This window comes from Rhodococcus sp. PSi06 (assembly GCF_054960675.1).
This window is the reverse complement of sequence record NZ_JBHNYO010000012.1, coordinates 1-56,564: the sequence shown is the minus strand read 5'-3', so window position 1 is coordinate 56,564 and position 56,564 is coordinate 1. Positions and strand designations below refer to the sequence as shown.

56 protein-coding genes (1 of these 56 running past the window's edge) are annotated in these 56,564 nt (G+C 64.3%); 36 read left to right on the top strand and 20 right to left on the bottom strand.

All coding sequences use genetic code 11. The features are described from left to right. The 4 genes from rpoB to ACFI9K_RS16550 form a co-directional block, all read left to right on the top strand. Positions 1–68, top strand: the 3' end of a protein-coding gene (gene rpoB, locus ACFI9K_RS16565; protein WP_462664629.1) for a DNA-directed RNA polymerase subunit beta. Its footprint begins 3,439 nt before the window's first position; the window shows 68 of its 3,507 coding nt (coding positions 3,440–3,507); its start codon lies off the left edge, out of view; the stop codon is at positions 66–68. Positions 69–164: 96 nt separating this feature from the next. Continuing rightward, a complete protein-coding gene (locus ACFI9K_RS16560) occupies positions 165–4,121 on the top strand; it encodes a DNA-directed RNA polymerase subunit beta' (RefSeq protein WP_462664514.1) in 3,957 nt (1,318 codons plus the stop codon). A 104-nt stretch (positions 4,122–4,225) separates the two neighbouring features. After that, a complete protein-coding gene (locus ACFI9K_RS16555; protein WP_462664513.1) occupies positions 4,226–4,630 on the top strand; it encodes a VOC family protein in 405 nt (134 codons plus the stop codon). Positions 4,631–4,777: 147 nt separating this feature from the next. Further along, positions 4,778–5,272 carry a MarR family winged helix-turn-helix transcriptional regulator gene (locus ACFI9K_RS16550; RefSeq protein WP_462664512.1) on the top strand — a complete coding sequence of 165 codons (495 nt, stop codon included), beginning with the start codon at positions 4,778–4,780 and terminating at the stop codon, positions 5,270–5,272. 31 nt (positions 5,273–5,303) lie between these two features. Here ACFI9K_RS16550 and ACFI9K_RS16545 read toward each other — a convergent pair whose 3' ends face one another. Continuing rightward, complete coding sequence (locus ACFI9K_RS16545; protein WP_462664511.1) at positions 5,304–5,726, bottom strand: VOC family protein; 423 nt, start codon at positions 5,724–5,726, stop codon at positions 5,304–5,306. A gap of 159 nt (positions 5,727–5,885) precedes the next feature. On the opposite strand from ACFI9K_RS16545, the gene ACFI9K_RS16540 reads away from it, so the two are divergent. Continuing rightward, positions 5,886–7,460 (top strand): alkaline phosphatase D family protein, encoded by a 1,575-nt coding sequence (locus ACFI9K_RS16540; RefSeq protein ID WP_462664510.1) that lies wholly within the window; start codon positions 5,886–5,888, stop codon positions 7,458–7,460. Positions 7,461–7,466: 6 nt separating this feature from the next. On the opposite strand, the gene ACFI9K_RS16535 is transcribed toward ACFI9K_RS16540, so the two are convergent. Then, positions 7,467–7,817, bottom strand: coding sequence for a hypothetical protein (locus tag ACFI9K_RS16535; protein ID WP_462664509.1), 351 nt, complete (start codon positions 7,815–7,817; stop codon positions 7,467–7,469). 62 nt (positions 7,818–7,879) lie between these two features. Further along, the gene (locus ACFI9K_RS16530) at positions 7,880–9,520 is read right to left on the bottom strand and encodes a GMC oxidoreductase (protein ID WP_462664508.1); all 1,641 of its coding nucleotides are present in this window, start codon (positions 9,518–9,520) and stop codon (positions 7,880–7,882) included. A gap of 135 nt (positions 9,521–9,655) precedes the next feature. Here ACFI9K_RS16530 and ACFI9K_RS16525 point away from each other — a divergent pair, with 135 nt between their 5' ends. Further along, entirely contained in the window at positions 9,656–10,603 is a 948-nt protein-coding gene (locus tag ACFI9K_RS16525) for an endonuclease/exonuclease/phosphatase family protein (RefSeq protein ID WP_462664507.1), read from the top strand. Here ACFI9K_RS16525 and ACFI9K_RS16520 read toward each other — a convergent pair. Further along, the gene (locus tag ACFI9K_RS16520; RefSeq protein ID WP_462664506.1) at positions 10,600–10,974 is read right to left on the bottom strand and encodes a VOC family protein; all 375 of its coding nucleotides are present in this window, start codon (positions 10,972–10,974) and stop codon (positions 10,600–10,602) included. The two genes, ACFI9K_RS16525 and ACFI9K_RS16520, sit on opposite strands and share 4 nt — an antisense overlap. Positions 10,975–11,045: 71 nt before the next feature. Continuing rightward, a complete protein-coding gene (locus tag ACFI9K_RS16515) occupies positions 11,046–11,693 on the bottom strand; it encodes a type 1 glutamine amidotransferase (protein ID WP_462664505.1) in 648 nt (215 codons plus the stop codon). A gap of 40 nt (positions 11,694–11,733) precedes the next feature. On the opposite strand from ACFI9K_RS16515, the gene ACFI9K_RS16510 reads away from it, so the two are divergent. After that, a complete protein-coding gene (locus ACFI9K_RS16510; protein WP_462664628.1) occupies positions 11,734–12,702 on the top strand; it encodes an MsnO8 family LLM class oxidoreductase in 969 nt (322 codons plus the stop codon). On the opposite strand, the gene ACFI9K_RS16505 is transcribed toward ACFI9K_RS16510, so the two are convergent. Next, the gene (locus tag ACFI9K_RS16505; protein ID WP_462664504.1) at positions 12,678–13,595 is read right to left on the bottom strand and encodes a LysR family transcriptional regulator; all 918 of its coding nucleotides are present in this window, start codon (positions 13,593–13,595) and stop codon (positions 12,678–12,680) included. The two genes, ACFI9K_RS16510 and ACFI9K_RS16505, sit on opposite strands and share 25 nt — an antisense overlap. A 131-nt stretch (positions 13,596–13,726) precedes the next feature. Between ACFI9K_RS16505 and ACFI9K_RS16500 the strand changes: the two genes are divergently transcribed. Beyond that, positions 13,727–15,049 carry an NAD(P)/FAD-dependent oxidoreductase gene (locus tag ACFI9K_RS16500; RefSeq protein WP_462664503.1) on the top strand — a complete coding sequence of 441 codons (1,323 nt, stop codon included), beginning with the start codon at positions 13,727–13,729 and terminating at the stop codon, positions 15,047–15,049. A 49-nt stretch (positions 15,050–15,098) separates the two neighbouring features. On the opposite strand, the gene ACFI9K_RS16495 is transcribed toward ACFI9K_RS16500, so the two are convergent. The 3 genes from ACFI9K_RS16495 to ACFI9K_RS16485 are packed head-to-tail and all read right to left on the bottom strand — an operon-like array spanning position 15,099 to position 17,691. After that, on the bottom strand, positions 15,099–15,755 hold the full coding sequence (locus ACFI9K_RS16495; RefSeq protein WP_462664502.1) for a response regulator: 657 nt from the start codon (positions 15,753–15,755) through the stop codon (positions 15,099–15,101). Further along, positions 15,752–17,101, bottom strand: coding sequence for a sensor histidine kinase (locus tag ACFI9K_RS16490; protein WP_462664501.1), 1,350 nt, complete (start codon positions 17,099–17,101; stop codon positions 15,752–15,754). The genes ACFI9K_RS16495 and ACFI9K_RS16490 overlap by 4 nt, the downstream gene beginning before the upstream one ends. Beyond that, complete coding sequence (locus ACFI9K_RS16485) at positions 17,101–17,691, bottom strand: hypothetical protein (RefSeq protein ID WP_462664500.1); 591 nt, start codon at positions 17,689–17,691, stop codon at positions 17,101–17,103. Before ACFI9K_RS16485 ends, ACFI9K_RS16490 begins: the two co-directional genes overlap by 1 nt. 166 nt (positions 17,692–17,857) lie before the next feature. On the opposite strand from ACFI9K_RS16485, the gene ACFI9K_RS16480 reads away from it, so the two are divergent. Further along, positions 17,858–18,058, top strand: coding sequence for a membrane protein (locus ACFI9K_RS16480; RefSeq protein ID WP_027498199.1), 201 nt, complete (start codon positions 17,858–17,860; stop codon positions 18,056–18,058). On the opposite strand, the gene ACFI9K_RS16475 is transcribed toward ACFI9K_RS16480, so the two are convergent. Genes ACFI9K_RS16475 through ACFI9K_RS16465 form a run of 3 tightly spaced genes read right to left on the bottom strand, consistent with a single transcriptional unit; the run spans position 18,059 to position 19,778 of the window. Next, positions 18,059–18,583, bottom strand: a complete 525-nt coding sequence (locus ACFI9K_RS16475; RefSeq protein WP_462664499.1) for a SixA phosphatase family protein — start codon at positions 18,581–18,583, stop codon at positions 18,059–18,061. Then, a complete protein-coding gene (locus ACFI9K_RS16470; protein WP_222093752.1) occupies positions 18,570–19,112 on the bottom strand; it encodes a GtrA family protein in 543 nt (180 codons plus the stop codon). The genes ACFI9K_RS16475 and ACFI9K_RS16470 overlap by 14 nt, the downstream gene beginning before the upstream one ends. Before the next feature lie 60 nt (positions 19,113–19,172). Beyond that, positions 19,173–19,778, bottom strand: a complete 606-nt coding sequence (locus tag ACFI9K_RS16465; RefSeq protein ID WP_222093751.1) for a TetR family transcriptional regulator C-terminal domain-containing protein — start codon at positions 19,776–19,778, stop codon at positions 19,173–19,175. Between the two features lie 66 nt (positions 19,779–19,844). Here ACFI9K_RS16465 and ACFI9K_RS16460 point away from each other — a divergent pair, with 66 nt between their 5' ends. The 3 genes from ACFI9K_RS16460 to ACFI9K_RS16450 all read left to right on the top strand — a co-directional run bounded on the left by ACFI9K_RS16460 (position 19,845) and on the right by ACFI9K_RS16450 (position 21,925). Beyond that, entirely contained in the window at positions 19,845–20,540 is a 696-nt protein-coding gene (locus ACFI9K_RS16460; RefSeq protein WP_462664498.1) for a GAP family protein, read from the top strand. Between the two features lie 34 nt (positions 20,541–20,574). Beyond that, positions 20,575–20,841: a hypothetical protein gene (locus ACFI9K_RS16455; protein WP_462664497.1), complete on the top strand. Its 267-nt coding sequence runs from the start codon at positions 20,575–20,577 to the stop codon at positions 20,839–20,841. A gap of 106 nt (positions 20,842–20,947) precedes the next feature. Beyond that, the gene (locus tag ACFI9K_RS16450; RefSeq protein WP_462664496.1) at positions 20,948–21,925 is read left to right on the top strand and encodes a CPBP family intramembrane glutamic endopeptidase; all 978 of its coding nucleotides are present in this window, start codon (positions 20,948–20,950) and stop codon (positions 21,923–21,925) included. Here the strand turns inward: ACFI9K_RS16450 and ACFI9K_RS16445 are convergent. Continuing rightward, on the bottom strand, positions 21,915–22,427 hold the full coding sequence (locus tag ACFI9K_RS16445; RefSeq protein ID WP_462664495.1) for an N-acetyltransferase family protein: 513 nt from the start codon (positions 22,425–22,427) through the stop codon (positions 21,915–21,917). The genes ACFI9K_RS16450 and ACFI9K_RS16445 overlap by 11 nt on opposite strands. Before the next feature lie 75 nt (positions 22,428–22,502). Here ACFI9K_RS16445 and ACFI9K_RS16440 point away from each other — a divergent pair, with 75 nt between their 5' ends. The 7 genes from ACFI9K_RS16440 (at position 22,503) to ACFI9K_RS16410 (ending at position 30,409) form a co-directional block, all read left to right on the top strand. Then, complete coding sequence (locus ACFI9K_RS16440; protein WP_462664494.1) at positions 22,503–24,602, top strand: HNH endonuclease signature motif containing protein; 2,100 nt, start codon at positions 22,503–22,505, stop codon at positions 24,600–24,602. 153 nt (positions 24,603–24,755) lie between these two features. Further along, complete coding sequence (locus ACFI9K_RS16435; protein WP_462664493.1) at positions 24,756–25,307, top strand: biotin transporter BioY; 552 nt, start codon at positions 24,756–24,758, stop codon at positions 25,305–25,307. After that, complete coding sequence (locus ACFI9K_RS16430) at positions 25,304–26,488, top strand: class I adenylate-forming enzyme family protein (protein WP_462664492.1); 1,185 nt, start codon at positions 25,304–25,306, stop codon at positions 26,486–26,488. Before ACFI9K_RS16435 ends, ACFI9K_RS16430 begins: the two co-directional genes overlap by 4 nt. Beyond that, positions 26,485–27,633, top strand: coding sequence for a thiolase family protein (locus ACFI9K_RS16425; RefSeq protein ID WP_462664491.1), 1,149 nt, complete (start codon positions 26,485–26,487; stop codon positions 27,631–27,633). The genes ACFI9K_RS16430 and ACFI9K_RS16425 overlap by 4 nt, the downstream gene beginning before the upstream one ends. 7 nt (positions 27,634–27,640) lie before the next feature. Continuing rightward, positions 27,641–28,321 (top strand): energy-coupling factor ABC transporter ATP-binding protein, encoded by a 681-nt coding sequence (locus ACFI9K_RS16420; RefSeq protein WP_462664490.1) that lies wholly within the window; start codon positions 27,641–27,643, stop codon positions 28,319–28,321. Beyond that, positions 28,318–28,971 carry an energy-coupling factor transporter transmembrane component T family protein gene (locus tag ACFI9K_RS16415; protein WP_462664489.1) on the top strand — a complete coding sequence of 218 codons (654 nt, stop codon included), beginning with the start codon at positions 28,318–28,320 and terminating at the stop codon, positions 28,969–28,971. The genes ACFI9K_RS16420 and ACFI9K_RS16415 overlap by 4 nt, the downstream gene beginning before the upstream one ends. Next, the gene (locus ACFI9K_RS16410; RefSeq protein WP_462664488.1) at positions 28,949–30,409 is read left to right on the top strand and encodes an AMP-binding protein; all 1,461 of its coding nucleotides are present in this window, start codon (positions 28,949–28,951) and stop codon (positions 30,407–30,409) included. Before ACFI9K_RS16415 ends, ACFI9K_RS16410 begins: the two co-directional genes overlap by 23 nt. Here the strand turns inward: ACFI9K_RS16410 and ACFI9K_RS16405 are convergent. The 5 genes from ACFI9K_RS16405 to aroQ form a co-directional block, all read right to left on the bottom strand. Next, positions 30,313–31,104 (bottom strand): acyl-[acyl-carrier-protein] thioesterase, encoded by a 792-nt coding sequence (locus tag ACFI9K_RS16405; protein ID WP_462664487.1) that lies wholly within the window; start codon positions 31,102–31,104, stop codon positions 30,313–30,315. The two genes, ACFI9K_RS16410 and ACFI9K_RS16405, sit on opposite strands and share 97 nt — an antisense overlap. Before the next feature lie 37 nt (positions 31,105–31,141). Further along, the gene (locus ACFI9K_RS16400) at positions 31,142–32,686 is read right to left on the bottom strand and encodes a C40 family peptidase (RefSeq protein WP_462664486.1); all 1,545 of its coding nucleotides are present in this window, start codon (positions 32,684–32,686) and stop codon (positions 31,142–31,144) included. Between the two features lie 178 nt (positions 32,687–32,864). Continuing rightward, positions 32,865–33,437 (bottom strand): vitamin K epoxide reductase family protein, encoded by a 573-nt coding sequence (locus tag ACFI9K_RS16395; protein ID WP_462664485.1) that lies wholly within the window; start codon positions 33,435–33,437, stop codon positions 32,865–32,867. 17 nt (positions 33,438–33,454) lie between these two features. Further along, positions 33,455–34,213 carry a DsbA family protein gene (locus tag ACFI9K_RS16390; RefSeq protein ID WP_462664484.1) on the bottom strand — a complete coding sequence of 253 codons (759 nt, stop codon included), beginning with the start codon at positions 34,211–34,213 and terminating at the stop codon, positions 33,455–33,457. Positions 34,214–34,259: 46 nt separating this feature from the next. Further along, positions 34,260–34,694 carry a type II 3-dehydroquinate dehydratase gene (gene aroQ / locus ACFI9K_RS16385; RefSeq protein ID WP_462664483.1) on the bottom strand — a complete coding sequence of 145 codons (435 nt, stop codon included), beginning with the start codon at positions 34,692–34,694 and terminating at the stop codon, positions 34,260–34,262. Between the two features lie 72 nt (positions 34,695–34,766). Between aroQ and ACFI9K_RS16380 the strand changes: the two genes are divergently transcribed. Further along, positions 34,767–36,056: an MFS transporter gene (locus ACFI9K_RS16380; RefSeq protein WP_462664482.1), complete on the top strand. Its 1,290-nt coding sequence runs from the start codon at positions 34,767–34,769 to the stop codon at positions 36,054–36,056. Between the two features lie 92 nt (positions 36,057–36,148). Then, the gene (locus tag ACFI9K_RS16375; protein ID WP_462664481.1) at positions 36,149–37,858 is read left to right on the top strand and encodes an MDR family MFS transporter; all 1,710 of its coding nucleotides are present in this window, start codon (positions 36,149–36,151) and stop codon (positions 37,856–37,858) included. 20 nt (positions 37,859–37,878) lie between these two features. Here the strand turns inward: ACFI9K_RS16375 and ACFI9K_RS16370 are convergent, their stop codons facing one another. Both ACFI9K_RS16370 and ACFI9K_RS16365 read right to left on the bottom strand, forming a co-directional pair. Next, positions 37,879–38,277, bottom strand: a complete 399-nt coding sequence (locus ACFI9K_RS16370; RefSeq protein ID WP_462664480.1) for an ASCH domain-containing protein — start codon at positions 38,275–38,277, stop codon at positions 37,879–37,881. 7 nt (positions 38,278–38,284) lie between these two features. Then, positions 38,285–39,358 (bottom strand): endonuclease/exonuclease/phosphatase family protein, encoded by a 1,074-nt coding sequence (locus tag ACFI9K_RS16365; RefSeq protein ID WP_462664479.1) that lies wholly within the window; start codon positions 39,356–39,358, stop codon positions 38,285–38,287. Positions 39,359–39,452: 94 nt separating this feature from the next. On the opposite strand from ACFI9K_RS16365, the gene ACFI9K_RS16360 reads away from it, so the two are divergent. The 15 genes from ACFI9K_RS16360 (at position 39,453) to tuf (ending at position 56,414) form a co-directional block, all read left to right on the top strand. Continuing rightward, entirely contained in the window at positions 39,453–40,250 is a 798-nt protein-coding gene (locus ACFI9K_RS16360) for a TIGR03084 family metal-binding protein (RefSeq protein WP_462664478.1), read from the top strand. Then, positions 40,247–41,941, top strand: a complete 1,695-nt coding sequence (locus ACFI9K_RS16355; RefSeq protein WP_462664477.1) for an acyclic terpene utilization AtuA family protein — start codon at positions 40,247–40,249, stop codon at positions 41,939–41,941. Before ACFI9K_RS16360 ends, ACFI9K_RS16355 begins: the two co-directional genes overlap by 4 nt. Beyond that, the gene (locus ACFI9K_RS16350) at positions 41,938–43,086 is read left to right on the top strand and encodes an acyl-CoA dehydrogenase family protein (protein ID WP_462664476.1); all 1,149 of its coding nucleotides are present in this window, start codon (positions 41,938–41,940) and stop codon (positions 43,084–43,086) included. The genes ACFI9K_RS16355 and ACFI9K_RS16350 overlap by 4 nt, the downstream gene beginning before the upstream one ends. Then, positions 43,083–44,681, top strand: a complete 1,599-nt coding sequence (locus ACFI9K_RS16345) for an acyl-CoA carboxylase subunit beta (protein WP_462664475.1) — start codon at positions 43,083–43,085, stop codon at positions 44,679–44,681. The genes ACFI9K_RS16350 and ACFI9K_RS16345 overlap by 4 nt, the downstream gene beginning before the upstream one ends. A gap of 4 nt (positions 44,682–44,685) precedes the next feature. Further along, a complete protein-coding gene (locus ACFI9K_RS16340; RefSeq protein WP_462664474.1) occupies positions 44,686–46,641 on the top strand; it encodes an acetyl/propionyl/methylcrotonyl-CoA carboxylase subunit alpha in 1,956 nt (651 codons plus the stop codon). Next, on the top strand, positions 46,638–47,798 hold the full coding sequence (locus ACFI9K_RS16335) for an acyl-CoA dehydrogenase family protein (RefSeq protein WP_462664473.1): 1,161 nt from the start codon (positions 46,638–46,640) through the stop codon (positions 47,796–47,798). Before ACFI9K_RS16340 ends, ACFI9K_RS16335 begins: the two co-directional genes overlap by 4 nt. Then, positions 47,798–48,550: an enoyl-CoA hydratase family protein gene (locus ACFI9K_RS16330; RefSeq protein ID WP_462664472.1), complete on the top strand. Its 753-nt coding sequence runs from the start codon at positions 47,798–47,800 to the stop codon at positions 48,548–48,550. Before ACFI9K_RS16335 ends, ACFI9K_RS16330 begins: the two co-directional genes overlap by 1 nt. A 10-nt stretch (positions 48,551–48,560) precedes the next feature. Further along, positions 48,561–49,184 carry a TetR/AcrR family transcriptional regulator gene (locus ACFI9K_RS16325; RefSeq protein WP_222093726.1) on the top strand — a complete coding sequence of 208 codons (624 nt, stop codon included), beginning with the start codon at positions 48,561–48,563 and terminating at the stop codon, positions 49,182–49,184. Positions 49,185–49,244: 60 nt separating this feature from the next. Further along, complete coding sequence (locus ACFI9K_RS16320) at positions 49,245–50,648, top strand: guanine deaminase (RefSeq protein WP_462664627.1); 1,404 nt, start codon at positions 49,245–49,247, stop codon at positions 50,646–50,648. A gap of 72 nt (positions 50,649–50,720) precedes the next feature. Then, positions 50,721–51,242, top strand: coding sequence for a DUF3558 domain-containing protein (locus tag ACFI9K_RS16315; protein ID WP_462664471.1), 522 nt, complete (start codon positions 50,721–50,723; stop codon positions 51,240–51,242). Beyond that, complete coding sequence (locus ACFI9K_RS16310; RefSeq protein ID WP_462664470.1) at positions 51,239–51,781, top strand: DUF3558 domain-containing protein; 543 nt, start codon at positions 51,239–51,241, stop codon at positions 51,779–51,781. The genes ACFI9K_RS16315 and ACFI9K_RS16310 overlap by 4 nt, the downstream gene beginning before the upstream one ends. 295 nt (positions 51,782–52,076) lie before the next feature. Beyond that, positions 52,077–52,451, top strand: coding sequence for a 30S ribosomal protein S12 (gene rpsL, locus ACFI9K_RS16305; protein WP_027498160.1), 375 nt, complete (start codon positions 52,077–52,079; stop codon positions 52,449–52,451). A 1-nt stretch (position 52,452) separates the two neighbouring features. Next, on the top strand, positions 52,453–52,923 hold the full coding sequence (gene rpsG / locus ACFI9K_RS16300) for a 30S ribosomal protein S7 (protein ID WP_206486725.1): 471 nt from the start codon (positions 52,453–52,455) through the stop codon (positions 52,921–52,923). 95 nt (positions 52,924–53,018) lie between these two features. Continuing rightward, entirely contained in the window at positions 53,019–55,121 is a 2,103-nt protein-coding gene (gene fusA / locus ACFI9K_RS16295; protein ID WP_462664469.1) for an elongation factor G, read from the top strand. A gap of 102 nt (positions 55,122–55,223) precedes the next feature. Further along, positions 55,224–56,414, top strand: a complete 1,191-nt coding sequence (gene tuf, locus ACFI9K_RS16290; protein WP_008714056.1) for an elongation factor Tu — start codon at positions 55,224–55,226, stop codon at positions 56,412–56,414. Positions 56,415–56,564 lie beyond the last annotated feature (150 nt).

The following is a 56,564-nucleotide window of genomic DNA, read 5'->3' as shown; positions in this document are numbered from 1 at the left end:
CCGCAGCCAACCTGGGAATCAACCTCTCCCGCAACGAAGCTGCAACGGTCGACGACCTAGCTCAGTAGTTCAGTGGTCTGCCGGATCTGCGCACAGCGGATCCGGCAGGCGTTCTTCTCATTTGCTCTTCCAGCACAACACCCATAACGGGGAAAGGAAGTTACGTGCTCGACGTCAACTTCTTCGATGAACTCCGCATTGGCCTTGCCACTGCAGACGACATCCGTCAGTGGTCCTACGGCGAGGTCAAGAAGCCGGAGACCATCAACTACCGCACGCTCAAGCCCGAGAAGGACGGCCTCTTCTGCGAGAAGATCTTCGGCCCCACTCGGGACTGGGAGTGCTACTGCGGCAAGTACAAGCGCGTCCGCTTCAAGGGCATCATCTGTGAGCGTTGCGGCGTCGAGGTCACTCGCGCCAAGGTGCGTCGTGAGCGCATGGGCCACATCGAACTGGCTGCTCCGGTCACGCACATCTGGTACTTCAAGGGTGTGCCGTCGCGGCTGGGCTACCTGCTCGACCTGGCTCCGAAGGATCTCGAGAAGATCATCTACTTCGCTGCCTACGTCATCACCACGGTCGACGACGAGCTCCGTCACAACGAGCTCTCGACGCTCGAGGCCGAGATGGAGGTCGAGAAGAAGGCCGTCGCAGATCAGCGCGACGCCGATCTCGAGGCTCGTGCGCAGAAGCTCGAAGCCGATATCGCCGAGCTCGAAGCCGAGGGTGCCAAGTCCGACGTGCGTCGCAAGGTCAAGGACGGCGGCGAGCGCGAGATGCGTCAGCTCCGTGACCGCGCGCAGCGTGAGCTCGATCGTCTCGAAGAGATCTGGACCACGTTCACCAAGCTTGCTCCCAAGCAGCTCATCGTGGACGAGCTCATCTACCGCGAGCTCATCGACCGGTACGGCGAGTACTTCACCGGTGCCATGGGTGCCGAGTCCATCCAGAAGCTCATGCAGACCTTCGACATCGACGCCGAGGCGGAGTCTCTTCGCGAGACCATCCGCAGTGGCAAGGGTCAGAAGAAGCTGCGTGCGCTCAAGCGTCTGAAGGTCGTCGCTGCGTTCCAGGCGGGCCGTAACTCGCCGATGGGCATGGTTCTCGACGCCGTCCCGGTCATCCCGCCGGAGCTTCGTCCGATGGTGCAGCTCGACGGTGGACGTTTCGCGACGTCCGACCTCAACGACCTGTACCGCCGCGTCATCAACCGCAACAACCGCCTCAAGCGTCTGATCGATCTCGGTGCTCCCGAGATCATCGTCAACAACGAGAAGCGGATGCTGCAGGAGTCGGTCGACGCCCTGTTCGACAACGGCCGTCGTGGACGTCCGGTCACCGGACCGGGTAACCGTCCGCTGAAGTCGCTCTCCGACTTGCTCAAGGGCAAGCAGGGTCGATTCCGTCAGAACCTCCTCGGCAAGCGCGTCGACTACTCGGGCCGTTCGGTCATCGTCGTCGGCCCGCAGCTCAAGCTGCACCAGTGTGGTCTGCCCAAGCTGATGGCACTCGAGCTGTTCAAGCCGTTCGTGATGAAGCGTCTGGTGGATCTGAACCACGCGCAGAACATCAAGTCGGCCAAGCGCATGGTCGAGCGTCAGCGTCCGCAGGTGTGGGACGTTCTCGAAGAGGTCATCGCCGAGCACCCCGTGCTGCTGAACCGTGCACCCACCCTGCACCGGTTGGGCATCCAGGCGTTCGAGCCGCAGCTCGTCGAGGGCAAGGCAATCCAGCTGCACCCGCTCGTGTGTGAGGCGTTCAACGCCGACTTCGACGGTGACCAGATGGCTGTCCACCTCCCGCTGTCCGCCGAGGCTCAGGCCGAGGCACGCGTGCTGATGCTGTCCTCGAACAACATCCTCTCGCCGGCATCGGGCCGTCCGCTCGCCATGCCGCGTCTGGACATGGTGACGGGTCTGTACCACCTCACGCGTCTGGACGCCGGTGCTGTCGGCGAGCGCGTCGACGCGTCGACCGATCAGGCCGAGTTCGGGGCGTACTCCTCCCCGGCCGAGGCTCAGATGGCCGTCGATCGTGGATCGCTGACCGTGCAGTCGCAGATTCGGGTTCGTCTCACCACGCAGCGCCCGCCGCGTGAGATCGAGAACGAGCTGTTCCCCGAGGGCTGGAACCGCGGCGATGCATGGACCGCGGAGACCACTCTGGGACGCGTGCTCTTCAACGAGCTGCTTCCGGCGGACTACCCGTTCGTCAACGAGCAGATGCCGAAGAAGCGTCAGTCGACCATCATCAACGATCTCGCCGAGCGTTACCCGATGATCGTCGTCGCTCAGACCGTCGACAAGCTCAAGGACGCAGGCTTCTACTGGGCCACGCGTTCGGGTGTCACCATCTCGATCTCCGACGTCCTCGTGCCGCCGGAGAAGCCGCAGATCATGGAGACCTTCGAGGCTCAGGCCGATCAGATCGAGAAGAAATACCAGCGTGGCGCACTCGACAAGGTCGAGCGCAACTCCGCACTGGTCAAGATCTGGCAGGACGCGACCGAGCAGGTCGGTAAGGCCATGGAGGCTCACTTCCCCGACGACAACCCGATCCCGATGATCGTGAAGTCCGGCGCAGCCGGAAACATGACTCAGGTTCGCTCGCTCGCCGGTATGAAGGGCTTGGTGACGAACCCGAAGGGTGAGTTCATCCCGCGTCCGATCAAGTCTTCCTTCAAGGAAGGCCTGACGGTCCTCGAGTACTTCATCAACACGCACGGCGCTCGTAAGGGTCTGGCCGATACGGCGCTTCGTACCGCCGACTCGGGCTACCTGACGCGTCGTCTGGTCGACGTCTCGCAGGACGTCATCGTTCGGGAAACCGACTGTGGCACCGAGCGCGGCATCGTCACGACGATCGCCGAGAAGACCGCCGACGGCAAGATGATCCGCGACGCTCACGTCGAGACCAGCACGTACGCCCGCACGTTGGCGAACGACGCTGTCGACGAGAACGGCACGGTCATCGTCGCTCGCGGACACGATCTCGGTGACCCGGCCATCGACGCGCTGCTCGCTGCGGGCATCACGTCGGTCAAGGTTCGCTCGGTGCTCACCTGCACCACCGGAACCGGCGTCTGCGCCACCTGCTACGGCCGCTCGATGGCCACCGGCAAGCTGGTCGACATCGGTGAGGCCGTCGGTATCGTTGCCGCACAGTCCATCGGTGAGCCCGGTACCCAGCTGACCATGCGTACCTTCCACCAGGGTGGTGTCGCCGGAGATGACATCACCGGTGGTCTGCCTCGCGTGCAGGAGCTGTTCGAGGCACGTGTGCCGAAGGGCAAGGCTCCGATCGCGGACGTGTCGGGACGCATCCAGCTCGAGGACGGCGATCGTTTCTACAAGATCACCATCGTCCCGGACGACGGCGGCGAAGAGGTTGTCTACGACAAGCTCTCCAAGCGTCAGCGTCTGCGCGTCTTCAAGCACGACGACGGCACCGAGCGCCTGTTGGCGGACGGTGACCACGTCGAGGTCGGCCAGCAGCTCATGGAAGGTGCTGCCGATCCGCACGAGGTGCTGCGCGTAATGGGTCCTCGTCAGGTTCAGATCCACTTGGTCAACGAGGTCCAGGAGGTGTACCGGTCGCAGGGTGTGTCGATTCACGACAAGCACATCGAGACGATCGTGCGCCAGATGCTCCGTCGCGTGACGATCATCGACAGCGGCTCCACCGAGTTCCTGCCCGGTTCACTGACCGAGCGCAGCGAGTTCGAGTCGAGCAACCGTCGCGTCGTCTCCGAGGGTGGAGAGCCCGCAGCCGGACGTCCGGTCCTGATGGGTATCACCAAGGCATCGCTGGCCACCGACTCGTGGCTGTCGGCAGCGTCCTTCCAGGAGACCACTCGTGTGCTCACCGACGCGGCGATCAACTGCCGCTCGGACAAGCTCATAGGTCTCAAGGAGAACGTCATCATCGGTAAGCTCATCCCGGCTGGTACCGGCATCAATCGGTACCGGAACATCACGGTGCAGCCAACCGAAGAGGCACGTGCCGCGGCCTACGCGGTGCCGTCGTACGACGATCAGTACTACAGCCCGGACGGCTTCGGCCAGGGAACCGGTGCTGCAGTGCCGCTCGACGACTACGGTTTCTCCAACGAATACCGCTAGAGCGTGACAAGGAAAAGCCCCGCATCGACTTCGGTCGGTGCGGGGCTTTTTCTATTCTCGAACAGGTGCGGTGAGTTTTCCACGTCACTCGGGTCGGTAACGGTATGACTGATCAGACACCCAGCAACCAAACACCCAGCACAATCGTGAACATCGGCGTGGCCATGTTCACCGTCGCAGATCAGGACGCTGCGCTCGATTTCTATTCACGCGTGCTCGGCTTCGAGATTCGCGGCGATCTACGGTTCGGACCCGAAGGCGAGTACCGGTGGTTGGAGGTGGCTCCGCCGGGATCGACGGCGCGGCTCGCCCTGAACCCACCGATGGGCGGTACACCAGGCGGCGGATCCATTGGCGTCGAGACCGCCGATGTCGCGGCTGAGCATGCGCGGCTGAGCGCCCTCGGCGGTGTCGATCTCGACGATTTCATGGAAGAAGTCGACGGCGTGCCGCCGATGTTCTCCTTGCGTGATCCCGACGGCAATTCGGTGTGGGTCGTCAAGGCCTGACGGGCTGACCCACTACTTCTGATCGATGAAGGTGTACAGCTCGGCGATGAGGCCGTCCCTGATGACGGCGAAATCCTGACCGGTGACCACGGCGGGGGCGTCGGGCGGTGACAGTGTCCGGATCAAGCATCGCAGAAAGTACGTGACATGTCACCTAAAGACCCAGAAGGTGGTCCGTGGCTGACGCCATCCCAGGAGTCGGCCTGGCGCGCCTACATGGGGCTGTCGCTGCAGATGACGTTCGAGATGAACCGGCAGCTCACCGAGGATCATGGTCTGTCGCTGGCCGACTACTCGGTGCTCGTTGCGCTGGCGGACAGTCCCGACGGACGACGTCGGGTCACCGAACTGGCCGCAGAGATCGGCTGGGAGCGCAGCAGGGCCTCCCATCATCTCGCGCGGATGTGCGCGCGGGGGCTCACCGATCGCACGGTCTCGACCACCGACAGGCGTGCCACGGATGCGGTCCTGACCGCTGCCGGCAGAGCTGCTCTGGACGAGGCAGCGGCCGGTCACGTCGAACTCGTTCGACGGCTGTTCTTCGACGGTCTACCCGCCGACGAGGTCTCCGCTCTCGCACCGCTTCTCACTCGGCTGCGTGACCACGTGCGGGCCAACGGGACTCTGCCACGGCCGCAGTGACTCATCTTTCCCTCGAGCCGCAGTAACTCGTTCAGCCGTGGTGACATACGGCCTCGAGGTCGATGCCGTTGAGGTCCCGCACGAACGATCCGTCGTAGGTCGCGTGATATTCCGGCTGTAGTCCTGGAGGCCTGACCTCGATCGCTCCTGCCGACAGCGCCGCGGCATGGAATGCATCTACCGTCGCGCGGTCCGCGGCGCTGAACGCGAGATGGGTGTGCGGGCCGATGGTCGATCCCGGTGCGTCGACTATCCAGAAGAAGGGCTTCACCTGCGCCCAACCGAATGCGATCATGGCGAGCTGGTTCGCCTCCGGGGTGTGCGGCACCCGCATGATCTCGGTGATCCCGAGAGGTGCCAACGCGGCACCGTAGAACTCGGCGCTGGCGGCGAGATCGGCGACGCCGATGTTGAGATGGTCGATCTGGGATCCGGTGCGGTCGATGTTGGTCATGCGGATCAGTGTGGCCGACATTGCGGACGACATCGGTCCTAATCCGATGGATCCGTGGTGTTCACTTCGACGTCGAATCGATGACGGTCGCAGTTTGCCCGCGCGCGAGAGTCTCGACCAATGGTGAGACGGGGTAATGAGATTCGGATCGGGCAGGACATGTCCTTGCGGGTGGGGGCCACGCGTCGACAGTTTCTGACGTGGAGTGCGTTGGTGGGGGCGCTGGCGTTCACCCCGCAACTTGCAGGGGCCACCGCACATGCGCAGTCCGTCGTGACTCCCGACTACCCCTTTCGTCTCGGCGTCGCCTCGGGTGATCCATTGCCGGATTCGGTGGTGTTGTGGACGCGGCTCGCCGTCGATCCGTTTGCCCCGCTGGGCGGTATGACTCCCGGCGTCGTGCCGGTGCGGTGGCAGATCGCCGCCGACGAGAACTTTGCACAGTTGAGCCGCGAAGGCATCGAGCTGGCAACGGAAATCGACGGGTGGTCCATCCACGTCGACGTGCGAGGGCTTGAGCCGGGCCGCGAGTACTTCTACCGCTTCCTGGTGGGCCCACACGCCAGCTCGGTCGGACGCACCAAAACTGCACCGGCACTGGGTAAGCCGCTGAGCACGCTCGATTTCGCCTGGGCATCGTGCCAGAAATGGGAGGACGGGTTCTTCGGCGCGTACGGGGACCTGGCGGCCTCGAATCTGGACGTGGTGTTCTTTCTGGGCGACTACATATACGAGTACGCGATCAAGGACGAGGGTGCACGCAAGGGTGAGCCGCGTACCGAGTCGGCGGCCCGAGAAACCATGGCACTCAGCGACTATCGCGACCGATACGCACTGTACAAGGCAGATCCGAACCTGGCGGCGGCACATGCGTCGGCCCCGTTCGTCTCGACGTTCGACGACCACGAGGTGGACAACAACTGGGCCTCACAGATCAGTCAGGACGACGACGATCCACGAGAGTTCCTGCTACGCAGAGCCGATGCCTTCAAGGCATGGTGGGAGAACACTCCGGTCCGCGCGAATCTGAAGCCAGTGGGCCCCGACATGAAGGTCTATCGTCGGTTCTCGTTCGGCGATCTGGTGGACTTCTCCGTGCTCGATACGCGGCAGTATCGCAGCGACCAGGCGCACGGGGACGGCGAGCACGCGCAGGACGCCGAGACTGCCGATCCCGCACGCACCATCACCGGTGCGCCGCAGGAACAATGGATCCTCGACGGGTTCGCATCACCGTCGAGGTGGAACTTCCTGGCGCACCAGACGGTCATCTCCGACCTCGCCCAGGGCCAGGGCAACGACCGCAAGGTCGGCATGGATCCGTGGAGCGGATACGAGGCCTCCCGACATCGGATTCTCGACGGGGCCAGGGACCGGGGCGCGAAGAACGTCGCGTCCATCGTCGGCGATATTCACCGCACGATCGTCTCGGAGTTGCGCCGCGATTACCAAGATCAGGTGTCTCCGGTCCAGGGCGTCGAGATCGCGACGACGTCCATCGCGTCGGGCAAGGACGGTGCCGACATCGACAAGACCGGTGCAGCGATCGCCGACGGTTCGCCGCATGTGAAGTACGGCAACGCTCGTCGCGGTTATCTTCGTAGCAGGCTGACCGATACCGAATGGCGTTCGGAGGTACGGGTTCTCGATCGCGTGTCCACCCAGGGAGCGTCGGTGCGCACCGCAGCGACGGTCACCGTTCCCGAAGGCCGCCCCGAGGTACAGCTGGGCTGACGACGGTCAGTGACGAAGTGCGAACATCGGCATCGCCAAGCCGAGCAGCATGACGGTGAACAGGAACCACGCGGCACCCTGCCAGATGGGCCACGTTCCACCCGCGCGGTACACCCTGTAGCCGCGAGTGAGAGCGCCGATGCCTCCGAGGAAGCACACGGCGGGAACCGCTGCGGCCAGCAGTGGGTTCGTGCGATCGACGAGGAGAAACACTGCGGTCAGTGCCGCAGCCAACGCCACCACGACGGCGCAATACGCTGCCGCTCGGCGGAAGGCAGCGGGGTCCTTCCAGCGCTTTTCCACTTCGCGGTCCGCGATGGTCAGGTCGTCGGGTTCCTTCGATTCGTCGATGGGCATGCTGATCGGCTACCCGTTCGCGACCGGTTCACCCATCCGTCCCGGGTCGCTGGTGGAACCGGTCAGCGCCCGTCGGAGATGATCTGCGCGACGTTGCGTTCGGCCAGTGCGGTGATGGTCAGTGACGGGTTGGCGGCACCGGTGCTGCCCGGAATCAGAGCGCCGTCGACGACGTAGAGCCCGGGGTGGCCCTTGACGCGGCCGTAGCCGTCGGTGGCGTCACCGAGTACTGCGCCGCCGAGTGGATGGGCGGTGAACGTGTCGTCGACGTCGCGGGTGAACGGCTCGGCAGCGACGATGGTGCCGCCGGCCTGGGCCATCCGGTTCTGCACTGCGCGCAACGCTTCGACGGTGTCTCGGCTGCCGCCCTTGGGCCAGTTGAGCGTCAATTTGTTTGCAGCGGAGTCGAATCCGAAGTTTCCGCGCAAGGGGTCGATGGTCATGCCCAATGAGCCCAGGAAGCCCATGTTGACGGGAACGCCCGGGGTGTACCAGTTCTCGACGGTGAGAGGCAGTCCGGAGTCGTCGACGATACGGGATGCACAGGGCGCGGCTTGAGGGCCGGCGGACACCGGTCCGAGCGACCGCGTCATCGAGGCGTCGCCGTTGGTGCCCCAACCGGTGCCGACGAATTCGTTGAGGTTACCCAGCGCCCCGGTGGTGCGGGCGCGCATCAGCAGTTCGGTGGTACCGATGGACCCGGCCCCGAGGACCAGGGTGTCGCACGTGACGGTACGAGTCTCGACGACCCTGCCGAACGGGTCGAGGCGTTCGATGTCGACGCGGTAGCGGCCGCCCGATTCGGCACCGATCGCGGCGACGCGGTGGCTGTGGCACACCGTGGCGTTACCGGTGGCCTCGGCCTGCGGGATGTAGTTCTGCGTCAGATCGTGCTTGGCACCGTTGGAGTTGCCGAATGTGCTCTCGCCGACGGTCGCGGACGGCCGTGACCGGCCGCCGATCTCGTCGCGCACGACGTTCCAGTTCCAGTTGCCGTCGACTGCTTCGGGGGTGAATCCTGCCCGTCGGGCGTGGTCGTCCCACGTGCGCGAGTGCGCGAAGTTCGGGCTGTTGTACACGTCCTCCGGCATCGCCGACGGCCGGAGCATGGAACGCGCCTTGGGGTACCAGGTGGCTGCCATCTCGTCGTAGTTCAGGCGTCCACCGAACGAGAGGTCGAAGAATTTCTTGTTCGGTGCGATGGTGACGCCGGTGTAGACCACGGAACCGCCGCCGACGGCTGCGCCGCGCCAGACCGAGAGGTTCTCGAAGCGGGTGGTGTCGAGGACGCCGCCGAACAGGTCGACCGGTCCCACCGGAAGGCCGGTGATGTTGGTGAACGAGGTCTGCTGCCACAGTCCGCGTCCGTCGGCGGTCATGTCGGCGGTGAAGATTTCGCGCCAGGGATCACGTGGCCAGCGCAGTCCGCGCTCGAGGACGGTCACTGCGGTGCCGGCCTGGGCCAGGCGCAGGGCGGCGGCGCTGGCTCCGAAACCGGAGCCGATGACGATGACGGGCGAGTGCTCCGGTGGGCGGGGCGGGTCCGCGAACAGTTCGGGGACCAGGGATCGGATGCGGTCTGCTCCGATCGGCAGTGCGCCGGCGACGGTGGACCCGGGTAGTCCGGTCGACGTCAGGACCGGTGCCGCGGCGGCTCCGAGCATTCCGGCAGCGGCCAACCGCAGCAGTTGCCTTCGGTTCACGGAAAGTTCCCCCCATTGTGGCTCACGGACAGCGTTGTCGATTGTGTCGTGTTTGCCGCGAGAAAGCGAACAGTTCGGCCGGTCTCGAGGATGCTTCCCAGCGAGGCCTCAGGTTTGCCTGTCAGACTCCCGCTCATGGTTTCGGGTTCGGTGGCTCTGTTGTTGCTCGTCGCGGCGGTGGTCGGCATCGCGGCGCACCTCCTCGACTCGCGAGGACAGGGAATGCTCGTGGCCGCCGCTTTGGCACATGTCCTCATGCTCGCCGGACTGCCCGGCACCGTGCTCGCCGGCATCGCGTTCGGATGGTGGGGCGTGGCGGCGGGGCTGGCGGTGCTGGCGGCCGCAGCGCTCACGCAGTTCCCCTTGCACGTGCGCACCCAGAAGTCTCGCCCCCGTCGGGGCTCTGACACCCCGACTCTGACAGTCCTGCACGCCAACATCTGGCTGGGGCAGGCCGATCAGGATGCACTGGTTGCCCTCGTCGAGAAACACCGTCCCGACGTACTGACTCTCGTCGAGCTGACGCCGGCGGCCGACGCGAGTCTGCGGCCCAGGCTGTCCGAGTGGTTGCCGTACGCCCACGTCAGCGCGGCCGCAGGCGGCAACGGAACCGGCATGTACAGCCGGTTTCCATTCGCCGACGAGCAACGTCACGACGGCTTCGTCACCGAACTGCTCTCGGCGCGAGTGGAGATGCCGGGCCGGCCGTTGGTGTTCGCGGTGCATCCCGTGCCGCCGTGGCCGCGCGAGCCGTCCGAGTGGGTCCGCGAACTGGGACTGCTGCGTCAATTACTGGCCAAGATTCCCGTCGACGACGGTCCTGTGGTGGTGGCGGGTGATATCAACGCGACGCAGGATCATCGGCGTTATCGAGACCTACAGGACGGCCGTTTCGTCGATGCGGCGGTGGCCGCCGGAGCCGGCATGCTCAGGACGTACCCGGCTCACACCTGGTACCCGCCGGTCATTGCCATCGATCACGTTCTGGTGGCAGACATGGCCGTTCACTCGGTCGAGGCCGTCACCGTTCCCGGCTCCGATCACCGCGGAATACTGGCTCGGCTGGCCTTCGTTCAGCGTTAGGACTGCGCGGGCAGCTGCTGCACCGACCATGTGTTGCCGTCGGGGTCGGCGAAGTACACGAACGTGCCCCAGCCCTCGTCCTTGGGCGGATCGATGGTGAGACCGGCCGCGGTGAGGTGCTCGTAGGCGTCCTGGATACTGTCGACGACCATCAGGATTCCGGCTCCCTTGCCCGACTCGGCGTCGGTGATGCCCTCGCCGATCGCGATGGAGCAGGCCGATCCCGGGGGAGTGAGCTGGACGTACCGGATGCCGTCCCAGGGGCGCGCATCGTGGTCGGCGTTGAAACCGATCGAGACGTAGAAGTCCTTGGCACGATCGACGTCGGTGACGGCCAGGGTGACGAGTTCGAGCTTCATGGTGAGGTTCATGACGCAATGATGATCGTCATTGCGGACACGTTCGGTCCGCTATGACACCTCTCCGCTATGACACTTCTCCGCTATGACACTTTGTCGAAAAATGACTCGATTATTTTTCGCCCGTCCTCGGCGACGCGCGCCAGAACCTGCGCGTTCGGTGCCGTTCCTGCAGGCATGTGCGCGTCGAGCATCGGCTGTTCGGCGGGTGTGAGCTCGACGTGGAATTGCAGACCGAGACCGCTGCCGAACCGGAATGCTTGATTTCGGTAGAGATTCGAGCTCGCCAGGAGCACCGCCCCGGCGGGTAGATCGAAGGTATCGGTGTGCCAGTGCACGACCTGGATTCGATCCGGTCCGAAGAGCGCCTCACCGGCCGCTGTCGCGATCACCTCACCCGAGCCCAGCTCGGGAACGGGCCCCCGGTACACCGCACATCCCTGCGAGGCTGCGAGCAACTGTGCACCCAGACATACTCCGAGCACGGGAATGCCGCGTCGCAGGCACTCGGCGATCAGCTCCCGCTCGGCCCGTACATGAGGGTGAGCGACATCGCCCCACGCGTCCATCGGTCCGCCCAACACGACCAACCCCGAGATCGCGTCGGCCGGCGGCAGCGGATCCCCACTTCCCACCGAGGCGACCGTGTACTCGATTCCGCGCTCGGCCATGATCGTCCCGATCAGCGCCGGACCCTCTACATCGACGTGCGTCAACACCCACCAACTCATGACGAGAAATATGCCCGACGCTCCCGCGGTTGTCTCAGCTGTGTTGCTTTCCCTCCTCGACAGATCCCGCACTCGATCCGGAATGGACGACGCCTCGGCGCTGCGCCATACCGTCGAACGGGCAGTGCACGCGGAGAAGATCGGGCTGCATCGGTTCTGGGTAGCCGAGCATCACGGCGTGCCCGGCATCGCGTCGGGAGCTCCGGCCGTACTTGCCGCGGCGGTGGCGTCGAGCACGTCACGGATCCGCGTCGGATCCGGGGGAGTGATGTTGCCCAACCACCAGCCGCTGATCGTGGCCGAGCAATTTCTGATGCTGGAGTCCCTCTTTCCCGGCCGGATCGATCTCGGTGTCGGTCGTTCTCTCGGGTTCACCGAACCGGTGCGCGCAGCGTTGCGACGAGACCGGGACGCCCCCGATACTTTCGAAGCGGACATTGCCGAATTGCGTTCTTATTTCGATGGTTCGGCACCGGTGACGGCGCGTCCTGTCACCGCGCCCCCGCCGATGTTCGTGCTCGCGACCGGTGCGGGTCTCGAGGTCGGGGCCCGTGCCGGGCTTCCCGTTGTCGTCGGTGGTCCGGTGTTGCAAAATGTTGATCCATTGCAGTTGTACCGCAGGGCCTTCCGGCCCTCGTCGACGAATCCCGAACCGTACGTGATCGTGTCGCTCGATGTGACGATCGCTGCCGATGCCGCCGACGCGCGTCGGCTCGCACTGCCCGAAGCGTGGGCGATGGCCAGGTCGCGGCGCGAGGGTGAATTCCCGGCCTTGGAACCGTCGTCGGCCATCGACGAATCCCGGTGGACGCCGCGAACGAGGGAGCGCATCGAGAACTCGCTCGACTCGACGATTCTCGGCACCGCCGAGCAGGTGCGTCCTGCGCTGGAGGAGATAATCGAACGTACCGGCGCGAACGAGATCATGGCGTCCACATCGACGTACGATCGCGCCGAATTGTTCGACGCCGACGCGGCCTTCGCTCAACTGGCCGGTGCCGCGGGTTGAACAGGTGTCGTAGGTTGAATCGGTGCCGTCGCTGCCAGCGCAGCGACCAGGTCGCGTTGAATGTCGGTGGCCGGCACGGTGGCGTCGACCACCGCCGATACCGGTAGTTGCAGTCTTCGGTCGGCTTCGGTTCGAAAGACGAGTCCGGTCTTGGGGGTGCTGTCGGCGGTGCTGGCGTAGAGAATCGTCCAGCACTGTGGGCGGTTGAGCAGTTCGGCGCTGGCGGTGTGATCCGATGCGACCGGTGGCCCGAAGGTGAGCGGGAGGCCGCTGCGTTTCATCTCGCGCTCGATCACCCGGTGCAGCAAAATTTGTTCGCTGCGTTTGGGTAGGAGCAGCGGGTAGTCGGCCAGTTGGCTCAGGCTCGGGTTCGCCTCGTCGGCAAGGGGATGGCCTTCGGCGAGCGCGACCACGAGATCCTCCGTCCACAGTTCGGTCACGTGCAAGCCCGAACGTTCGACGCTGCCGCGAATGAGCGCTACCTGGCAGTCTCCGGATGTCACCGCTTCGATTTGTTCTGCGAATCGTTTCAGTACGAAATCGATCTCGGCGTCCGGATGGCGCTCACGCACCGAGACGATGGCAGCGATGGCGTTGGCTGCGAAGGTCATGTTTCCGGTGAGGCGCAGCTGGTTCCGGCGGCGCGCCGTCAACGCCAGGGCGGATTGTTCGAGCTCCACCATGTGCCGCGCGATCGAGACCAATTGTGCTCCCACAACGGTCAATCGAACGGTACGAGAGGTGCGCTCGAACAGTGGCTCGCCGATCTCGCGCTCGAGCTTGGCGATCTGCAGGCTGATCGCTGACTGCGAGACGTAGCAGCGTTCGGCGGCACGCGAGAAGTTCAGTTCTTCCCCGACCGCGAGAAAGTACTTCAGCTGTCGCAGCTCCATGTGTGCCTCCGATGATGAGTTCTACTCATGGATGCTATTTCAACTTTCGCGTTGATAGACCAGCGAGGTCGGAGTTTCATGGAAGTAGTTCTTTTCTAGGAAACGTTCTTGGGCTCGGAAAGGGAAGTGCAGTGGATACGTACGACGTCGTCATCGTGGGATCGGGATTCGGAGCATTGGCGGCCGCCAAGTCTCTGGGCAAGGCCGGTGTGACGTTCTCGTTGATCTCCAGCACCACCGAGCACCTCTTCCAGCCGCTGCTCTACCAGGCCGCTACGGGAATGCTCTCGACGGGTGAGATCGCCCCGCCGATCCGGCGCATCCTGGCGCAGTACGACTCCGCCGACGTCCGTCTGGGACGCGTCGTCGACGTCGATCCCGAGGCTCACCAGGTCACCTACATCGGTGCCGGGCAGCGTCACACCATCGGCTTCGGCCGGCTCATCGTCGCCACGGGTGCCACGCAGGCCTACTTCGGTCGCGACGAGTTCAAGGACCGCACGTTCGCGCTGAAGACGGTGGACGACGCGATCGCGCTGCGTGAGCAGATCCTGAGCTGCTACGAGACTGCGCACATGACGACCGAGCCGGCCGCCCGCAAGGAGTTGCTGAGCTTCGTCGTCGTCGGGGCGGGTGCAACCGGTGTCGAACTGGCCGGTCAGATCAGGGATCTCGCGCACCGTTACTTCGCAGGATCGTTCCCCGACATCGAACCGGACGACGTCACCGTCACGCTCGTCGACGGTGTCAAGGAGGTGCTGCCGGCGTTCGGCGGCAAGCTCAGCGCGTACGCCCGCACCAAGCTCGAGAAGTCGGGTGTCGACGTCGTCACCGGGGCCATGGTCACCGATATCGCCGACGATGTGGTCACCGTTCAGGACGTCGATACCAAGACCTCACGGACCTATCCGGCCAAGACCGTCATTTGGTCGGCAGGCGTGCAGGCCAGCGACTTGGCCGCCACCGTCGCCGAGCGCACCGGCTGCGAGACCGACCGTGCCGGACGCCTTCTGGTGCACGACGACCTGACCGTCGGCTCGGCGAAGGACGTCTACGCGATCGGCGACGTGACATCGCTGAACAAGCTCCCCGGACAGTCGCCGGTGGCGATGCAGCAGGGCAGGCACGTTGCCAAGATGATCATCGGCAAGGTCGACGCCGGGACGCCGTTCGAGTACACCGACAAGGGCAGCATGTCGATCGTCGGTCGATTCAGCGCTGTGGCACGGCTGTTCGGCAAGGTCGACATGTCGGGGCCCATCGCCTGGCTCATGTGGCTCGCGGTGCACCTGATGTACCTGGTCGGCTTCCGAAACCGCTACGTCGCGGTGGTGTCGTGGATGACCTCGTACATCGGAGACAAGCGGCCGCACTTCCAGTACACCGACAAGTCGGGGTCCATGGTCGAGCTCAGCGCGCAGGATACGGACGACGAGAAGCGAACAGCAGCTTAGGAGGGGAAGCGCCCCAGCTGTAAATGTCGCCCTAGGTGTAAGTGTTTGCCTAGCTGCTCACCACGCCGTTGCGGTAAGCCCAGATCACCACGTGCACACGGGTGTTGACGTCGAGCTTGCGGCAGATGTTGCCGACGTGGGTTTTCACGGTGCTCTGCTCGAGTCCGAGCGATCGGGCGATCTCGTTGTTGCCCAGGCCCTTCGCGAGCAGTTGCACCACCTCCATCTCGCGAAGGCTCAGATCATGTTGTGGTGCAGAGCCTCTCGTCGATCGCTGTGGCGCTCCTCGTCGCGCGAACTCCGCCATCAATCGCGGGGTGAGGCGCGGCGACAGGGCTGCTCCGCCAGTGGCGACCGTGATCACAGCGTCGGCGAGCTCTTCGGGATCGGTGTCCTTGAGCAAGAAACCGGACGCTCCACTGTCCAGCGCAGCGAACACGTACTCGTCGAGATCGAACGTGGTGACGACAATGATGCGCACAGTGTCGAACCGCGCCAGAATCTCCCGAGTTGCGGTCAATCCGTCGCCGTCCGGCATCCTGATGTCCATCAGCACCACGTCCGGTTGCAGCATCGATACCTGTTGCACGGCATGCTTTCCCGAGGTGGCGTGTCCCACTACGTCGATGTCGGGACGGCCGGCCAGGAACAGCTCGAAGCCCTGCCGAACGACGGGTTGATCGTCGGCGATCAGGACGGTGATCATGCAGGGACCTTGTGTGTTCGGGAGATGTTCCCGCCGAGGGGCAGTCGAGCGTGCACCGTCCAGGTGGTGCCGTCGTCAGACAACCCGGCGTCGAGGGTTCCTCCGAACAGAGCCGCCCGCTCCTGCATCCCTGGAATACCGAAACCCTGTCCCGCCGCTCGCCGGTCGGCAGGGGCTGTGGTGATCGTGTTGGAAACGGTGACCTCGATGGCCGTCGAACGGTCGATCACCCGCACGCGCACCTCGCAGCGGGGCGCGTGGCGTCCGGCATTGGACAACGCCTCCTGAACGATGCGATAACACGTCAGTTGCACGGCGCTGTCGGTGGTAGGTCTGTGTTCTGCACCGTCTGTATGTTCTGCGCCGTCTCTGTTCTCGGGGACATCGACCGTCATGGACGAGAACGACATTCGTGATTGCTCGATCAATTCGGGGAGGTCGGCGATCATCGGTTGAGGTGTGTTCTGGTTCGGTGCACTCGGGCGCAGGATACCGACGATCTGTCGCAGACTGTCGAGGGTGCGTTGGCCGTGTCCGATTGCGCCCGTGAGCAGTTCGCGTGCCTGCGCGGGATCGCTCGCGATGAGTGTCTTCGATGCTTTGGCCTGGATGAGCATGCCGGTCAAGTGGTGGGCGGCGACGTCGTGTAATTCGCGAGCCATGGCCTTGCGTTCGTTGTCGAGCGCCGCGTCCAGTTGTTCCCGGTGTTCGCATTCGGCTCGGTCCAGCGCGGCGTCGTTCTCGAGTTCCTGAGCGCGGCTGCGTGCGATGTACTTTCCCAGGGCGATGAGAACCGTGTAGTTGATGATCAGGTTCGCCACCTGTTCGGCCACCACGCCGATCGTGCCACCGGGACCCGCCGCGGCATCGGGGAAAGACAGGCGAGTGTCGACGCTGATGACGATCTCGAGGATCAGACCGAGCCCGAGGGGTGCGAACAGGCGCGGCCCGGTCACCCGAATCGCCAAGGCGGCGATGGCAAACCAGTACAGCGGAGTGAAACCGAGAGTTCGGTCCGGAAGAACCAGAATCAGCGCGACGCTGATGGCCACCACCGTCAGATACGACGCGGTGGGAAACGACCGGCGTACACACGTCGCGGCGGTCATCGCCAGTAGGGCAACGACACTGATCGCAATCAGGCGTGGGCTGTCGACTAGCTCGTCCCTGGTGTCACCGACCATGCTTGTCGAGAGCTGGAACCCGGCGTAGGCCACGGTGGCCAGTAGCATTTCCAGTGGCAGCACCACAGGATTTCGAGGCCGCCACGCCGGGCGAAACTTGCGCAGCAGTTCGTGAGAGCCCAGTAGTCCGTGAGAGCCCAGCAGTCCGGAACCTCCCAGCATCAGAGTCGACTCCGTTCTCCTGCCGTGTCTTTCGAGCCCGAACCGTTGGAACCCGAATTCTTCGAACCCAACACCCACAGTGGTCCGGTGACGAACCAGAAGAAGGTGATGACGCCGAGTGGTTGGATCACGGTCTTCAGTGCTGCGGCCTGCTCCGAGTCTGCCACGGTGTACGCGAGTCCGTAGGTGATCGCCAGGGCGATCGCGGCGGCGCACAGCCACTTCACGAAGCCTCGGATCTCGTTGCGGTAGGCCTGCGGACCGGTCTTGGGCGGCTTGACCGGTGCGGGTCCACCGGCGAAGCGGTGGGCGAACCGGACGTCGAGCCAGGCGACGGTGGAGTGCGCGAACACGACGGTCCAGCCGAGGTAGATGCCGGCGAGTCGGTGAGCGAATTCGACCTCTCCGCCCCGGTGCAGGTCGAGGGCCACCGCGGCGACGAGGACGAGATCGAGGACGGGAAGCAGCGCGAGCACGATCGTGCTCGCACGCCGCATGCGTGCCACGTAGCGCAGGCACAGTCCGCCGATCACGAGCACCCAGAAGCCGACCTCGCAGATCGCGATGGTGAGCAGAATCGGATTGTTCATAGGCCCGATCCCACCGCAGCGAAGGTGCACGCGATACCCCCGCGGATGCGTCGTACCTGGTGGTTCGGTCCAAGGTACGACGCTGCGCTCCACCGAAAGTCGTAGCCGAACGCGCTACTGTGGAAGTACGCAAACGGGACACGCATGGAAATCCAGGGAGTTCGCGATGGCAGGCAAGAAGATCGACAGAGTGCACGCACAGTCCGCACTGGAGACGGTTCGTGAGAACCCCGGGATTGCGTTGATCGCCGCCGCACCCGCATTGGTGGTGCTTGCCGTGGTGTGGTGGCTGCTCGGGTTTCCCGCAGCACTGATCCTGTTGATCGCAGCAGGCGGTGCCGGCTACCTGTACCTCAGGAACCGCTGACTACTGCTCGGCGCGTGGAATACAGAACTCGGTGATCGTGGCCGAGCTCGCCGCCAGTTCGGCCCATGACTTCTCGGTCGTCAGTACCGCGATTGCCGAGGTGGGGAAGCGGTGCCGAACCTCGCGGGCCACGTCGGTATCGTCGTCGACCGCCAATTCGAGTGCTGTCCAGGGGATTCCGGGCTCATGGCCGACGACCATCAGGGTCGATACCGTCACGTCGTCGAAGTACGTGTCGGCCAGCCGGATTTCGTCGATGATCTCGTCGGCGGATCCGCCGTAGATGTCCCGCTCGAAACGAGTCGGGGTGTCACCGAGGCCGGTGGCGGCCAGTGTTTCGCGAGTGCGCAGAGCCGTCGAACACAGGACCGCGTCGACGCGACCGACGTGCTCGGCAATCCAAGCTCCGGCCAGGCCGGCTTCCCGTTCACCACGCGCCGCCAGGGGCCGTTCGTGGTCCGGGACGCCGTCGGGGTAGCCGGATTTGCCGTGCCGCATCAGCACGAGGGTCCTAGTGGTCGCCATGCTGTCCACCGTAAACGGTCAGAGCGACGGGATCGGGGAGAACCTTCACCGGCTCGGGGAAGACGAACTTACGCATCGCCCACCACCGGAATGCGGTCGCCAGCAGGGTGCCGATGATCGAGCCGCTGACGAAGTCCGCGATGTTCTCGGTGAGGAAAGACACGTTCGGGGAACGCAGATCCAGCATATAACTGGACACCCAGAGCGGCAGTTGGTTGATGGCCAGGCCGGTTCCGGCGACGGCGAAGAACAGCGCGGCCTCGTGGTGGCGTCGACGTCCGCCGCGGGCGGTGAACGACCATTCGCGGTTCAGAATGTACGACACGATCGTCGCGATCAGCACGGCCAGAACGTTCGCTGTCACTGGCTTGTCCTGCAGGATCGTCCACTTCAGGCCGAAGAACAGTACGACGGTGACGACGAAGGTGATCGCTCCGACGATAAGGAACTTGAGGGCCTCGGCATGCTTGACGAGGGGCTCGAGCCAGCGCTGGGGAACGTGGTCGGTGAGGCGGTCGGACACATGCATCCCATCGACGTTACCTCGAGTAACGGACTACGCCGACGGCCTCGCGGCCGTGACAAGGGTCTAGAGCCGCGCCGTCAGGTAATCCCGAAGCAGTCGGCGAACCTCGTTCGAGCTGAGTTGTTCGGGATACGTCACCGCGTGGAGAGTGAGCCCGTCGATGTAGGTGTGCAATTCTGCGGCGGCCCGTTCGTCGACTTCGCTCTCGAACGAGAATTGCGGCGAATCCGGCACATCCAGATCGCGAAGGTGGGCCCACGCGAGTCGGCACAGATACCGGCTTCCGAACCAACCTGCAGTCTTGAGGTCGGCCAATCGCTCGTCGAATCGGGCGCGGACGATCGCCTCCAGCCAGACCGACGCTTCGGCGTAGCGATCTTCGTCGAGTGGCAGCATCTCCTCGAGCATGCGCACGGCGCGAGTGAGTCCGTTCCCGTCGGCCGGTTGTGTTTCCAAGCGATGTACGACGCGCTGCGTCATTGCTTCGGCTGCGAAGAGCACCAGTTCTCCTTGGTCGGAGAAGTAGTACCGCAGTGACCCAGGGGAGACGCCTGCCTCGGCCGCCACACTGCGTACCGTCGCTCCGTTCATGCCGGCTCGCTCGATCACGCGCCAGACGGCGGCGACGATCTCCGCGCGACGCGCATCGTGGTCGACGATCTTCGGCATCGGTCTGTTCTAGCACGTGCGCCGTTATTCGGTACAAATGTGCGAAATAGTTGTTATGGTACATCTGTGTTTTTTAACATTGTCGCGCTGGCGCTGGTGGACAGCATCGGTGTCGGCACGCTCGTCGTTCCCCTGTGGATGATGCTGCAGCCGTCGTTTCGCGTTCGATCCGTTCTGCTGTACCTCGGCGTGCTGGGGTTGCTCTACCTCGCCGTCGGTATCGCGGCGCCGGCGGTGACCGGCGGCGTCCACGTGGGTGTACCCGGCAGTGCCGGGGCGCGGTTGGTGGCGGGTGTGGCTCTTCTGCTGGTGGGCCTGGCCTGGGAACGTCGTGCCAGTAAGCAGGGTCTCTATAAGCAACGTCTCGGGAAGCAGCGTCTCGAGAAGCAGGGTCGCCCCGGCCGTTCGTGGCGGGCGGTTGTACCGAAAACCGGTCGTGGGGTGGTGGTGCTGGCGGCCGCCGTCGGTGTTGTCGAGGTGGCGACGATGCTGCCCTACTTCGCCGCGATCGACGCGGTGGTCGCGTCCGATCGGGGATGGGCATTCTCGGTGTTCGTTCTCGCGGTCTACGTATGTGTCACCCTGGCACCGGCTCTTGTTCTCCTGGTCGCCAGATTCGCTGTGTCACACCGTGTTCTGCCGGTCCTACCGCGTCTGATTCGCCGCGTCGAAGGCTGGAGCCAGGAGGCGTTGGGAACGGTACTGATCGTCGTGGGTGCCTTGCTGGCCGCAGATGCGGCGATCGACATGAACCTGGTGTGACGTCGGCCCAGGCCGACTCGAGGAAAGGATGCACATGAGGGCAGGAATACTTCGATCGACCGATGCGCGGAGCATCGTTTGGGTTGCGGCCGGCGCAGTGCTGGCGTTGTTCTTCTGGGATCTGCAGGTGTTCTGGTTTCAGGGCGGCCCACTCGGCTGTGTCCTGATGGTTCTCGCTGTGGTGGACGTGTGGGACTCGCGGCGTGCCACCGAGAGGCGCGGAATCGTCGGGGAAATTCGCGACGACCTTTTCGGCAGTGAGAATTCGGCCGACAGGCCGGACGACACGCGTCGGCAGTGATCCACGTCGCCGGGACGGTGCTGAATTTTCGGTTCCCGCGTGATAAACAAGTCTCGGGGGTCGACGGCTTTCTTCAGCAGGCGATGCGGCGATGGGTGGTGACCTGGTGGCGAGCAGTATCGATGCGGGCTTCGAGGCTCCCTCGCGTCGCCGTGTTCTGACGGCGCGTGGTCTGACCGCGACAGGCACCGCAGTGATGGTTCTGTGCTTGGCGGCAGGTTGGGTGGTCGTCTACTTCATCGGTCTGATGGGTGCGCTGTGGCGTTTTCGCGAGCCGAATGCGCCTGCGCCCGTGCTCACTCTGTCGGACCAATGGATGGACTTTGCATTCGGCGGAGTCCAAGTGGCGGTGGGGGCCGCGGCGATCGCCGTGGTGTATTTCGTTCGACGTCGCACATTGCCCGCGGTATGGCCGATGCGTCGCGGTACCGCGCTCGAAGCGGCGATCACCTGGTGCGCCGCGATCGGGGCTGCGTCTGCTGTGCTGCTCGTGCTGTCCCGGATGGATGTCCTCCGCTTCAGCTTCTCGGTTCCGGCCTCGGTCGAATCCGATTGGCTGGCAGTGGTTTCCGCGCTCGTCGTCGGTCTGCGCGAGGAGCCGATTCTGGTGGCACTGCCGGTGCTGCTGCTCGTGGGTCGGTTGCCGATCTGGGCCATCATGGCATTGTCGGCGACGATGCGGGGCCTGCTCTATCTGTATTTCGGCGGCGGCGGGTTTCTCTGGGCGGTGTGCTGGGGTGCTGCGGCGATCTGGGTGTTCTATCGCTACCGACGGCTGTGGGTGTTGATCGCTGTGCACGGTCTCGTGATCAATGTTCAGGTGTTCGATCGCGTGATTCCGTCCGACAACGCGGCAACGATCATGCAGTGGGTCAACATCTTGATTCTGTTCACCGCGCTGCTGTGGTGGCTCACGCCGCGGGCGCTGGAGGCGTTTTTGCCGAACACAGTGGCCGTTCGGTACGCCGATTCGACCGTCGAGACAACACCGATGGTGACCGAGGTCGTGCTCAATCCCGAGAAGCTCGATCCGGATAAGTCCGATCCAGATAGACGCAGACGGAACCCACCGGTCAAGCCCTGACCATTCGGGCTTCGAGGCATTCCCAGTCCGGGTCGAATCGGGTGGTGCCGTCCATTTCGAACCCATGCTTGCGGTAAAACGCACTCGCGCGGTCGTTTCCTGCAGCGACCCATAGATATACGGAGCCGACGTGGCGACCGAGTACGTCGACCATGAGCTCGGTTGCGATGCCCGTGCCGTGATGTTCGGGCAGGACGTTCAGTGACCACAACTCGGCTTCGGCAGGCGGGTTTTCATCGCGGGGCGGGCCGGCGGTGGCGAACCCGACGATGCGAGAACCGGTGACGTCCACTGCGCATCGGGTCCGGATCCCACTCGCGGCCGCGTCGTCGAGACCCGCGATGATCTGCGCCCACCGTGCGATGCGGTGCGCAGGCCTCATCGCATCGAGCTTGGCGCTGTTCATCATTCCCGCGTAGGTCGACTTCCAAATGGCCACGTGAGCTGTACCGAGCTGCTTTTCATCACCCGGTTGGACGTCGCGAATCGAGTAGCTGCTCACGTTGTAGTTATACCGATCGAGACGTCGACTGTGCGTGGCAATTGCTTGTCGTACCCCTCTCGTAGTATCGAATGCATGTTCGATACCGGGGGGTGGGGAGCGGCGGAAACGCCGTCCGTCGATGACTGTATTGCGGGGTTCCTCGATGTCATCGCGGTCAGCCGCGTTCAGGAGAATCTTGCGCGGGCAGCTACCCTGCTTGCGTATTGCGACGTACTCGAGATGCGACTCGAGGCAGCCGAGGCCGATGACGGCGATCCGGGTGAGACCGTTCGCGGCGCGTTGTGCGATCTGGCCGTGACGATGACCGGTACGCGTCGCGATGCCTCTGTGGTGCACGACGTCGCCGAGCGTCTTCATCGAATGCCGTTGACGGCCTTGCGCTTCGTAACCGGAAGCTTCGACTGGTCGACGGTGGTCACCATCACCTCGGTGTTGCATCGCGCCGGCGACGAGACCATCTCGAAGATCGAATACGAGGTCTGCGCGGCAGGTGGTCGAATGCGTCCGCAGGCGTTGAGAAATCGCATATGGCGACTGTGGATGAAGGCCGATCCGGACGGCGCTTCGGCGGCCCGCGAGACTGCGAAGTCCGAGGAAGTCGGAGTGCGGATCGAGCGCGCAGGTCCCGGCGGTATTTCGTCGCTCATCGCGAAGATCACGGATTTGGAAGCGGCAGAGGCCGATGCGCTCATCGTCGAGATCGTCGGCACGGTCTGCAAAGACGATCCACGGTCCACGGGGATGCTGCGGGCCGCCGGATTGATGGCGTTGCTGCATGGCGAACATTCGCTGCTGTGCCAGTGTGACCTCGGAGACGAGTGCCCGGTTGCCGGTGCTGCAGATGATCTTCCCCCTCGCCGCGGGCATCTGCTGCAGATCGTGGTGGCGGTGGAGACGCTGCTGGGACTGTCTTCGGATCCCGCTACCTTGCCCGACGGGACACCCATCGATCCGGAGGTGGCGCGCATCGTCGCCGCCGACGCGAAGTGGCAGGCCATGCTGACCGAGTTGGTCGACATGCTGAAGCCCGACCAGGACAGTCCCGTCGATCACGACAAGAACGACACGAGGCAGAACGATGAGAGCTCGAGCGGCGACGGCCCTAGCGACGACGGCCCGGATGGCGACGGCTCGAGCGAGAACGGTTCTGACGACGGCGGCCCGGATCATGACGGCCCTGACGACGGTGGCCCCATAGGTCCTGACGCCGACGGATCAGGCAGTTCTGGCGACGAGGAATCGGGTGGTTCCGAAGACCGGGGCAACGGGCACTCCAGAGGCGGTGACTCCAACGACGGTCGCGGTCCCTCGAGTGCGGATGCGGACTACTGGGCGTGCGCACGCAACAGGGGTGGGTTCGGGAAACCTGACGATCCGCCCGGTCTGTCGTTGCTGCGCGCAGTGGTGGGCATAGGCCGGGTTCGTGGTGCCGCACAGATTCCGTCGATTCGCGGGGCGTGCGCCGCGAATCGACCAAGGGAGTTACCGATGATGGGGGAGGAGTCTGTCCGCGATGGGCTCGTCGCACGCTGGCTCGGCTGGATCGCCGAGCAGCCCGAGCGTGCGCGGGGGATCTTTCCCAATGGTCATGGTGGAGAGCGCTTTCCGTCGCGGGCCGCAACAACATATCGACCGAGCGCGCGAGTTGCCGCCTTCGTGCGTGCGGCGTATCGGACGTGCACGTTTCCGAAATGCGAGGTGCCGTCTGCGAGGTGTCAGATCGATCACCTGGTCCCCTTCGATCAGGACGATCCGAGGCGGGGTGGCTGGACCATCGTGACCAATCTTCAGCCGGTGTGCGTATTTCATCATCAGGCGAAGACCTCGAAAGCGTGGTCGGCGGTCATGCTTGCAGGAGGGGCAATCTTGTGGTCCAACTCGGTCGGGTTACGTGCGGTCACGTTGCCGGACTTGTCGATCACGTCCGTTCCCCGACGCCGCCGACGCAGGAAGAAGTTGGACGACAATGCGCCGTCCCCGCTCGACCCCACCCGATGGGAGCTCGAGTTCAGCGGCTCAGCACCGCCGACACTCGCGAATTTTCGTTCTGCGTCTTCGGACATCGAGAGGAAGCAACTCGCGGAGAAGAGGCGCGCCTACCTCGAGCACTGCCGCGTCCTACACACGCGCATCCGACTCGACCGGAGTAGATACGATCCGGCCCCCTTCTGAACCAGAGCCCGTCCAGGGTGTGGTCAGAACCGCGCACCTGCTACCTTGAACGCCGTTCAAGTCTCTGGGGCAGGTGACCGCCCCTTCTCCGAGGAGCCCCCTGTGTCAGATGTCGACAGCAGTACCCGTCCGCCGAGCCGTAAGGTCAGCCGAATGAACGTCTCCGCCCGCGACATGGCGCAGATCGCAGTGTTCGCAGCGCTCATCGCTGCTCTCGGCCTGCCGGGATCGATCACGGTCGGCTTCTCCGGTGTCCCCATCACCCTGCAGACGCTCGGCATCATCCTGTCCGGCGCGATCCTCGGTGCCCGTAAAGGCACCGCCGCAGTCCTGGTGTTCCTCGCCCTGACGATGATCGGCCTCCCGCTTCTGGCCGGTGGACGTACCGGCCTGTCGGCGATGGCCGGCCCCACGGTCGGCTACCTGATCGGCTGGATACCGGCTGCGCTGCTCATCGGCTGGCTCACCGCCCGCATTCTGCCGAAGTACTCGGTGGCACTCGGCCTGCTCATCAACGCCGTCGGCGGCATCGTCGTGGTGTACGCATTCGGCATCCTGGGTCTCATCCTGCGTACCGACGTCGGAGTCTGGGCCGCGATCACCTCCAATGGCGCGTTCGTGCCCGGCGACATCGCCAAGGTCATCGTCGCCACAATCGTGGCCAAGAGCGTGCACCGTGCGTACCCGGGCCTGATCAAGGCGTGACTCTCGAGCTGGGAGGTCGAGGCAACGACCACAGCACGGCCGACGACATCGCGATCGTCTGGTCGGGTCGCACACTCACCTACGCCGATCTCGACGCAGCCGTCGAGCAATGGCCTTACCTCTCAGCACAAGACAACACAGCACACGACGCGTCAGGACTCGAGCTACCCGAGGCGCTGATCAGCGTGTTTGCGGCGGCGCGGCAGGGAAGCGCGGTGCACGTGGAGGACCCGGCTGCCAGACCCGATCGTGCCGAAGACCCGAGTCCCGACGCTTTCCTGCTCGTGGCGACCTCCGGCTCCACCGGACGCCCCAAACCGCTCGAACGCACCGCTGCATCCTGGGTCGACAGCTTCGCCGAATTCACCGAGATCACCGACATCCGGCCCACCGATTCTGTGCTGATCACCGGGCCACTGCACGCCACGATGCACCTGTTCGCCGCAGTCCACGCGCTGTGGCTGGGAGCCTGCGTCACCGACGACCCTTCTCGCGCCACGGCCGTACACGCGGTACCTGCGATGCTTCGCGACACGGTTCGCCGGATGCCCGGTGCGCGGGTAGCTGTCGCCGCCGGTGCCGGTCTCGACCCCGCTGCAGCGCAGACCATTTCGGCGACGGGAGTCAGGGTGGTGGAGTACTACGGCTCAGCGGAACTGTCGTTGGTGGCGGCGCGGGTGACAGGCGAACATGCGTCACTGCGACTGCTCCGCGACGTTGAGGCGCGCACCGAAGGCGGGTACCTGTTCGTCCGCTCGCCGTACTCGGCCATCGGTGCCGCTGCAGTCGGTGTTACTGCAGTCGGTGTCACTGCAGGTGATGTAGCCGGCTGGTGCAGCGTCGGTGATCTGGCGGAGCTCGACGGCCGCGAACTGACCGTCCACGGACGAGGCGACGCAGCAATCAATGTCGGCGGCACCACCGTCGTCGCGGAGGATGTCGAGCGCATCCTGACCACACTCGACGGCGTTCGGGCAGCGGCGGCCATCGGTTCTCCCCATTCCGTTCTGGGTGAAACAGTCTCTGCCGTCGTCGAACTCGATGGGTCCCGCGATCTGGACCGTATCCGCGCCGACGCCCGCTCGATCATGACCAAGGAAGCACTGCCGCGACGGTGGACGGTGGTGCAGCAGCTGCCCCGTACTGCGAGCGGCAAGATCGCCCGGAATGCCCTGCTATGAATGTTGCTGTCAGGACTGTTACCGCTGTGAATGTCCCTGTGATCGTTGCGGCCAAACGGACCGCGATCGGTGTTGCCGGTCATGGCTTCGCCAGTGTCACTGCACCGCACCTCGCGGCACCGGTGCTCGATGCTGTTGCAGCAGAGGTCATGTCACTCGATATTCCGATCGACGACGTTGTTCTCGGAAACTGTCTCGGCCCCGGCGGCGATGTCGCGCGTGTCTCGGCCCTGCTCGCGGGACTCGGCGTCGATGTCCCCGGCGTCACCGTCGACCGGCAGTGTGGGTCGGGCCTCGACGCCGTCATGCAGGCCGCGTCGCGCATCCGCAGCGGTGACGAGACGTTGATTCTGGCGGGAGGCGTCGAGTCGGCCAGTACGAGTCCGTGGCGGTTCTGGCCGCCGGTCGACGGCGCAGAACCTGTTCGCTACACCCGAGCGCCGTTCGCTCCCCACGGTTTCGACGATCCCGACATGGGTGTTGCTGCGGACCACCTCGCCCGCAGCGGCGGAATCGACCGGCAGCGGCAGGACGAGTACGCCGCACGGTCCTTCGCGCGAGCCGCGGCACACGACTTCTCCGCCGAGATCGTCCCGATCGGACAGGTGCGTGCCGACGAGCGTATCCGGCCCAACATGACTGCTCAGCGCTTGGGCAGGCTGCGCCCCACGTTCGTCTCGGACGGCACCGTCACGGCCGGCAATTCCTGCGGAATCTCCGACGGTGCAGCAGTTCTCGCGATCACCACGGCCGATCGTGCCGCGGGTATGCCGTCGCTGCGCATTCTCGGCAGCGCCGTGGCAGGGTCGGATACGGCTCTTCCCGGTCTGGGCCCGGTACCTGCGATCGAGAAGTTGCTGGCCCGCACCGGGGTAGCGCTCGCCGACATCGGAGTCATCGAGATCACCGAGGCATTCGCGTCGGTGGTGCTTGCGGTCTCGGATGCGCTGGGGATGGATGAAGAGCGCATCTGCCCCGAGGGTGGAGCCATCGCGATGGGGCATCCGTGGGGTGCGTCGGGCGCAATTCTGTTGGTGCGGTTGGCGTCCCGAATGCTGCAACCGGGTGGTCCGGCGCTTGGACTCGCGGCCTGCGCCATCGGCGGCGGGCAAGGTATAGCGATGTTGGTGGAGAGAGTGACATGAGGCTGGCATGAGCACGATCAGATTCGAGAACATTTCCCACTCGTTCGGCGAGCGGCAGGTACTGCACGGCATCGACCTGGAATTCGACGAGCGTCGCATCGGCATCATCGGATCCAATGGATCGGGCAAGTCGACTCTGGCTCGGATGATCAACGGGTTGATCAAGCCCGATGCCGGCCGCGTCACGGTCGACGGTCTCGATGCCGCGAAGAAGGGCGCGCAGGTTCGCAAGAGGGTGGGGTTCGTGTTCACCGATCCCGACTCGCAGATCGTCATGCCCACGGTGGCCGAGGATCTCGCATTCTCACTGCGCAGGTCCGGGCTGAGCAAGTACGAGGTTGCGAACCGCGTCGACGACATGCTGGTTCGCTTTCGGCTGGATCAGCATCGGGACCACCCGGCACACCTGCTTTCCGGTGGGCAGAAACAATTGCTCGCAATCGGTGCCGTGTTGATCAGGCGACCGGAGGTGGTGGTTGCGGACGAGCCGACCACGTTGCTGGATCTGCGCAACGGGCGCGTCGTCGCGCAGGCTCTGGATTCGATGGATCAACAGGTCATCGTCGTCACTCATCAACTCGCTCTGCTGGACAGCTTCGAGCGTGTCATCGTCATCGACGACGGCCGTATCGCGTTCGACGGTGCCCCCGCGGCGGCGGTCCCGGCATATCGGGAGCTGATCGGGTGATCGGTCTCTATCGCCCTGGTACCTCGCTGCTGCATCGGATGAGCCCGGGCTGGAAACTGCTGGCGCTCATGGTCTCGATTCTGGCGACCGTGATCTTCGCGCGTACACCGCTCGAGGTGGGCGTGGTGGCGCTGGTGGTCGCTGCCCTGTTCGCAGTGGCCGGTATTCCGGTGAAAGTCGCGCTGGCGCAGCTTCGTCCGGTGCTGTGGATGCTGCTGATCATCGGGGTGTTCCAAGTCCTGATCACCACGTGGCAGCGGGCCGCAGTGGTATGCGGGGTGCTGGTGATCTCTGTTGCCCTGGCGGCGTTGGTCACGCTGACCACCCGGGTGACGGACATGCTCGACACCGTCACCAGCGCACTGGGCCCCATCCGACGCTTCGGGGTCGACCCGGACCGCATCGGACTGCTACTGGCCCTTGCCATTCGATGCATCCCGCTCCTGGCTTCGATCGTCCACGAGGTCTCCGAAGCCCGGAAGGCGCGCGGACTGCAGTGGTCGATGACGGCTCTGGCCACCCCGGTTCTGGTGCGCGCACTCCGCACCGCCGATGCCATGGGTGATGCCCTGGTTGCGCGCGGTGTGGACGACGACGGTGTGTACGACGACGGTGCAGAAGACGGCGGTGAAGAAAACAGTGACGAGTGAGCTTCTTGCCGCCCGGATAGCGCAACACTCCGTGCGCGAGGACGTTGCGATCGTCGACGCGACCGGTCGGATCACTTACCGCGATTTCTGGAGCCGGGTGACGTCGGCGGCGACCGTGCTGGCGGGGATGCGCCGCATCGCAGTCTTGCCGACCTCTGATATCGGGTCGCTGATCATCGTTGTTGCGGCGATGCGGGTCGGGGTGAGTGTCGTTCTGCTGCATCGCCATCTGTTGCCCGGTGAGTTCGCCGCGGCAATGACGTTGTCCACGCCGTCCCTGATCGTGGCGCACCCGCGTCAGCACTCGCGATTGCACAGGTGGGGTGCAGACAGTGTTCTGGCACCCGAGCAACTCACCAGCGGCCCTGCCGCGCCGATCGATACGCCTGCACGCAGTGCCGAACTGCTCGTCGGCATCACGTCCGGAACCACCGGCCCACCGAAATTGTTCGTCCGAGATCAGGCGTCGTGGGCTGCGACGCTCGACCGTTCCGATTCGCTGTTCGAGCTCGGGCCGCGCGATCGAGTATCCGCATCCGGAACCCTCGATCACACGCACTTTCTCTACGGTGCGTTGCACGGTCTCACCCGTGGGGCGACGGTGGACCTGCGCAATGCCGATGCGGCTCTGAGAGATGGTGCCACGCATGTCTATTCGGTACCAACGATCGCCTGGGACATAGTGCGATCGAACGGGCGGTATCCCGGCGTGCGGGAGGTGCTCTCGTCTGCCGCTCGATGGCCGGAGTCGGGTCGAGTGGCGCTGGCAACGGCGATGCCGAATGCAACCATGACGCACTTCTACGGTGCGTCGGAACTGAGCTTCGTCTCGTACGACCGTCGAACCCCCGAGGGCACAGGGATCGAGGGTGCACTGTTCGACGGTGTCGAGGTGGAGACCAGGAACGAACTGCTGTATGTACGCAGCGACATGCTGTTCGACGGCTACCTGAGCCGGGTGGGTGACCACACCACCGTGACCGACGGACCGGTCGACGGGTGGATGACGGTCGGTGATCGAGGCAGTGTCGAAAACGGCCGACTGATCTTGTTGGGCCGCGGCAGTGAGACGATCGTCCGGGCCGGACTGACGGTCGAGTTGCCCCCGATCGAAGCGGCGCTGCTGGCGATCCCCGGCGTGCTCGAGGCTGGAGTTCTCGGAGTGCCCGACGATCGAGCCGGTGAGGTTCCGGCAGCTGTAGTTGTTGTTGCACAGACGGATTCGCCGTCGGCAATGCACATTCGCCGCGCATTGCGCTCGATGTTGCCCGGCCCGAGTCTGCCCGTCACCATCACAGTCATCGACGCCTTGCCGCGCACACCACGCGGCAAGCTGGACCGTCAGGCCTTGGGCGCGACCTTGGCGACCGTGCGGACCGTCGGCTCGCCCGTTGCGCCGGTGACCACGAACCAGACGGTCAACGCGCCGCCTTCGTAGCGGTGGCGCAGGGTCACGTGTTCGCCCGCCAATACCGGGGTCAGGTACTCGATCACGGCGCGGTGTGGCACCGCCGCCAACTGCGGGAGCTGGACCAGCAATTCCTCTACCGCATGCCAGTAGACGGCGTTGTTGAGATGATCGAACGGATCGATATCGGTTGCGCGCAAAGGGAAGTGCACGTCGGTGGGTGACGGCTCCGGCACCGGCTCGGTCAACCACGCCTTCCACCGCAGCCGGTGCTGCTCTGTGGTTCTGGCCAGCATTTCCAGGGCACCGTCACTGATGCGCGTGGGCATGCCGGTGTCCTTGCTGATGTTGATCCAGAAGCCCTCGGTCTCGATCCGTCCACCTTTGGGGGTCGTGAGCGCAACTCGCATGTTGGACCAGCGCGTCGACATCGACGAACACCACCGACGCATGTGCACCCGATCGGGAAAGTGAATGGGCTCGAAGACGTCGATCACGGTTCGCCGGACGATCCACATCGGATCGGTCTTACCCAGAGGTGTGGCGTCGAGGTTGTCGGTACCGACGTCCTGCAGGTAGCGCGCAACCCCGTCGAACCGAAGTCGGTTCTTCGGGTCGATGTCGCCTGTCCGGACCGGCCAGCTGGTCTCGAAGCCCTCGCCGGGTGGTGGTTCCGGTGCCAACTCGTCATCGAATCCGGCCGGTTCCACGCGTGCATTGGTCACGATCGCACTGTACGCGGGTAGGGGCAGTGGCTACTCGTCACACGATGTGCCGGGCCCGCATTCCGTCGAACACCGGTGCCACGCGAACCACGTCACCGGTGGTGGGTGCGTGCACCATCTGGCCGTTGCCCATGTAGATCGCCACGTGTCCGGGGCCTGCCGGTCCCCAGTTTCCGAACAGCAGATCGCCGGGCTGCGCCAGTTCCATTGGAACCTCGGTGCCGACGTTCCACTGTGTTTCCGAAGTGCGGGGCAGCGTCACCTTCCCGCCGGAGGCCTTGAACAGGGCGTACGACGTCAGGCCGGAGCAGTCGAATCCACCACCGGACGGACCGTTGATGTTTCCGCCGCCCCAGACGTAGGGCAGGCCCAGGTAGTCCATCGCCAATTGCACTGCCCGGCCTCCCATTCCGGTGAGGTCGAGGCCTGCGAACGGGGTCAGGATTGCGGCGAACTGGGCTTCGGTCGCTCTGATGCGGGCCACGTACGGCTTGGTCTGCGTCTCGTAATCGACTGTGCCCGAGGGCATTCCGCCTGATCGAAGCACCGCGCCCGCACCGGCGTTGTAACCGGCGAGCGTCAGGTCGATCGTGTCACCGGAGACCTTGCCCTCGCGCTTCCAGCCGTCCACCTGCCCGTAGATATCGCACAGCATCGTGCCCGACGCCATGACCGAGTCCCCGACGCTGTTGACGTCGACCACGCCGTTTCCGTCGTAGTCCTTGCCGTACGTCGCCCACGTGCCGGGCATGAACTGCCCCGGCCCCTGTGCGCCGGTACTCGACACCGGCGCAGTGGGCCCGAACCGGAATCCGTTCTCGGCGGCATAAAGTGCAGCGATCGTGGTGGCCTTGACGCCCCCGCAGATGTTGCCGGCCTTCTGCAACCACGGCACGAAGGCGGTGATCGCTCCTACTGCGCCCATACCGATCGCCCCGATATTGATGCCGGTGAACGTCGCGGGAACACCGGGAAACAGTGCGCGACGAATGGCCTCGGCCGACGCCATGAACGCCGTCTGGGTGGCGATATCGGCGGCGGTGTACGTGCGGCCTGCGAACTGAAAGGCACCGGCACCGAGTGCGGCCGCGGTAGAAGAGAGAGCGGTAGAAGAGAGCGCAGTAGATGACAGAGCGCTCGGCGAGAACACGCTGAACGGCAGTGGGGCGGAGGGGAGGCCGGCAGCGGCTGCGGTGGGGAGAGCGGCCAGTGCAGCTCCCGGCGCGGTCGGCCCCGCTGCGTTCTCGGCGGCTGCTTTCTCTGCCGCTGCTTTCTCGGTCGCTTCGATGTCGGCGACCGGCGGAAGGTTGGGTAGCACAGGTTCGACGGCAGTGTGCAAGCCCTCGGCGGCGTCGGACAACGTGTTCTCGGCGATGTCGGCGGCCGGCTCGGGCATGGTGCCCAGCAGTTCGTTCCACTGGTCGCTCATCGTCTTCGCTTGGTCCTCGGCATTGGCGGCGATGTCTGCGGCCTGATCCGTTATCGCCTTGTCCGGAATCGGAGCGGGGGCGTCGGTTCCGGCAACAACGCCGGCGGCGGACACGATGACGGCAACGATGACTGCGAATGGATCGCCTGCCATGAATCGACTCCTGTTACTCGAACGATCTTCCCCGAGCCAGGAGCTGTGATCAGTCTCACTCGGGTGCTGCTCCCATCATGCACGGTGCAGTCGTTCGACTCATGAGTTTTGCGAAACTGTCGACAGGAGCGAAGCTATGACGTCGGAAGCTATGACACTGTCAGAGCAGTCGACACCTCTACACCAACGAGGTCCAGTAGTCCGAGAACCGGATCCCGATGAGCGCGACGACGATTGCGTACCACACGGCAAGTAGGGTCCACCGCCATTCGAGGAAGAGGCGGCCGATCGTGCCACCGTTGTTCGAGCCGGTGCCGATCAAACGGCTCAGTGCCAGCACGAACAACGGCATCGTCACGGCCCACACCACCATGCAGTAGGGGCACAGTGCGCCGATCTCGTACAGGCTCTCGAAGATCAGCCAGTGCACGAACACTTCACCGAGCAACAGGCCGCCGGCCATTCCCAGCCAGAACCAGTGCGGCAGTTCGACGCGGCCGAGCAGAAGCACCCCGGCGACGAGTGCGACCGAGAAGGCGGCGATGCCCAGGATGGGGTTCGGGAAGCCGAAGAGCGCAGCTTGTTTCGTCACCATCACCGAACCGCACGAGAGCACTGGATTCAGGCTGCACGACGGCACGTACGACGCGTCCTCGAGCAACTTGAATCGTTCGATCGTCAGCGTCAGCGCAGCGAGTAACCCGATCGCGCTGAAGACTGTGAAGACTGCACCGCCGGCTCGGGTCCTCATGGAGTAACGGCTGCTGCTCAGTTACCGGCTGCTGCGGCGGCCGCGAGGATATTTTCCGGAGTCGGGTTGGCGACATCGGTTCCGTTGACGCGGACGTTCGGAGTTCCGTTGATGCCCTCGCCGATGACGGTCTGGGTGTGGCTGGTGACCCAATCGGTGTAGCTGCCGTCGGTGATGCACGACGCGGTGGCGGGGGAGTCGGCACCGGCGGAGGTGGCGATCTCGACGAGCTTGTCGTCTGTCAATCCGGTGCCGTTCTCCGCGGGCTGCTGCGCGAACATGGCGTTGTGCCATTCCATCCAGCTGTCCCGATCGTTCTCGGCGACACAGATCGCCGCGCTCGCGGAACGCGTCGAGTACATCGTGCCGTTCGAGAACCGATCGAGAATGGAGATGGGGCGGTAGTCCACCGCGACGTTGCCGGCGTCGGCCAGCTGCTGCAGTGTCGATCCGCTGATGGACTCGAAGTTCTTGCACGCCGGGCACTGGAAGTCTTCGACGACGCTGATGACGGTCGTGGCGTCGGGATTGCCGAAGCGGATGGCACCGGTGTCGGTCAACGAGGTCGGGGTGAGCTGGTCACCGGTCGACATGCTTGCGCCCATGGCCGGCGATGCCTCACCCGACGTCGAATTCCGGTTGACGATGAACAGAGCGATCGCGGCTACGAGCGCGATCAGAACGACAGCGACGACGATCTGAATCAGCGTGCGGCGATTCTTGTCGCCGCTCTGCATGGCCCTGATGTCCTTCGAAACGTTCTTGCTCGTGTTCACGCGGCCAGTCTAGGCAGGGCAACCTGAGTGTCAGATGAGAGCAGCGTCAGATGAGAGCAGCAAGTCTTTCGATGGCGAAGCGGTATCCGTCGATCCCGAGTCCGGCGATGACGCCGCTGGCGATGGGGGAGACGAACGAGTGGTGCCGGAATTCTTCTCGGGCATGCACGTTGGAGATGTGCACCTCGATGATCGGAACCTCCGGGATGACGAGAGCGTCGCGCAGTGCCACCGAAGTGTGCGTGAGTCCACCGGGGTTGATGACGATGCCCGACGCCACCCCGCGGGCCTGGTGAATCCAGTCGATGATCTGTCCCTCGTGGTTGGACTGCTCGGCCTGGACGGTGAGTCCGTGGTCGGCGGCGGTCTTTTCGCACAGGGCGACGACGTCGGCGAGGGTGTCGTGGCCGTAGACCTCGGGCTGGCGGGTGCCGAGCATGTTCAGATTCGGACCGTTGAGCACCAGCACGTGCTTGGCCATGACGTCACTCACTTTCTTGCTGGGCGAACTACCGAGTCGATCATTTCACAGCGAGGTTGACACAATCGTTGCGTGATTACTGGGAGAACCGTATGGGTGGTGTGGGGCGTCGGTGTCTTCGCGTATGTCATCGGGGTGCTGCATCGAACCTCGTTCGGAGTCGCAGGGCTGAGCGCGGCTGATCGATTCTCAATCTCGCCGTCGTTGCTGTCGTCGTTCGTGGTGCTGCAGGTGATCGTGTACGCGGCGATGCAGATCCCGGCGGGGGTGCTGCTGGATCGCATCGGTTCACGCAGGATGATCGCGGCAGGCGCGCTGATCATGGCGTCGGCACAGATCACGTTGGCGCTCACCGAGTCGCTTCCGGTCGCGGTGGCGGCGCGTGCGTTCGTCGGTGTCGGCGACGCTCTCACCTTCATCTCGGTACTGCGGTTGGTGCCCCGCTGGTTCTCCCCGAGGCGGGTGCCGATCGTCTCGCAGCTGACCGGTCTGCTCGGCCAACTCGGGCAGGTGCTCTCGGCGGTGCCGTTCTTGATCCTGTTGAACGGGCCGGGTTGGACGTTCGCCTTCGGTAGCGCGGCCGCCCTCGGGCTGCTCGCCCTCGTGTTGGTTCTGGCGCTCGTCAAGGATCGCCCCGACGCAGACACGGCACCGGAACCCGAGCCCACGTCACTGCGGCAGGTTCTCGCCTCCATCGCCGAGGTGTGGCGACGTCCCGGCACCCGGCTCGGCTTCTTCTCGCACATGGGTACGCAGTTCTCCATCACCGTGTTCGCTTTGCTGTGGGGCGTGCCCTACCTGACATCGGCGCAGGGCCTGTCGGCGGCGACGGCCGGCGCGTTGCTGACGGTGTCGGTGGCGGCCGCGGTGGCGTCGGGCATCGTGTTGGGTCTTCTCACCGGGCGGTACCCGATGCGACGGTCGTGGCTGGTGCTGTCGATCATGGTCGCCAGCGCGACGATGTGGGCGATCGTGCTGGCTCTGCCCGGGCCCGCTCCGCTATGGCTGCTGGTCTTGCTCGTCGTGGTGATCTCCGTGGGTGGTCCCGGTTCGGTGATCGGTTTCGACCTCGCGCGCACGTTCAATCCGAGCGCCAACCTGGGGACCGCGCAGGGGATGGTGAACATCGGCGGTTTCTTGGCGTCGCTGTTGGTCATCGCGGCGATCGGGTGGATTCTCGACGCGATGGGCGGCTACACCTTCCAAAGCTTCCGGGTTGCGCTGCTCGTTCAGTTCCCGGTGTGGATCGTCGCGATCACCGGTGTTCTGGCCACGCGACGCAAGACGCGCAAGGTGCTCGCGGCCGACGGCATCCACCCGCACACGATGCGCGAGGTCCGTGACCGTATTCGCGGTAAATAAACCTTTGCCGAAACGGCGTTCTGCGAGCATGCTGGTGGTCCGAATATCGTTGTAGGACACAAGCAAACGTTACGTAAAGGTGCAATAAAGAGATGGTAAGCGAGCCAGAAGTGACCGCCGGACCTGACGTGGCTCCGGTCAGCGGCGAGTATTCGCACCGCGAGATCATGACCATTCTGTCCGGCCTGATGATGGGCATGTTCCTCGCCGCCCTCGACCAGACCATCGTGTCGACGTCCGTGCGCACCATCGCCGACGATCTGAACGGGTTCTCGGTTCTGGCCTGGGTCACCACGGCCTACCTCATCACCTCGACGGTCTCCACCCCGCTCTACGGCAAGCTCTCCGATCTGTACGGGCGCAAGCCGTTCTTCATGACGGCCATCTCGATCTTCGTCGTCGGGTCCATGCTGTGCGGTATCGCGACCTCGATGTACGAGCTCGCTGCGTTCCGCGCCATTCAAGGGTTGGGTGCCGGTGGCCTGATGTCGATGGCGCTGGCGATCATCGGCGACATCGTTCCCCCGCGCGAGCGGGCGAAGTATCAGGGCTACTTCCTCGCCGTGTTCGGAACCTCCAGCGTGCTCGGGCCGGTCATCGGTGGTCTGCTCGCCGGGCAGTCCTCGATCCTCGGAATCACCGGCTGGCGCTGGGTCTTCTACATCAACGTTCCCCTCGGCATCATCGCTCTCGTCGTCGTCTGGCGGGTGCTGAACCTCCCCGTCTACCGCCGTGAAGCGCGCGTCGACTGGTGGGGTGCAGTTCTGCTCAGTGTCGGTCTCGTCCCGCTGCTCATCATCGCCGAGCAAGGCCGCGTCTGGGGCTGGAGTTCGCCGAGGGCGTTGCTGTGCTTCGGAATCGGCATCGTCGGCGTCATCGCGTTCGTGCTCGCCGAGATCAAGATGGGCGACGACGCCCTGATCCCCATGCGGTTCTTCCGAAACCCGCTGTTCTCGTTGTGTATTGCGGTCAGCGTCATCGCCGGTGCAGCGATGTTCGGCGGTATCTCGTTGCTGCCGCAGTACCTGCAGGTGGTCAAGGGATCCTCGCCCACCTTGGCCGGCTATCAGACCCTTCCGCTCGTCGGGGCACTGATGATCGCGTCCATCGTGTCCGGTTCGATCATCTCGAAGACCGGGCGCTACAAGATCTTTCCGATCGTCGGCACCGCACTGATGGCCATCGCCATGTTCACCTTCCACTACGTTCACGCCGATACTCCGCTGTGGCAGACGATGGTCGTGATGGGTGTGTTCGGTCTCGGCCTCGGTTCGATGATGCAGCCGCTGACACTCGCCATCCAGAACGCGATGCCGCCCAAGGACATGGGTGTGTCCACCTCTGCCGCAACGTTCTTCCGTCAGATCGGTGCGACGGTCGGTGTGGCGGTGTTCCTGTCGATGCTGTTCACTCAGCTGACCCCGAAGACCGGCGATGCGCTGATCGCCGCGAGCTCGACGCCGGCCTTCCAGCAGGCCGTGCAGACTGCGGCCGGCAGTTCCGATCCGCTCGAGTCCGGCTTCGCGAAGGCCATCGCGTCGGGCGATGCCTCCATTGCCGGTAGCGCCCTGCAGGACAGCTCGTTCATTCAGAAGCTCGAACCTGCACTTGCCGAACCGTTCCGGATCGGCTTCTCGGACGCGATGGACTACGTGTTCCTGGCCGTATCGATCCTGATGCTCATCGGCTTCGTGCTGGTGTTGTTCCTCAAGGAGGTGCCGCTGCGCACGATGTCGGGTCTGGCTGCCGCTCAGCAGGAACGCGACGAGGAGAAGGCAAACGAGACCGGTCCCGTCCTGTAAGCGAGCGGTGACGGTGGCCGTCACGCCAGCGCGAATCGCTCCAGCACCACCTGGGTGTCGTCGTTCACCGTGAAGTTCAAATCTCCCAATTCCTCGCGGACTTCGGCTGATTGCCAGAATTTCTCGTGTCCGGATCGCCACTGCGCCACATCGGCGTATCCCTCGCCTTCGTCGAGCGCATGTTGCCGCGGAACGTCCTTCAACGCAACGATATCGACGGCAGTGGTTTCTATGACTGCGACCGTCGTTCCCGTGGAATCCACCACCGCGCCGCGGTCGCCGACCCTCGGCAGCTCTTCATCGCTGTACTGCACCAACAGGCTGGCCGTACTGGTCTTCGCACCCGACAGCACGGCCGCAACGAGGCGGTCCCGTAGCGGACCGGGGTAGGCGAATTCGACGATCGGCAATGGGGTCACCGTCGCATCATATTTCGAGGTCGGCCCACACCAGTCGATGGTCCGAGGGGTGCTCGGCCTGATCGGGCCAGTACACCTGCGAGTCGACCACCGTCAGATCGTCGGACGGCAGTACGTAGTCCACGCGAAGGTCACCCGGCGTCGGATCGGCGAAATCGGCTGTGTCCGTTCCGTGCCCGTCGGATGTGGGTGATGGATCCTGTACTCGCGGCAGATCCAGCACCTGCGCGATGGAACCGTCCACGGAGTCGCCGTCGACTGGATCGCTGTTCTGATCGCCCATCATCACGAAGGAAGCTCCGTCTTCGAGCCCGCCGCGAACGCCCTTGTCGTCGTACAGGTAGTCCGCGCCCGAGATGTAGTCGGCACTGAGCCGGATCTCGTCGTGGTTGCGCTTGCCGTTGCGGTTCTCCGGTCCGTCGAAAGACGGGGGAGTGGGATGCGAGGCCAATACGTGCAACGTCGTACCGTTCACGTCGATCGGGACGTCCCAGTGCGACTTGCTCGAAAGCCTGAGTGCGTCCGAATTCGCGCCGTAATAGTCGCGCGGCAACAGCGAATCCGGCATGTCCTTCCACAGGAAGTTCTGGAACGTACGTACCGAACCGGTGTCGATCGGGAACTTGGAGTACACCACCATGCCGTATTGGCCGGGAAACTGCCCGAACCCCCAGGCATCACCCGGACCGCCGAGTGAACCGTCGTTGTCGAGATCCAGTCCCGAGTCGACGCCGGTGTTCACCGGCGCGGTGAAGAAGTACGGATACTGCCCGTCGAGATAGTTGTCGTTGAACAGGGTCGGCGCATCCTCGCCCGAATAATCGAACTCGTTGACCAGCAACACATCCGGTGAATTCGCTGCGATCACATCGGCTACCGCGCGAGCTTGCGCATTCTCCCCGGTCAGATCGGTGACCAACTGGCCGGCCGCGGCTCGGTTGAGGCTTGCGTTGAACGTCGCCACCCGGATGCTCGACGGTTCTGCAGGGGTCGGGTCAGCAGAAGACGGGTCCGCAGAAGAGCAGCCGGCAGCCATGAGGGCGAGGGTAACGGTGACAGCGACAAGGCTCGAGAGTCTCACCGGAATGACCCTAGGGACGGCAAACGAACGTAAGGTTACGAATTAACAAGCAAGCGTGCTTGCTTTTTTATCGTGGCTTTGTGAAGCTGGACCCATGGCAGACCTCGACACACTCGTGGCCTATCTCCGTGCCGAGGGCGATGACCTCGATGCGATGGTGGCCGAGCTGTCCCCAGAACGCTGGGCGGCACCAACTCCTGCGGTGGGCTGGACGATCGCACACCAGATCGCGCACCTGTCCTGGACGGACCACGTCGCAGAGCGCACCACGTCCGCGGCGGCCGGTGATGACCAGGCAAAGGAAGAGTTCGCTCTCACGATGAAGAAGGCCTGGGAGAACCCCACCGGCTTCGTCGACGAGGCGGCCGAGGAGGAGGCCCGCAATCCCGAGCTGTTGAGCACCTGGCGTACCCGACGCCACGCCATGACCGATGCGCTGAGGCAGGTCCCGTCGGGTGTCAAGATCGACTGGTTCGGCCCGCCGATGAGTGCTGCATCCATGGCCACCGCGCGTTTGATGGAAACCTGGGCCCACGGCCAGGATGTCGCCGACGCACTGGGCGTCACTCGCGTAGCCACCGACCGGATTCGGGGTGTCGCGCACATCGGCGTCCGCACACGGGATTTCGCGTACGCAGTGAACGAGCAGACTCCGCCGTCGGACCCGTTCCGCATCGAACTCACCGCACCGTCGGGCGAGTTGTGGACCTGGGGCCCCGACGACGCAGCGCAGCGCGTCACCGGACCGGCACTCGACTTCTGTCTTCTGGTCACCCAGCGCGCGCACCGCGACGACCTCGACGTCCATGCCGATGGAGCCGACGCCGCGCACTGGCTCACCATCGCCCAAGCCTTCGCAGGCCCTCCCGGAGCAGGACGGGAGCAAGCATGACCGTACGAATCGGTAACTGTTCCGGCTTCTATGGAGATCGCCTCTCCGCCATGCGTGAGATGCTCGAGGGCGGTGAACTCGACTATCTCACTGGTGACTATCTCGCCGAGCTGACCATGCTGATCCTCGGCCGCGACCGGATGAAGGACGCCACCCGCGGGTACGCCAAAACCTTTCTGCGCCAGGCCGAGGACTGCCTGGCGCTGGCCCTCGACAAAGGGGTCAAGATCGTCGCCAATGCCGGTGGACTCAATCCGCGTGGCTTGGCCGAGGCGCTGGAGAAGCTGGACTCCGGCGCGAAGATCGCCTACGTGGACGGCGACGACCTTCTCGGCAGGGCAGACGAGCTGGGTCTCGGCGGCCCGTTGACGGCCAATGCCTATCTCGGCGCGTGGGGCATCGTGGAATGCCTGAACTCCGGTGCCGACGTCGTCGTCACCGGACGCGTCACCGATGCCAGTGTCATCGTCGGCCCGGCTGCCGCGCACTTCGGTTGGTCGACAACCGATTACGATGCGTTGGCCGGAGCCGTCGTTGCGGGCCACGTCATCGAGTGCGGTACTCAGGCGACGGGAGGCAACTACTCCTTCTTCACCGAGATCGCCGACATGTCCCGTCCGGGTTTTCCGATCGCCGAGATTCACAGCGACGGATCGAGTGTCATCACCAAGCACGAGGGCACCGGCGGTGCCGTCAGCGTCGGTACCGTCACTGCGCAATTACTCTACGAAATCACCGGCGGCCGTTATGCGAACCCCGACGTCACCGCACGCATCGACACCGCGGTGCTGACGCAGGAAACCAGCGATCGAGTGTCGATCAGCGGCGTCACCGGAGAAGCCCCGCCGCCCACCTACAAGGTCTCGCTCAATGCACTCGGCGGCTTCCGCAACGAATTCACTATGGTGCTCACCGGTCTGGATATCGAGGCCAAAGCAGAACTGGCGCAACGACAATTTGAGTCGTGGCTGCCCGTTCGGCCCACTGAGCTCGACTGGACTCTGGTGCGTACCGACAAGCCCGACGCCGAGACCGAGGAAACCGCCAGCGCCTTGCTGCGCTGCGTTGCCCGCGACAGCAATCCCGATGCAGTCGGACGCCAGTTCTCCGCCGTTGCTGTCGAACTCGCACTGGCCAGCTACCCGGGTTTCTCGGTCACCGCGCCGCCCGGGAACGGAGCGCCCTACGGAGTGTTCACGGCAGGATTCGTCGACGCTCACGACGTTCCGCATACAGCGCACTTGGCCGACGGCACAGAAAGCCCCATCTCACCGTCGACGGATACGCGGGCTTTGGAACCTCTCGACGAACCGACCCTGCCACAGCCGAGAGCAGACGAAGCAACGATTCGCCTTCCACTCGGCACCATCGCCGCGGCCCGAAGCGGCGACAAGGGTGGTAACGCCAACGTCGGAGTCTGGGTCCGCACCGACGACGAATTTGCCTGGCTCGCTCATGCATTGACGGTCGAGACTCTGAAGACAATGCTTCCTGAGGCCGAGCATCTCGCCGTCACCCGGCATGTGTTGCCCAATCTGCGGGCCGTCAACTTCGTCATCGAAGGCATCCTCGGCCAAGGCGTTGCGTCGCAAGCCCGATTCGATCCACAGGCCAAGGGGCTCGGTGAATGGCTGCGCTCGCGGCACATCGACATCCCGGAAACACTTGCTTACAAGGGAGAACTCATATGAGTATCTGGACGACGCCCGAGCGCCGGCAGCTTCGCAAGACCGTCCGCAGCTTCGTAGAGCAGGACATTGCGCCGCACATGAATCAGTGGGAGACCGACGGCGAGATTCCGCGTGATCTGCACAAGAAGGCCGCCGCTCTCGGTCTCATCGGTGCCGGCTTCCCGGAGGAGGTCGGCGGCGACGGTGGAGATTTGGCCGACGCCGTGGTGATCTGCGAGGAGATGCACCAGGCCGGTGCCTCGGGCGGATTGTTCGCGTCACTGTTCACCAGCGGAATTGCGCTGCCGCACTTGGTTGCAGCGCGGGACGACGCACAGATCGACAAGTGGGTACGACCCACACTGGCGGGGGAGAAGATCGGTTCGCTCGCGATCACCGAGCCCGGCGGTGGTTCCGATGTCGGCCACCTGCGGACGAAGGCGGTCAAGGACGGCGAGCATTACGTCGTCAACGGATCGAAGACCTACATCACCTCCGGGTGCCGAGCCGATTTCGTCGTCACGGCCGTGCGCACGGGCGGCGAGGGTGCTGCCGGTGTCTCCCTGCTCGTCGTCGAGAAAGGCACACCCGGGTTCGAGGTCACCAGCAAGCTCGACAAGATGGGGTGGCGCGCCTCCGACACCGCTGAGCTGTCGTTCGTCGACGCCCGTGTTCCCGTGGCCAACCTGGTCGGTGCCGAGAACAGTGGCTTCGCGCAGATTGCGCAGGCGTTTCTCACCGAGCGCATCGCCTTGGCCGCCCAGGCCTACGCCAGCGCGCAGCGGTGCCTCGATCTGACGCTGCAGTGGGTCCGCGATCGGGAGACGTTCGGAAAGCCGCTCATAGCAAGGCAATCCGTACAGAACACCGTCACCGAGATGGCACGCAAGATCGACATCGCCCGCGTCTACACCCGTTCCCTCGTCGAGCGATCCCTGGAGGAGGACGGCGACTTCATCGCCGAGGTCTGCTTCGCCAAGAACACCGCCGTCGAATCCGGAGAGTGGGTGGCCAACCAAGCCGTGCAGCTCTTCGGCGGACTCGGGTACATGCGCGAGAGCGAAGTCGAACGCCAGTACCGAGACATGCGCATCCTCGGCATCGGCGGCGGGACCACCGAAATCCTCACCGGCCTTGCTGCAAAACGATTGGGGTACCAGGTATGAGCGTGCTGAAGTCCACTCTCGACACCGCATCGGAGCAATACACCGGTGCCACCGAGGCCATGCACACCAAACTGGCCGAAATCGATGCCGAGCACAACAAGGCGCTACTGGGCGGGGGACAGAAATACGTCGATCGGCACAAGAAGCGCGGCAAGCTCCTCGCTCGTGAGCGCATCGAGCTGCTGATCGACGAGGATTCCGCTTTTCTCGAACTGTGCCCACTTGCAGCGTGGGGCAGCGACTTTCCCGTCGGGGCCAGCACCGTCATGGGTATCGGCGTCGTCTGCGGGGTCGAATGCCTCATCGTCGCCAATGATCCGACGGTTCGCGGCGGAGCCAGCAACCCCTGGACCCTGAAGAAGGGGTTCCGCGGCAACGACATCGCCACCCAGAACCGGCTTCCGGTGATCTCGCTCGTCGAATCCGGTGGTGCCGACCTGCCCACGCAGAAAGAGGTGTTCATCCCCGGCGGGCGGATGTTTCGCGATCTGACGCAGCTCTCGGCTGCCGGGATACCCACCATCGCCCTGGTGTTCGGCAACTCCACTGCCGGCGGTGCCTACGTTCCCGGCATGTCCGATCACGTCGTCATGATCAAGGAGCAGTCCAAGGTCTTCCTCGCCGGGCCGCCCCTGGTGAAGATGGCCACCGGTGAGGACTCGGACGACGAGTCGCTGGGCGGAGCCGAGATGCACGCCCGAAAGTCCGGTCTTGCAGACTACTTCGCCGTCGACGAGCAGGACGCCATCCGCATCGGCCGCAGCATTGTCTCCCGGTTGAACTGGAAAAAGAAGGGGCCCGAACCACGCGCCGAGATCATCGAGCCGCTGGTCGATCCCGAGGATCTGCTCGGCATCGTCCCCACCGACCTGAAGATCCCGTTCGATCCCCGTGAGGTCATCGCCCGCATCGTCGACGGCTCGGACTTCGACGAGTTCAAGCCGATGTACGGTGGCTCGCTCGTCACCGGGTGGGCCGAGTTGCACGGCTACCCCATCGGCATCCTGGCCAACGCACGCGGCGTGCTGTTCAGTGAGGAATCGCAGAAGGCGACGCAGTTCATCCAGCTCGCCAACCGGTCGAACACACCACTGTTGTTCCTGCACAACACCACCGGCTACATGGTGGGCAAGGAATACGAGGAAGGCGGCATGATCAAGCACGGCTCGATGATGATCAACGCCGTCTCCAACTCGAAGGTTCCGCACATCTCGATCCTGCTCGGCGCGTCCTACGGTGCCGGCCACTACGGCATGTGTGGTCGCGCCTTCGATCCTCGTTTCCTCTTCGCGTGGCCGTCGAGCAAATCCGCCGTCATGGGCGGCGCGCAGCTCGCCGGTGTCATCTCCATCGTCGGACGGGCTGCCGCCGAGGCACGGGGACAAGCGTTCGACGCAGAGGCCGACGCAGGCCTACGCGCGATGATCGAGGCGCAGATCGAGGCCGAGTCGCTGCCGATGTTCCTGTCCGGACGCCTCTACGACGACGGCGTCATCGACCCGCGTGATACCCGCACGGTAGTGGGAATGTGCCTGTCGGCCATTGCCTCTGCCCCGATCGAAGGCACCGCCAACTTCGGTGTCTTCCGGATGTGAAGCCATGACCGTAACGTCCGTCCTCGTAGCCAACCGCGGCGAAATCGCCCGCCGCGTCTTCACCACCTGCCGCGCCGAAGGCATCGACACCGTCGCCGTGTTCTCCGACGCCGACGCGAACTCCCCGCACGTCCGTGAGGCCGATGCGGCAGTGCGGCTACCGGGCAACAGCTCGTCCGAGACCTACCTGCGCGGGGAGCTCGTCATCGCCGCCGCAGTACAGGCCGGAGCCGACGCAGTGCACCCGGGATACGGATTCCTCTCGGAGAACGCCGATTTCGCGCAGCAGGTACTCGATGCAGGCCTGACGTGGATCGGTCCGCCGGTCAAGGCCATCGAGCTGATGGGCTCGAAGGTCGAGTCCAAGAAGATGATGGCCGACGCCGGAGTGCCGGTGCTGACGCAGCTCGATCCCGAGTCGGTCACCGAGAACGAATTGCCGGTGCTGATCAAGGCCTCCGCGGGCGGCGGTGGTCGCGGCATGCGGATCGTGCGCAGCCTGGACACGCTGCAGTCCGAAATCGAGGCAGCAGGACGAGAAGCACTGTCGGCATTCGGTGACGGAACGGTGTTCGTCGAGCGCTACATCGAAACCGGCCGACACATCGAAGTTCAGGTCATGGCCGACCGGTTCGGCACCGTGTGGACGGTGGGCGAGCGCGAATGCTCCATCCAACGTCGTCACCAGAAGGTCGTGGAGGAAGCTCCGTCACCGCTCGTCGAACGCATCGACGGTATGCGCAAGAAGCTCTTCGAGGCAGCAACACTGGCCACCGAGGCCATCGGCTACGAGGGCGCGGGCACCGTCGAATTCCTCGCCGACGAACGCGGCAACTTCTTCTTCCTCGAGATGAACACCCGTCTACAGGTGGAACACCCGGTCACCGAATGCACGACGGGTCTGGATCTGGTGGCGCTGCAGATTCGGGTGGCGGCGGGGGAGCGGCTGCCCGTCGAGCAGCCGTCGACGCGCGGGCACTCCATCGAGGTTCGGCTGTACGCCGAGGATCCGGCTCAGGATTGGCAGCCGCAGAGCGGTGCCGTCCACCGATTCGACATTCCCGGTGCGCAGTTCGAGGTTCTGGAGAAAGCCGGAATCAGAGTGGATTCCGGCGTCGAGACCGGCAGCGTGGTGAGCACCCATTACGACCCGATGCTCGCCAAGGTCATCTCGTTCGCGCCGACACGAGATCAGGCAGCGAATCTGCTCGCGAAAGCGTTGCAGCGGGCCACCATTCACGGTCTGAAAACCAACAGAGATCTGCTGGTCAATATTCTGCGGCACCCGTCGTTCCTGTCCGGCGACACCGACACGGCCTTCTTCGACACCCACGGCCTCGATGTGCTGTCGAGTCCACTCGCGCAGGGACGAGCGGAGGAGCTGTCGGTGCTCGCCGCCGCGCTCGCGGACGCGGCGAAGAACACGGCGCAGGCGCGCGTGAACCGCGGATTGCCCGGCGGCTGGCGCAACCTCCGGTCGCAACCGCAGCGCAAGACGTACAACGACATCACCGTCGAGTACTCGATCGGGCGCGGCGGACTCACGTCCTCGGTGGAGGGCGTCGAACTGATAGATCACACCCCGACCTCGGTGACTCTCGACGACAACGGAATCCGTCGCATCTTCGAGGTCAGCAGTTATGGATCGGACGTCTTCGTCGATTCCGCACTGGGTCCGGTCAGGTTGATCAAAGCCCCGCGGTTCACCGACCCCACCGACGAGGTGGCGGCCGGGTCGCTGCTCGCGCCGATGCCGGGCAGCGTCATCAGAATTGCTGCGGCGCAGGGAGATACCGTCACTGCAGGTCAGCCCATTCTGTGGCTGGAGGCGATGAAGATGGAGCACACGGTGACGGCACCGGCCGATGGTGTGCTCACCGAATTGAACGTGCAGCAGGGTCAGCAGGTCGAAGTCGGCGCAGTCCTGGCCGTGGTATCAGAAGGAGCAGAGCAAGCATGAGTTTCATCGAAACCGAAGAGCAGAAGGGTCTGCGCAACGCAGTCTCGTCACTGGGCAAGCGCTACAACTACATCGACTACGTGTTGCCCAAGGCACGCAAGGGTGAGCCGCTGACCGAGCTGTGGAACGAGGCGGGCAAGCTCGGCTTCCTCGGTGTCAATCTGCCCGAGGAATACGGCGGCGGCGGCGCAGGCATCTACGAGCTCGCGCTCGTTCAGGAGGAGCTGGCCGCGCACGGTGCCGGTCTACTGCTCGTGGTTGTCAGTCCGGCCATCTGCGGCACCATCATCGGCAAGTACGGCACGGCAGACCAGAAGCAGGAGTGGCTCACCGCTCTCGCCGACGGGTCGAAGATCATGGTCTTCGGCATCACCGAGCCCGACGCCGGATCGAACTCGCACCAGATAACCACCACTGCGCGTCGCGACGGAGACGAGTGGGTCCTCAAGGGCAACAAGATCTACATTTCCGGTGTGGATCAGGCCGATGCCGTGTTGATCGTGGCGCGCACCGAGGATTCCAAGACCGGCAAGCTCAAGCCTGCCTTGTTCATCGTGCCCACCGACGCTCCCGGTCTGCAGAAGACGCAGATGGAGATGGACATCGTCGAGCCCGATCACCAGTTCGTGTTGTTCCTCGACGACGTCCGGCTGCCCGCCGAGGCACTCGTCGGTGAGGCCGATGCCGCGCTGATGCAGTTGTTCGCAGGGCTGAACCCCGAACGCATTCTCGGTGCCGCTATGGCCATCGGGATGGGCCGATACGCCATCGACGCCGCGGTGAAGTACGCCAAGGAACGCACCGTCTGGAAGACGCCGATCGGTGCTCACCAAGGTCTGTCGCATCCGTTGGCACAGTGCAAGATCGAGCTCGAACTGGCGAAGCTGATGATGCAGAAGGCGGCGGTGCTCTACGACTCCGGTGACGATTTCGGAGCTGCGGAGGCCGCGAACATGGCCAAATATGCTGCCGCCGAGGCCAGTATCAAGGCACTCGACCAGGCGATCCAAACCCACGGCGGTGCCGGGTTGAGCAGTGAGTACGGATTGGCTGCGATGCTCGGAGCGGCCCGCATCGCCCGGGTCGCACCGGTGAGCCGGGAGATGATTCTGAACTTCGTGAGCCAGCACTCGCTCGGACTGCCCAGAAGCTACTGATGGCGGTCACAGTCGAGTTCGCCGGCGGGAAAGCGTATGTGACGCTGGATTCGCCCGAGAATCGAAATGCGCTGTCCTCCGTGCTGGTCGACGAGCTCAGTGCAGGGCTAGTCGCTGCGGCCGAGAACGACGACGTCAGAACCATCGTGCTCGGTCACACCGGTGGAACATTCTGTGCCGGCGCGGATCTTCGGGAAGCCGGTGCGTCGCCGGAGCTGCGCACCCGGCAGATGCTCGACCTGATGCGGTTGATCATCGACACTCCGAAGCCCGTCATCGCCCGCATCGACGGGCACGTCCGGGCCGGGGGAATGGGCCTCGTCGCGGCCTGCGACATCGCCGTCGCCGGACCGGAGAGTTCGTTCGCGTTGACCGAGGTTCGCCTCGGCCTGGCCGCGTCGGTCATATCCGTTGCCGTGCTGCCGCGGTTGTCGTCGCGATCGGCGAGTCGCTACTTCCTCACCGGGGAGACGTTCGACAGTGCGACGGCCGAGGCGATCGGCCTGATCACCGTGGCCGATGCCGTTCCCGCGGCCGCGGTCGCCGAGTACGCGATCATGTTCGGCAAGTGCTCGCCGCAGGGTCTGGCCGAGTCGAAACGACTCACCACGGCCGCCATCCGGCGCGAGATGGACGACCGTGGAGCGGCCGTCGCCGAGCAATCGGCCAGGTTGTTTGCATCGGAGGAGGCTCGTGAGGGGATGATGTCCTTTCTGGAGAAGAGACCTCCGTCCTGGGTGCTGGAGAAGTAGGGAGATGGTGATGGCGCGCGAACCCAAGCAAGATCGCAGCAGGGTGACGCGTCAGCGACTGCTCGAGGCGACGATCGATTCACTCGCGGAGCAGGGCTGGGTTGCGACGACGGTCGGTGTGGTCGCAGAACGCGCCGGCGTCTCGAGGGGCGCGACCCAACACCATTTCCCGACGCGTGAGGACCTGATCACCGGGGCCCTCGAGTACATGTTCGACACGCGAATGGACGACGCGCGGCGCGAAGCGCAGGACATCCCACCGGGCCCTGGTCGAACGGCGCTCGTGGTGGAGCGGCTCGTCGAGTACTACACCGGCCCGATGTTCAAAGCGGCGCTGCAGGTGTGGACGGCGGCATCGGCCGATCCCGAGTTACGCGATCGAATCGTCCCCCTGGAGGAGCGGTTCGGCCGACGTGCGCACCAGATGGCCGTCGAGAACCTCGGAGTCGACGACAACGATCCCGTCACTCACCGCCTCGTTCAGGCGACCCTCGACCTCGCCCGTGGTCTCGGGCTGGCCGACGTGCTGACCGATGATGCGCGACGACGGGCCGAGGTCGTGCGATCGTGGGCCGAGGTACTGGATGTGTCGTTGAACGCGCGGCTGTCCGCAGCGTCGGTGGGAGCGCGCTAGAACCCACACGGTCTGCAGCAGTGACCCACCTGTGCTTGAGTCGCTCTGGTGACTTCCGATATCGCACGCGTGCACCGCGGCCACGTCTTTCACGTCGCAGGCTCGCCCACCGTGACGGACGCCGCTGCGGCCCTGGTGTCGATTCCCGACGGTGCCCTCGTGGTCGGCGAGGACGGCGTCATCGAGTTCTGTGGTGAGTTCGATTCGCTCCCACATCGATTCGCGGGTATCCCGATCGAAGATCACCGGCCGGGGTTTCTGCTGCCGGGATTCGTCGACACCCACATTCACTTTCCGCAGACCTACGCCGGAGATTCCTACGGCGGCGGGCAGCTGCTCGAGTGGTTGAACACGTGCATCTTCCCGTCCGAGTCGCGCTTCTCCGATCCCGAGTTCGCCGCGGCGGCGGCCAGGGACTTCTGCGCCGCACGCATTCGGGCCGGCACCACGCAGGCCATGGTGTTCGGATCGGCATTTCCGCACGCACAGGATTCGCTGTTCTCGCAGACGCTCGAGCACGGACTGCGCATCGTCAGTGGCCGCGGTGTGCAGACCACCGGCCCGTCGTCGGCGCAGGCATTGATCACCGGTGAGGACGAGGCCATCCGGTTGGTGTCCGAGGAGATCGAGAAGTGGCACGCCGCAGATACCGGCGACGTCGACACGGCGATGCTGCACGTCGCCGTCGTACCGAGGTTCTCGCTGTCGGTCACGACCGACACTTTGAGGAATCTCGGTGAGCTCTACGATTCGGTGCGCCACCGGGGCGTCTATTTCCACACGCACCTCAACGAGAACGATCGCCCGGGCACCGGGGAGATCGACGCCACCAAGAATGCCTACGGGGTGAATACCTACCTCGACACGTACGACGGCAAGTTCCTGCCGGGCTCGCAGGTCGGCGGTAAGAGCTTCCTGGGTAGGCGCACCGTCCTGGCCCATGCCGTGCACTGTCAGGACATCGAACTGGAACGAATGGCCCAGACCGGCACCTCCGTAGCGCACTGTCCCACCTCGCAGCAGTTTCTGGGCTCGGGCACCATGCCGTGGAAGCGAACCGTGGCCGCGGGGGTAAACATCGCCATCGGTTCGGATTTCGGCGGCGGTGACGAGTGGCTGCTGCCGCAGGTGCTCGCCGACGCGTTCAAGGTGCACATCTCCGAGCCGGGTGACGCCGGCCTGTCCCTGCATCCGGCGGAACTGCTGTTCACCGGAACACTCGCCGGCGCGCGGGCCTTGGACATGGAGAACCGCATCGGCAACTTCGACGCGGGCAAGGAAGCAGATTTCGTCGTCGTCGATCCGTCCGCGTGGCCGCAGCTGGCCGCAGCGATGGCCAACGGCGTCCGCGCCGACGATGTGGAGCTGGCTCGGGATCAGACACTGTTCGCTCTGCTGATGTCGATGCGCGAACCTGCCATCGTGGGTGTGTACGTCCGGGGACGCGCGGTGCACGGCACATGACTGGCACCCTGTCGGGTTGATAAGTTCGGTGCGACGTCGAACTGCAGCATCGAAGGAACACGCGAGGACGGCATGAAGCGAGTGGCACTGGTGATCACCGCAGTTGCCGCGTTGGTCGCGGGGTGCGGTGGGGCCGATACCGACGCTGCCGATACTGCGACCGAGGCAGCGACGACGACCACCGAGGCATACGAACCCGGTCCGTTCTTCGGCGAGTGCGGATCGATCACCGACGCCGAGGTGCAATCAGCGTTCGGAGCAGGCCCCTTCGGTCAGATCACACGCAACTCCGTCGGCTGCCAGTGGGAAACCGTGGGCTTCGGCGGGCCCGGCGTCAGCTTCTCCTGGTATCGCGGTAGCCCGATCGGCCGCGAACGGGCGGGCTCGGAGCTGATCGGCCGCCCGGCCCAAGACATCGAGATCGACGGCAATCCGGGGTTCGAGGCCGAGCAGGGCCCGTTGTGCGAGATCGGCGTGCAGTTCGGCGACGACTTCTTCCACTGGTCCATCACGTACTCCGACCAACCTGCGGCGCGCCCGCCGTGCGACGTCGGAAACGACCTCGCGAAGCTGACCGTGGAGCGCAAGCAATGAGCGCGCGACCAACCGGAACGAGGCGCGTGATCGCCGCCGCAGCGACGCTGCTTCTTGCCGCCGGTTGCTCCCAGACGGTGCAGGGCACACCGCGGCCGGCGAGCTTCGCCGGCTCGGGTGGCGAAGAATTCACCGAGTTGTTGACCGAGTGCGACGCCGTCTCCGATGAGCAGATTCGCGATACCACCGGTGCCGACGACATCGCCCGGGGCTTCTTCGGGGCCATCTGCCGGTGGGATCTGATCGGCTCCGCAGGCACGGTGAAGGTGACGTTCAACTGGTTCGAGTCCGGCACTCTGGCCGCCGAACGTGCCGCCGACGAGAAGATGATGTACACCGTCACCGACACAACAGTGCAGGGCCGCAAGGCAATACAGGCCCAGCGTCCGAACGATTCCGCATCGTGCGGGGTAACGGCCGGCGCGGATCGAGCGGGCATCTTCGGGTGGTGGGTGCAGTATCGGCCGGATGTCGCTCACCCCGATCCGTGCCAGGCCGCGGCGAAGCTGGCCGACCTCACACTCAACCTGAGCAGATAGGCTGCGTATCAGGGCGAAGGGTGTTTTGACCCGAGGCCGCGCCGCCGGGTATCGTTATGGGTCGTGTCCGGCCTGCCCGGACCGTTTGTGTGCCTATGCGAGGTACAGCCGTGCGCACGTTCGTGAGAAAGAGCGCGCAACCGGCTGGACGTGTGGGGGTATGCGACACACCCGACCGCGGGGTGCAAGAGACCCGCGATAGCAGTACTGGAGCAGCAGCAGTACCGGGTGAGGAGCAGTGTTCTCTTGCTCCAACTGCTAGATCCCTGTTTATCGACACGAAGAAAGCCGGTTTATGCCAACGATCAACCAGCTGGTCCGTAAGGGTCGCACCGACAAGGTCGCGAAACTGAAGACCGCTGCCCTCAAGGGCAGTCCCCAGCGCCGTGGCGTGTGCACTCGCGTGTACACCACCACCCCCAAGAAGCCGAACTCTGCTCTCCGTAAGGTCGCGCGTGTTCGCCTGACCACCTCGGTAGAGGTCACCGCATACATCCCCGGTGAGGGTCACAACCTGCAGGAGCACTCGATGGTGCTCGTTCGCGGCGGTCGTGTGAAGGACCTCCCGGGTGTGCGTTACAAGATCATCCGCGGCTCGCTCGACACCCAGGGTGTCAAGAACCGCAAGCAGGCTCGCAGCCGCTACGGAGCCAAGAAGGAGAAGAGCTGATATGCCACGCAAGGGCCCAGCACCCAAGCGGCCGCTGATCAACGACCCGGTCTACGGATCCCCGTTGGTCACGCAGCTCGTCAACAAGATCCTCCTCGACGGCAAGAAGTCGACCGCCGAGCGCATCGTCTATCAGGCACTCGAGCAGGTCCGCGAGAAGACCGGCAGCGATCCCGTCGTCACGCTCAAGCGTGGACTGGACAACGTCAAGCCCGCCCTCGAGGTTCGCAGCCGACGCGTCGGCGGTGCCACCTACCAGGTGCCCGTCGAGGTTCGTCCCGGCCGCTCCACCACGTTGGCACTGCGCTGGCTGGTCACGTTCTCGCGCGCTCGTCGTGAGAAGACCATGGTCGAGCGTCTGGCCAACGAATTGCTCGACGCCAGCAACGGCCTCGGTGCCGCTGTGAAGCGTCGCGAAGACACTCACAAGATGGCCGAAGCCAACAAGGCGTTCGCCCACTACCGCTGGTGATCTCCTCGCTCGGGCGGTATCCGGAACTAACCGGTACCGCCGGAGCGTTGATCAGCTCAGGCAATACCTCTTCCAACACCAAGGCGGGTTAACTCGTGGCACAGGACGTGCTGACCGACCTCAACAAGGTCCGCAACATCGGCATCATGGCCCACATCGATGCCGGCAAGACCACCACTACCGAACGCATCCTCTTCTACACCGGTATCTCCTACAAGATCGGTGAAGTTCACGATGGCGCAGCCACGATGGACTGGATGGAGCAGGAGCAGGAGCGTGGCATCACGATCACCTCTGCTGCCACGACGTGCTTCTGGAACGACAACCAGATCAACATCATCGACACCCCCGGTCACGTCGACTTCACCGTCGAGGTGGAGCGTTCGCTCCGCGTCCTCGACGGCGCTGTCGCAGTGTTCGACGGCAAAGAAGGTGTCGAGCCGCAGTCCGAGCAGGTCTGGCGTCAGGCCGACAAGTACGACGTGCCGCGTATCTGCTTCGTCAACAAAATGGACAAGCTCGGCGCGGACTTCTACTACACCGTGCAGACCATCATCGATCGTCTCGGTGCCAAGCCGCTGGTCATCCAGCTGCCCATCGGCGCAGAGAACGACTTCGAGGGCGTCATCGACCTCGTGCAGATGAAGGCTCTCGTGTGGAGTGGCGAGACCAAGCTCGGTGAGAAGTACGAGATCCAGGAGATCCCGGAAAACCTCAAGGAGCGCGCAGACGAGTACCGCACGCAGCTGCTCGAGACCGTGGCCGAGTCCGACGAAGCGCTTCTGGAGAAGCACTTCGGCGGCGAAGAGCTCACGATCGAAGAGATCAAGGGCGCCATCCGCAAGATGACGGTCAACAGCGAGCTGTACCCGATCCTGTGTGGATCCGCGTTCAAGAACAAGGGCGTTCAGCCCATGCTCGACGCGGTCATCGACTACCTCCCGTCTCCCCTCGACGTTGCCGAGACCATCGGACACGCCGTCGGCGACGAGGAGAAAGAGATCACTCGCAAGCCGTCCGCAGACGAGCCGTTCGCGGCTCTCGCGTTCAAGATCGCGACGCACCCCTTCTTCGGCAAGCTGACCTACGTCCGGGTGTACTCGGGCAAGGTCGACTCCGGCGCTCAGGTCATCAACTCGACCAAGGGCAAGAAGGAGCGTCTGGGCAAGCTGTTCCAGATGCACTCCAACAAGGAGAACGCGATCGCGACCGCGTCTGCCGGTCACATTTACGCCGTCATCGGCCTCAAGGACACCACGACGGGTGACACGCTCTGCGATCCGCAGAACCAGATCATCCTCGAGTCCATGAGCTTCCCGGATCCGGTCATCCAGGTCTCGATCGAGCCGAAGACCAAGTCCGACCAGGAGAAGCTGGGAACAGCTATCCAAAAGCTCGCCGAAGAGGATCCCACCTTCTCGGTGAAGCTGGACGAGGACACCGGTCAGACCGTCATCGGCGGCATGGGCGAGCTGCACCTCGACATCCTCGTGGACCGTATGCGTCGCGAGTTCAAGGTCGAGGCCAACGTCGGCAAGCCGCAGGTCGCGTACCGCGAGACCATCCGCAAGACGGTCGACAAGCACGACTACACCCACAAGAAGCAGACCGGTGGCTCCGGCCAGTTCGCGAAGGTCATCATCAAGCTCGAGCCTTTCGAGGGCGAAGACGGCGCGACCTACGAGTTCGAGAACAAGGTCAGCGGTGGTCGTGTGCCCAGGGAGTACATCCCCTCGGTCGACGCTGGTGCTCAGGACGCCATGCAGTACGGTGTTCTCGCCGGATACCCGCTGGTCAACGTCAAGGTCACACTGCTCGACGGTGCGTACCACGACGTCGACTCGTCGGAAATGGCCTTCAAGGTCGCCGGCTCACAAGCGTTCAAGGAAGCTGCTCGTAAGGCCAGCCCCGTCATTCTCGAACCCGTCATGGCCGTCGAGGTCATCACGCCCGAGGATTACATGGGTGAGGTCATCGGCGACCTGAACTCCCGCCGTGGTCAGATTCAGGCCATGGAGGAACGCAGCGGTGCCCGTATCGTCAAGGCACTGGTTCCGCTGTCGGAGATGTTCGGCTACATCGGAGACCTCCGGTCGAAGACGCAGGGCCGCGCTAACTACTCCATGGTCTTCGATTCGTACGCAGAGGTTCCCGCGAACGTCTCGAAGGAAATCATCGCGAAGGCGACCGGAGAGTAATTCTCTTCAGCTGCTGGACCACGCTCGACCTGTAATAAGTAACAACACATACGCGTGCTGGCCCCGTCGGGGCCCGCACAGATCAGTCCAGGAGGACACACAGTGGCGAAGGCGAAGTTCGATCGGACGAAGCCGCACGTCAACATCGGCACCATCGGTCACGTTGACCACGGTAAGACGACGCTGACGGCTGCAATCACCAAGGTTCTGCACGACAAGTTCCCGGACCTGAACGAGGCCTCGGCTTTCGATCAGATCGACAAGGCTCCGGAGGAGAAGGCTCGTGGTATCACGATCAACATCTCCCACGTCGAGTACCAGACCGAGAAGCGCCACTACGCGCACGTCGATGCACCGGGTCACGCCGACTACATCAAGAACATGATCACCGGCGCGGCTCAGATGGACGGCGCAATCCTGGTCGTGGCAGCAACCGACGGCCCGATGCCGCAGACCCGCGAGCACGTGCTGCTCGCTCGCCAGGTCGGCGTGCCGTACATCCTGGTCGCACTGAACAAGGCCGACATGGTCGACGACGACGAGATCATCGAGCTCGTCGAGATGGAGGTCCGCGAGCTCCTCGCTTCGCAGGAGTTCGACGAGGACGCACCGGTCATCAAGGTCTCCGCACTCAAGGCACTCGAGGGTGACGAGAAGTGGGGCGAGTCGGTTCTGGAGCTCATGCAGGCCGTCGACGATTCGGTTCCGGACCCCGTCCGTGAGACCGACAAGCCGTTCCTCATGCCCGTCGAGGACGTCTTCACCATCACCGGTCGTGGCACCGTGGTCACCGGACGTATCGAGCGCGGCTCGGTCAACGTCAACGAAGAGGTCGAGATCGTCGGCATCCGCCCCGGCTCGACCAAGACCACCGTCACCGGCATCGAAATGTTCCGCAAGCTGCTCGACTCGGGTCAGGCAGGCGACAACGTCGGCCTCCTCGTTCGTGGCATCAAGCGCGAAGACGTCGAGCGTGGACAGGTCATCATCAAGCCCGGCACCACGACTCCCCACACGGAGTTCGAGGGCAACGCCTACATCCTCTCGAAGGACGAGGGCGGCCGCCACACGCCGTTCTTCAACAACTACCGCCCGCAGTTCTACTTCCGTACCACGGACGTTACGGGCGTTGTGACCCTCCCCGAGGGCACCGAGATGGTCATGCCCGGTGACAACACCGAGATGTCCGTCACGCTGATCCAGCCGGTCGCCATGGACGTCGGCCTGCGTTTCGCAATCCGTGAGGGCGGTCGTACCGTCGGAGCCGGTCGCGTCACGAAGATCATCAAGTGATCTAGTTTCACCCAGCTCTACCGAAGCGGCACTCACCCGAAAGGGTGGGTGCCGCTTTTTTGTTCGTGCAGCTCCGCCCTCCGCGCATGGATCCGCCGTTCGCCCACCCCGGGTTGGGATCAATGTGGGTTTCAGTCGGTCTGAGTGCAA

What these genes read in the sequence shown, in the direction of transcription:
- ACFI9K_RS16455 (WP_462664497.1), top strand. Translation starts at nt 20,575, where the DNA reads ATGAGGGCAGGAATACTTCGATCGACCGATGCGCGGAGCATCGTTTGG.
- ACFI9K_RS16375 (WP_462664481.1), top strand. Translation starts at nt 36,149, where the DNA reads ATGGTAAGCGAGCCAGAAGTGACCGCCGGACCTGACGTGGCTCCGGTC.
- ACFI9K_RS16395 (WP_462664485.1), bottom strand. Translation starts at nt 33,437, where the DNA reads ATGAGGACCCGAGCCGGCGGTGCAGTCTTCACAGTCTTCAGCGCGATC.
- ACFI9K_RS16400 (WP_462664486.1), bottom strand. Translation starts at nt 32,686, where the DNA reads ATGGCAGGCGATCCATTCGCAGTCATCGTTGCCGTCATCGTGTCCGCC.
- ACFI9K_RS16495 (WP_462664502.1), bottom strand. Translation starts at nt 15,755, where the DNA reads ATGATCACCGTCCTGATCGCCGACGATCAACCCGTCGTTCGGCAGGGC.
- ACFI9K_RS16490 (WP_462664501.1), bottom strand. Translation starts at nt 17,101, where the DNA reads ATGCTGGGAGGTTCCGGACTGCTGGGCTCTCACGGACTACTGGGCTCT.
- rpsG (WP_206486725.1), top strand. Translation starts at nt 52,453, where the DNA reads ATGCCACGCAAGGGCCCAGCACCCAAGCGGCCGCTGATCAACGACCCG.
- ACFI9K_RS16465 (WP_222093751.1), bottom strand. Translation starts at nt 19,778, where the DNA reads ATGCCGAAGATCGTCGACCACGATGCGCGTCGCGCGGAGATCGTCGCC.
- ACFI9K_RS16545 (WP_462664511.1), bottom strand. Translation starts at nt 5,726, where the DNA reads ATGACCAACATCGACCGCACCGGATCCCAGATCGACCATCTCAACATC.
- ACFI9K_RS16325 (WP_222093726.1), top strand. Translation starts at nt 48,561, where the DNA reads ATGGCGCGCGAACCCAAGCAAGATCGCAGCAGGGTGACGCGTCAGCGA.
- ACFI9K_RS16475 (WP_462664499.1), bottom strand. Translation starts at nt 18,583, where the DNA reads ATGGCGACCACTAGGACCCTCGTGCTGATGCGGCACGGCAAATCCGGC.
- ACFI9K_RS16345 (WP_462664475.1), top strand. Translation starts at nt 43,083, where the DNA reads ATGAGCGTGCTGAAGTCCACTCTCGACACCGCATCGGAGCAATACACC.
- ACFI9K_RS16535 (WP_462664509.1), bottom strand. Translation starts at nt 7,817, where the DNA reads ATGCCCATCGACGAATCGAAGGAACCCGACGACCTGACCATCGCGGAC.
- ACFI9K_RS16350 (WP_462664476.1), top strand. Translation starts at nt 41,938, where the DNA reads ATGAGTATCTGGACGACGCCCGAGCGCCGGCAGCTTCGCAAGACCGTC.
- ACFI9K_RS16360 (WP_462664478.1), top strand. Translation starts at nt 39,453, where the DNA reads ATGGCAGACCTCGACACACTCGTGGCCTATCTCCGTGCCGAGGGCGAT.
- ACFI9K_RS16440 (WP_462664494.1), top strand. Translation starts at nt 22,503, where the DNA reads ATGTTCGATACCGGGGGGTGGGGAGCGGCGGAAACGCCGTCCGTCGAT.
- ACFI9K_RS16540 (WP_462664510.1), top strand. Translation starts at nt 5,886, where the DNA reads ATGTCCTTGCGGGTGGGGGCCACGCGTCGACAGTTTCTGACGTGGAGT.
- ACFI9K_RS16425 (WP_462664491.1), top strand. Translation starts at nt 26,485, where the DNA reads ATGAATGTTGCTGTCAGGACTGTTACCGCTGTGAATGTCCCTGTGATC.
- rpsL (WP_027498160.1), top strand. Translation starts at nt 52,077, where the DNA reads ATGCCAACGATCAACCAGCTGGTCCGTAAGGGTCGCACCGACAAGGTC.
- ACFI9K_RS16555 (WP_462664513.1), top strand. Translation starts at nt 4,226, where the DNA reads ATGACTGATCAGACACCCAGCAACCAAACACCCAGCACAATCGTGAAC.
- ACFI9K_RS16485 (WP_462664500.1), bottom strand. Translation starts at nt 17,691, where the DNA reads ATGAACAATCCGATTCTGCTCACCATCGCGATCTGCGAGGTCGGCTTC.
- ACFI9K_RS16480 (WP_027498199.1), top strand. Translation starts at nt 17,858, where the DNA reads ATGGCAGGCAAGAAGATCGACAGAGTGCACGCACAGTCCGCACTGGAG.
- ACFI9K_RS16515 (WP_462664505.1), bottom strand. Translation starts at nt 11,693, where the DNA reads ATGAGTTGGTGGGTGTTGACGCACGTCGATGTAGAGGGTCCGGCGCTG.
- ACFI9K_RS16435 (WP_462664493.1), top strand. Translation starts at nt 24,756, where the DNA reads ATGAACGTCTCCGCCCGCGACATGGCGCAGATCGCAGTGTTCGCAGCG.
- ACFI9K_RS16550 (WP_462664512.1), top strand. Translation starts at nt 4,778, where the DNA reads ATGTCACCTAAAGACCCAGAAGGTGGTCCGTGGCTGACGCCATCCCAG.
- ACFI9K_RS16520 (WP_462664506.1), bottom strand. Translation starts at nt 10,974, where the DNA reads ATGAACCTCACCATGAAGCTCGAACTCGTCACCCTGGCCGTCACCGAC.
- ACFI9K_RS16335 (WP_462664473.1), top strand. Translation starts at nt 46,638, where the DNA reads ATGAGTTTCATCGAAACCGAAGAGCAGAAGGGTCTGCGCAACGCAGTC.
- ACFI9K_RS16470 (WP_222093752.1), bottom strand. Translation starts at nt 19,112, where the DNA reads ATGCATGTGTCCGACCGCCTCACCGACCACGTTCCCCAGCGCTGGCTC.
- ACFI9K_RS16315 (WP_462664471.1), top strand. Translation starts at nt 50,721, where the DNA reads ATGAAGCGAGTGGCACTGGTGATCACCGCAGTTGCCGCGTTGGTCGCG.
- ACFI9K_RS16310 (WP_462664470.1), top strand. Translation starts at nt 51,239, where the DNA reads ATGAGCGCGCGACCAACCGGAACGAGGCGCGTGATCGCCGCCGCAGCG.
- ACFI9K_RS16340 (WP_462664474.1), top strand. Translation starts at nt 44,686, where the DNA reads ATGACCGTAACGTCCGTCCTCGTAGCCAACCGCGGCGAAATCGCCCGC.
- ACFI9K_RS16420 (WP_462664490.1), top strand. Translation starts at nt 27,641, where the DNA reads ATGAGCACGATCAGATTCGAGAACATTTCCCACTCGTTCGGCGAGCGG.
- ACFI9K_RS16355 (WP_462664477.1), top strand. Translation starts at nt 40,247, where the DNA reads ATGACCGTACGAATCGGTAACTGTTCCGGCTTCTATGGAGATCGCCTC.
- ACFI9K_RS16525 (WP_462664507.1), top strand. Translation starts at nt 9,656, where the DNA reads ATGGTTTCGGGTTCGGTGGCTCTGTTGTTGCTCGTCGCGGCGGTGGTC.
- ACFI9K_RS16330 (WP_462664472.1), top strand. Translation starts at nt 47,798, where the DNA reads ATGGCGGTCACAGTCGAGTTCGCCGGCGGGAAAGCGTATGTGACGCTG.
- aroQ (WP_462664483.1), bottom strand. Translation starts at nt 34,694, where the DNA reads ATGGCCAAGCACGTGCTGGTGCTCAACGGTCCGAATCTGAACATGCTC.
- ACFI9K_RS16505 (WP_462664504.1), bottom strand. Translation starts at nt 13,595, where the DNA reads ATGGAGCTGCGACAGCTGAAGTACTTTCTCGCGGTCGGGGAAGAACTG.